At 64.9% G+C, this 56211-nt stretch carries 57 protein-coding genes (1 of these 57 only partly in view); 25 read left to right on the forward strand and 32 right to left on the reverse strand.

Features of this window, described 5'->3' with window-relative positions; genetic code table 11:
- Positions 1 to 36: 36 nt before the first annotated feature.
- The 4 genes from GGR39_RS03290 to GGR39_RS03305 all read right to left on the reverse strand — a co-directional run bounded on the left by GGR39_RS03290 (position 37) and on the right by GGR39_RS03305 (position 2773).
- Positions 37 to 672, reverse strand: a complete 636-nt coding sequence (locus GGR39_RS03290; RefSeq protein ID WP_183615827.1) for a CoA transferase subunit B — start codon at positions 670 to 672, stop codon at positions 37 to 39.
- The gene (locus GGR39_RS03295) at positions 672 to 1379 is read right to left on the reverse strand and encodes a CoA transferase subunit A (protein WP_183615828.1); all 708 of its coding nucleotides are present in this window, start codon (positions 1377 to 1379) and stop codon (positions 672 to 674) included. Before GGR39_RS03295 ends, GGR39_RS03290 begins: the two co-directional genes overlap by 1 nt.
- A 418-nt stretch (positions 1380 to 1797) precedes the next feature.
- Positions 1798 to 2325 carry a molybdenum cofactor guanylyltransferase gene (gene mobA / locus GGR39_RS03300; protein ID WP_183615829.1) on the reverse strand — a complete coding sequence of 176 codons (528 nt, stop codon included), beginning with the start codon at positions 2323 to 2325 and terminating at the stop codon, positions 1798 to 1800.
- A 148-nt stretch (positions 2326 to 2473) separates the two neighbouring features.
- Positions 2474 to 2773 (reverse strand): hypothetical protein, encoded by a 300-nt coding sequence (locus tag GGR39_RS03305; RefSeq protein WP_058737801.1) that lies wholly within the window; start codon positions 2771 to 2773, stop codon positions 2474 to 2476.
- A gap of 232 nt (positions 2774 to 3005) precedes the next feature.
- On the opposite strand from GGR39_RS03305, the gene polA reads away from it, so the two are divergent.
- A complete protein-coding gene (gene polA, locus GGR39_RS03310; protein WP_183615830.1) occupies positions 3006 to 5861 on the forward strand; it encodes a DNA polymerase I in 2856 nt (951 codons plus the stop codon).
- A gap of 197 nt (positions 5862 to 6058) precedes the next feature.
- Here polA and GGR39_RS03315 read toward each other — a convergent pair whose 3' ends face one another.
- From GGR39_RS03315 to GGR39_RS03325, 3 genes are all read right to left on the reverse strand, one after another.
- Positions 6059 to 8371 carry a CDC48 family AAA ATPase gene (locus GGR39_RS03315; RefSeq protein WP_183615831.1) on the reverse strand — a complete coding sequence of 771 codons (2313 nt, stop codon included), beginning with the start codon at positions 8369 to 8371 and terminating at the stop codon, positions 6059 to 6061.
- 121 nt (positions 8372 to 8492) lie between these two features.
- Positions 8493 to 9056, reverse strand: coding sequence for a winged helix-turn-helix domain-containing protein (locus GGR39_RS03320; RefSeq protein ID WP_183615832.1), 564 nt, complete (start codon positions 9054 to 9056; stop codon positions 8493 to 8495).
- Positions 9057 to 9274: 218 nt separating this feature from the next.
- A complete protein-coding gene (locus GGR39_RS03325; protein ID WP_183615833.1) occupies positions 9275 to 10474 on the reverse strand; it encodes an LL-diaminopimelate aminotransferase in 1200 nt (399 codons plus the stop codon).
- A gap of 153 nt (positions 10475 to 10627) precedes the next feature.
- Here GGR39_RS03325 and GGR39_RS03330 point away from each other — a divergent pair, with 153 nt between their 5' ends.
- The 11 genes from GGR39_RS03330 (at position 10628) to GGR39_RS03380 (ending at position 22596) form a co-directional block, all read left to right on the forward strand.
- Positions 10628 to 12541 carry a PHA/PHB synthase family protein gene (locus GGR39_RS03330; protein ID WP_246388200.1) on the forward strand — a complete coding sequence of 638 codons (1914 nt, stop codon included), beginning with the start codon at positions 10628 to 10630 and terminating at the stop codon, positions 12539 to 12541.
- A gap of 195 nt (positions 12542 to 12736) precedes the next feature.
- A complete protein-coding gene (locus tag GGR39_RS03335; protein WP_183615834.1) occupies positions 12737 to 13708 on the forward strand; it encodes a phasin family protein in 972 nt (323 codons plus the stop codon).
- Between the two features lie 128 nt (positions 13709 to 13836).
- Positions 13837 to 14259, forward strand: coding sequence for an ATP-dependent Clp protease adapter ClpS (clpS, locus tag GGR39_RS03340; RefSeq protein ID WP_246388201.1), 423 nt, complete (start codon positions 13837 to 13839; stop codon positions 14257 to 14259).
- Positions 14260 to 14751: 492 nt separating this feature from the next.
- Entirely contained in the window at positions 14752 to 15090 is a 339-nt protein-coding gene (locus GGR39_RS03345; protein WP_183615835.1) for a spike base protein, RCAP_Rcc01079 family, read from the forward strand.
- Positions 15091 to 15104: 14 nt separating this feature from the next.
- Complete coding sequence (locus GGR39_RS03350; RefSeq protein WP_183615836.1) at positions 15105 to 16502, forward strand: SGNH/GDSL hydrolase family protein; 1398 nt, start codon at positions 15105 to 15107, stop codon at positions 16500 to 16502.
- Positions 16499 to 17668, forward strand: a complete 1170-nt coding sequence (locus GGR39_RS03355; RefSeq protein WP_183615837.1) for a glycosyltransferase — start codon at positions 16499 to 16501, stop codon at positions 17666 to 17668. The genes GGR39_RS03350 and GGR39_RS03355 overlap by 4 nt, the downstream gene beginning before the upstream one ends.
- Positions 17661 to 18266: an LbetaH domain-containing protein gene (locus GGR39_RS17385; protein ID WP_183615838.1), complete on the forward strand. Its 606-nt coding sequence runs from the start codon at positions 17661 to 17663 to the stop codon at positions 18264 to 18266. Before GGR39_RS03355 ends, GGR39_RS17385 begins: the two co-directional genes overlap by 8 nt.
- Positions 18263 to 19240 carry a glycosyltransferase family 2 protein gene (locus tag GGR39_RS03365; RefSeq protein WP_183615839.1) on the forward strand — a complete coding sequence of 326 codons (978 nt, stop codon included), beginning with the start codon at positions 18263 to 18265 and terminating at the stop codon, positions 19238 to 19240. The genes GGR39_RS17385 and GGR39_RS03365 overlap by 4 nt, the downstream gene beginning before the upstream one ends.
- Positions 19237 to 19869 carry an LbetaH domain-containing protein gene (locus GGR39_RS03370; protein ID WP_183615840.1) on the forward strand — a complete coding sequence of 211 codons (633 nt, stop codon included), beginning with the start codon at positions 19237 to 19239 and terminating at the stop codon, positions 19867 to 19869. Before GGR39_RS03365 ends, GGR39_RS03370 begins: the two co-directional genes overlap by 4 nt.
- Entirely contained in the window at positions 19866 to 21179 is a 1314-nt protein-coding gene (locus GGR39_RS03375) for a hypothetical protein (protein ID WP_183615841.1), read from the forward strand. The genes GGR39_RS03370 and GGR39_RS03375 overlap by 4 nt, the downstream gene beginning before the upstream one ends.
- A gap of 25 nt (positions 21180 to 21204) precedes the next feature.
- A complete protein-coding gene (locus GGR39_RS03380) occupies positions 21205 to 22596 on the forward strand; it encodes a lipopolysaccharide biosynthesis protein (RefSeq protein WP_183615842.1) in 1392 nt (463 codons plus the stop codon).
- A 76-nt stretch (positions 22597 to 22672) separates the two neighbouring features.
- On the opposite strand, the gene GGR39_RS03385 is transcribed toward GGR39_RS03380, so the two are convergent.
- From GGR39_RS03385 to flgB, 13 genes are all read right to left on the reverse strand, one after another.
- Positions 22673 to 23524, reverse strand: coding sequence for a flagellar motor protein MotB (locus GGR39_RS03385; RefSeq protein ID WP_058737787.1), 852 nt, complete (start codon positions 23522 to 23524; stop codon positions 22673 to 22675).
- 1 nt (position 23525) lies between these two features.
- Entirely contained in the window at positions 23526 to 24389 is an 864-nt protein-coding gene (gene motA / locus GGR39_RS03390) for a flagellar motor stator protein MotA (protein ID WP_183615843.1), read from the reverse strand.
- 35 nt (positions 24390 to 24424) lie between these two features.
- Complete coding sequence (gene flgL, locus GGR39_RS03395) at positions 24425 to 25348, reverse strand: flagellar hook-associated protein FlgL (protein WP_183615844.1); 924 nt, start codon at positions 25346 to 25348, stop codon at positions 24425 to 24427.
- Between the two features lie 10 nt (positions 25349 to 25358).
- Positions 25359 to 26693 carry a flagellar hook-associated protein FlgK gene (gene flgK, locus GGR39_RS03400; RefSeq protein WP_183615845.1) on the reverse strand — a complete coding sequence of 445 codons (1335 nt, stop codon included), beginning with the start codon at positions 26691 to 26693 and terminating at the stop codon, positions 25359 to 25361.
- Positions 26694 to 26696: 3 nt separating this feature from the next.
- On the reverse strand, positions 26697 to 27026 hold the full coding sequence (locus GGR39_RS03405) for a rod-binding protein (RefSeq protein ID WP_183615846.1): 330 nt from the start codon (positions 27024 to 27026) through the stop codon (positions 26697 to 26699).
- Positions 27023 to 28126, reverse strand: a complete 1104-nt coding sequence (locus tag GGR39_RS03410) for a flagellar basal body P-ring protein FlgI (protein WP_183615847.1) — start codon at positions 28124 to 28126, stop codon at positions 27023 to 27025. The genes GGR39_RS03405 and GGR39_RS03410 overlap by 4 nt, the downstream gene beginning before the upstream one ends.
- Complete coding sequence (locus GGR39_RS03415; protein WP_183615948.1) at positions 28126 to 28818, reverse strand: flagellar basal body L-ring protein FlgH; 693 nt, start codon at positions 28816 to 28818, stop codon at positions 28126 to 28128. Before GGR39_RS03415 ends, GGR39_RS03410 begins: the two co-directional genes overlap by 1 nt.
- 110 nt (positions 28819 to 28928) lie before the next feature.
- Positions 28929 to 29717 carry a flagellar basal-body rod protein FlgG gene (gene flgG, locus GGR39_RS03420; RefSeq protein ID WP_058737781.1) on the reverse strand — a complete coding sequence of 263 codons (789 nt, stop codon included), beginning with the start codon at positions 29715 to 29717 and terminating at the stop codon, positions 28929 to 28931.
- An 18-nt stretch (positions 29718 to 29735) separates the two neighbouring features.
- Entirely contained in the window at positions 29736 to 30476 is a 741-nt protein-coding gene (locus tag GGR39_RS03425) for a flagellar basal body rod protein FlgF (protein ID WP_183615848.1), read from the reverse strand.
- Positions 30477 to 30486: 10 nt separating this feature from the next.
- Positions 30487 to 31281 (reverse strand): flagellar hook-basal body protein, encoded by a 795-nt coding sequence (locus GGR39_RS03430; protein WP_058737779.1) that lies wholly within the window; start codon positions 31279 to 31281, stop codon positions 30487 to 30489.
- A 12-nt stretch (positions 31282 to 31293) separates the two neighbouring features.
- Positions 31294 to 31602, reverse strand: a complete 309-nt coding sequence (locus GGR39_RS03435) for a flagellar hook assembly protein FlgD (RefSeq protein ID WP_183615849.1) — start codon at positions 31600 to 31602, stop codon at positions 31294 to 31296.
- Complete coding sequence (gene flgC, locus GGR39_RS03440; protein WP_183615850.1) at positions 31599 to 31997, reverse strand: flagellar basal body rod protein FlgC; 399 nt, start codon at positions 31995 to 31997, stop codon at positions 31599 to 31601. Before flgC ends, GGR39_RS03435 begins: the two co-directional genes overlap by 4 nt.
- A 3-nt stretch (positions 31998 to 32000) precedes the next feature.
- Complete coding sequence (gene flgB, locus GGR39_RS03445; RefSeq protein ID WP_183615851.1) at positions 32001 to 32354, reverse strand: flagellar basal body rod protein FlgB; 354 nt, start codon at positions 32352 to 32354, stop codon at positions 32001 to 32003.
- 224 nt (positions 32355 to 32578) lie between these two features.
- Between flgB and GGR39_RS03450 the strand changes: the two genes are divergently transcribed.
- From GGR39_RS03450 to GGR39_RS03485, 8 genes are all read left to right on the forward strand, one after another.
- Positions 32579 to 33274 (forward strand): MotA/TolQ/ExbB proton channel family protein, encoded by a 696-nt coding sequence (locus GGR39_RS03450; protein ID WP_058737775.1) that lies wholly within the window; start codon positions 32579 to 32581, stop codon positions 33272 to 33274.
- The gene (locus GGR39_RS03455; protein ID WP_183615949.1) at positions 33274 to 33738 is read left to right on the forward strand and encodes a hypothetical protein; all 465 of its coding nucleotides are present in this window, start codon (positions 33274 to 33276) and stop codon (positions 33736 to 33738) included. The genes GGR39_RS03450 and GGR39_RS03455 overlap by 1 nt, the downstream gene beginning before the upstream one ends.
- Positions 33735 to 34214 carry a flagella basal body P-ring formation protein FlgA gene (locus tag GGR39_RS03460; RefSeq protein ID WP_058737773.1) on the forward strand — a complete coding sequence of 160 codons (480 nt, stop codon included), beginning with the start codon at positions 33735 to 33737 and terminating at the stop codon, positions 34212 to 34214. The genes GGR39_RS03455 and GGR39_RS03460 overlap by 4 nt, the downstream gene beginning before the upstream one ends.
- A gap of 177 nt (positions 34215 to 34391) precedes the next feature.
- On the forward strand, positions 34392 to 34688 hold the full coding sequence (locus GGR39_RS03465; protein ID WP_183615852.1) for a flagellar biosynthesis anti-sigma factor FlgM: 297 nt from the start codon (positions 34392 to 34394) through the stop codon (positions 34686 to 34688).
- Positions 34685 to 35032 carry a flagellar protein FlgN gene (locus GGR39_RS03470; RefSeq protein WP_343055758.1) on the forward strand — a complete coding sequence of 116 codons (348 nt, stop codon included), beginning with the start codon at positions 34685 to 34687 and terminating at the stop codon, positions 35030 to 35032. The genes GGR39_RS03465 and GGR39_RS03470 overlap by 4 nt, the downstream gene beginning before the upstream one ends.
- A gap of 137 nt (positions 35033 to 35169) precedes the next feature.
- Positions 35170 to 36060, forward strand: a complete 891-nt coding sequence (locus GGR39_RS03475; RefSeq protein WP_343055759.1) for a lytic transglycosylase domain-containing protein — start codon at positions 35170 to 35172, stop codon at positions 36058 to 36060.
- A gap of 71 nt (positions 36061 to 36131) precedes the next feature.
- Positions 36132 to 38180, forward strand: coding sequence for a flagellar biosynthesis protein FlhA (locus GGR39_RS03480; RefSeq protein ID WP_246388276.1), 2049 nt, complete (start codon positions 36132 to 36134; stop codon positions 38178 to 38180).
- Complete coding sequence (locus GGR39_RS03485) at positions 38177 to 38920, forward strand: sigma-70 family RNA polymerase sigma factor (protein ID WP_183615854.1); 744 nt, start codon at positions 38177 to 38179, stop codon at positions 38918 to 38920. The genes GGR39_RS03480 and GGR39_RS03485 overlap by 4 nt, the downstream gene beginning before the upstream one ends.
- Before the next feature lie 19 nt (positions 38921 to 38939).
- On the opposite strand, the gene GGR39_RS03490 is transcribed toward GGR39_RS03485, so the two are convergent.
- The 9 genes from GGR39_RS03490 to GGR39_RS03530 form a co-directional block, all read right to left on the reverse strand.
- Positions 38940 to 40454 carry a hypothetical protein gene (locus GGR39_RS03490; RefSeq protein ID WP_221225904.1) on the reverse strand — a complete coding sequence of 505 codons (1515 nt, stop codon included), beginning with the start codon at positions 40452 to 40454 and terminating at the stop codon, positions 38940 to 38942.
- 104 nt (positions 40455 to 40558) lie between these two features.
- Positions 40559 to 41368, reverse strand: a complete 810-nt coding sequence (locus GGR39_RS03495) for a class I mannose-6-phosphate isomerase (RefSeq protein ID WP_183615856.1) — start codon at positions 41366 to 41368, stop codon at positions 40559 to 40561.
- Positions 41365 to 42402: a mannose-1-phosphate guanylyltransferase gene (locus GGR39_RS03500; protein WP_183615857.1), complete on the reverse strand. Its 1038-nt coding sequence runs from the start codon at positions 42400 to 42402 to the stop codon at positions 41365 to 41367. Before GGR39_RS03500 ends, GGR39_RS03495 begins: the two co-directional genes overlap by 4 nt.
- A gap of 80 nt (positions 42403 to 42482) precedes the next feature.
- On the reverse strand, positions 42483 to 43271 hold the full coding sequence (locus tag GGR39_RS03505; RefSeq protein ID WP_183615858.1) for a glycosyltransferase family 2 protein: 789 nt from the start codon (positions 43269 to 43271) through the stop codon (positions 42483 to 42485).
- On the reverse strand, positions 43268 to 43669 hold the full coding sequence (locus GGR39_RS03510) for a GtrA family protein (RefSeq protein ID WP_183615859.1): 402 nt from the start codon (positions 43667 to 43669) through the stop codon (positions 43268 to 43270). Before GGR39_RS03510 ends, GGR39_RS03505 begins: the two co-directional genes overlap by 4 nt.
- Positions 43666 to 44829, reverse strand: coding sequence for an NAD(P)/FAD-dependent oxidoreductase (locus tag GGR39_RS03515; protein WP_183615860.1), 1164 nt, complete (start codon positions 44827 to 44829; stop codon positions 43666 to 43668). Before GGR39_RS03515 ends, GGR39_RS03510 begins: the two co-directional genes overlap by 4 nt.
- Complete coding sequence (locus tag GGR39_RS03520) at positions 44826 to 45872, reverse strand: hypothetical protein (RefSeq protein WP_183615861.1); 1047 nt, start codon at positions 45870 to 45872, stop codon at positions 44826 to 44828. Before GGR39_RS03520 ends, GGR39_RS03515 begins: the two co-directional genes overlap by 4 nt.
- Positions 45869 to 46717 (reverse strand): TIM barrel protein, encoded by an 849-nt coding sequence (locus GGR39_RS03525; protein WP_183615862.1) that lies wholly within the window; start codon positions 46715 to 46717, stop codon positions 45869 to 45871. The genes GGR39_RS03520 and GGR39_RS03525 overlap by 4 nt, the downstream gene beginning before the upstream one ends.
- The gene (locus GGR39_RS03530; RefSeq protein WP_183615863.1) at positions 46714 to 47664 is read right to left on the reverse strand and encodes an NAD(P)-dependent oxidoreductase; all 951 of its coding nucleotides are present in this window, start codon (positions 47662 to 47664) and stop codon (positions 46714 to 46716) included. Before GGR39_RS03530 ends, GGR39_RS03525 begins: the two co-directional genes overlap by 4 nt.
- A 231-nt stretch (positions 47665 to 47895) precedes the next feature.
- Here GGR39_RS03530 and GGR39_RS03535 point away from each other — a divergent pair, with 231 nt between their 5' ends.
- From GGR39_RS03535 to GGR39_RS03550, 4 genes are all read left to right on the forward strand, one after another.
- Entirely contained in the window at positions 47896 to 49197 is a 1302-nt protein-coding gene (locus GGR39_RS03535) for a UDP-glucose dehydrogenase family protein (RefSeq protein WP_183615864.1), read from the forward strand.
- Positions 49198 to 49300: 103 nt separating this feature from the next.
- Positions 49301 to 49645, forward strand: coding sequence for a DNA-directed RNA polymerase subunit omega (gene rpoZ / locus GGR39_RS03540; RefSeq protein ID WP_058738133.1), 345 nt, complete (start codon positions 49301 to 49303; stop codon positions 49643 to 49645).
- 84 nt (positions 49646 to 49729) lie between these two features.
- The gene (locus GGR39_RS03545) at positions 49730 to 50497 is read left to right on the forward strand and encodes a ParA family protein (protein ID WP_221225956.1); all 768 of its coding nucleotides are present in this window, start codon (positions 49730 to 49732) and stop codon (positions 50495 to 50497) included.
- A 192-nt stretch (positions 50498 to 50689) separates the two neighbouring features.
- Positions 50690 to 51370 carry a hypothetical protein gene (locus GGR39_RS03550; protein WP_183615866.1) on the forward strand — a complete coding sequence of 227 codons (681 nt, stop codon included), beginning with the start codon at positions 50690 to 50692 and terminating at the stop codon, positions 51368 to 51370.
- A gap of 110 nt (positions 51371 to 51480) precedes the next feature.
- On the opposite strand, the gene ftsH is transcribed toward GGR39_RS03550, so the two are convergent.
- The gene (ftsH, locus tag GGR39_RS03555) at positions 51481 to 53412 is read right to left on the reverse strand and encodes an ATP-dependent zinc metalloprotease FtsH (RefSeq protein WP_183615867.1); all 1932 of its coding nucleotides are present in this window, start codon (positions 53410 to 53412) and stop codon (positions 51481 to 51483) included.
- A gap of 252 nt (positions 53413 to 53664) precedes the next feature.
- On the opposite strand from ftsH, the gene GGR39_RS03560 reads away from it, so the two are divergent.
- A complete protein-coding gene (locus GGR39_RS03560; protein WP_246388203.1) occupies positions 53665 to 54858 on the forward strand; it encodes an aminotransferase in 1194 nt (397 codons plus the stop codon).
- A gap of 30 nt (positions 54859 to 54888) precedes the next feature.
- Here the strand turns inward: GGR39_RS03560 and GGR39_RS03565 are convergent, their stop codons facing one another.
- Both GGR39_RS03565 and GGR39_RS03570 read right to left on the reverse strand, forming a co-directional pair.
- Entirely contained in the window at positions 54889 to 55422 is a 534-nt protein-coding gene (locus GGR39_RS03565; protein ID WP_058738137.1) for a phosphoribosyltransferase, read from the reverse strand.
- 86 nt (positions 55423 to 55508) lie between these two features.
- Positions 55509 to 56211: the 3' portion of an endonuclease/exonuclease/phosphatase family protein gene (locus tag GGR39_RS03570; protein WP_221225905.1), read on the reverse strand. The gene runs 233 nt beyond the window's last position; the window shows 703 of its 936 coding nt (coding positions 234-936); the start codon falls outside the window, past its right edge; the stop codon is at positions 55509 to 55511.

The following is a 56211-nucleotide window of genomic DNA, read 5'->3' on the forward strand; positions in this document are numbered from 1 at the left end:
CGGCAGGACGAGGCACCTTAGGGTTTGGGGGAGCGATCAGGCCAGGTAGTGCGCCGTGGTCTTTGCCGCGACATCTTCCGCCGTCACTCCGGGCGCGAGTTCGACCAGCTTGAACGGGCTGGCGTGGTCGGGGCGGGCGAAGACGCACAAGTCGGTCACGATCATGTCCACCACGTTGCGGCCGGTCAGCGGCAAGGTGCATTCCGGGATGAACTTGGGATCGCCGTTCTTGGCGGTGTGTTCCATGACGACGATGATCTTCTTCACGCCGGCGACAAGATCCATCGCGCCGCCCATGCCCTTGATCATCTTGCCCGGGATCATCCAGTTGGCGATGTCCCCATTCTCGGCGATCTCCATGGCGCCCAGCACCGCCAGGTCGATGTGGCCGCCGCGGATCATCGCGAAGCTGGTGCTGCTATCAAAGTAGGTGGTTTGCGGCAGTTCGCTGACGGTCTGCTTACCGGCGTTGATCAGATCGGCATCAACCTCATCGGCATAAGGGAAAGGGCCGATGCCCAGCATCCCGTTCTCGGACTGCAGCGTCACGGTCATTCCGGCAGGGACGTGATTGGCCACCAGCGTGGGAATGCCGATGCCCAGGTTCACATAGAACCCGTCCTGCAATTCCTGAGCGGCACGAGCGGCCATCTGGTCACGAGTCCAGCTCATCAGACGGTCTCCCTTTCGCGCGTCGTGGTGAATTCGATCCGCTTGTCATAAGGCGCGCCCACGATCACGCGTTGCACGTAGATGCCGGGCAAGTGGATCGCATCGGGATCGAGGCTGCCGGTAGGCACGATTTCCTCCACCTCGACCACGCAGACCTTGCCGCAGGTGGCGGCGGGCACATTGAAATTGCGCGCGGTCTTGCGGAATACCACGTTGCCGCTCTCGTCTGACTTCCAGGCTTTCACCAAGCTAAGATCGGCGAAGATGCCGCGTTCCAGCACATAGTCTTCGCCATCGAAGGCCTTGGTTTCCTTGCCCTCGGCGATCAGGGTGCCAACACCGGTCTTTGTGTAAAAGCCGGGGATGCCCGCACCGCCCGCGCGCATCCGTTCGGCCAGCGTACCTTGGGGAGAGAACTCCACCTCCAGCTCGCCCGCAAGATACTGGCGCTCGAATTCCTTGTTCTCACCCACGTAAGAGGCGATCATCTTCTTCACCTGGCGCGTGCGCAGCAGCTTGCCGATGCCTTCGTTGTCGATACCGGCATTATTGCTGGCGAACGTCAGATCCTTCACGCCGCTATCGCGCACCGCATCCAGCAGTCGCTCGGGGATGCCGCAAAGACCGAAGCCGCCGCTGGCGATCAGCAGGCCATCGCGCAGCAGCCCATCCAAGGCGGCGCTTGCCGAGGGGTAGAGTTTCTTCATCAGCTGTCTTCGCTCCTGTGGGACGAACGGCGCAGCGGAGGTAACAGGCCCGTTCGCCCTGTAAAGGTTTCGTCGATCCTGCCGCATGCTTACCGGCGCGCCGGGTTCGTGTCATGCAAATGCGCTGCATTGCAGCGAAGACTGCAGGTGTCGCGGTGCTCTCATGCGTTCGGCGCATCGCGGGATGGTTTCTGTTACAAAGCTGAACGCGCGAGGATGGCCAAAACGCGAGGGCCAAGATCACCATATCGATAAAACGCAATTCACAGTTGCAAGGTTTGCAACCCGAGATAATCTTTTCGCACTTGCACAAAAGTCAGGTTGGCGGCAAAACGACCCTGCCTTTCAGGCATCCTCTCCCAAAACTTCCAAAGCCCGGTCGCTCGATCGGGCTTTTTTTTGTCCTGGGAAGGAGCGCTCAGCGTGGCGGGGGTGACAGCCGCTCCAGGTCGGCGGGGGTATTCACGTTGGCGGGGTTGGTTTCCATCTCCACCCGGCGCGCGCCGATGATCTCGGCGAAACGATACATGGAATGCGGCTCCGGACCGTGGAGCAGCTCTTCAAGCGCTCTGGCCGAAGATGCGGGCCACAATCCTATCACCGGCTGAGCAGCCAGGCAGGCCGGCGCGGGTGCGAGGCGGGAAAGCAGGTCTTCGGGCAGGCCGACCGAATCCACCCCGCAACTGAGCACGCTCTCGTACCCTTCGTCCTGCGCCAGTCGCAGTGCGGCAGCAAGGCCACCTAGCGGTCCCATGCCGGCGCGCGGCCAATCGGGCAGAGTCGGGGCGGGGGCCGTCGCACGGCCGACCACGACGACATGATCACACCATCCGGACAAGGAATCCACCGCCAGCGAGAGCAGGGAATGCCCCTCGACCTCGGCCAGAGCCTTGTCGCTGCCGAAGCGAGTGGAAAGCCCTCCGGCCAGAACAACGCCCAGGATCATCACAGGTCTCCTCATCAGGACCTATCCAAAGCGAGGAGACGCGCAGAAGTTTCGCGGTTCGATGCGTCGGATATCCGGACGCAAAGAAAAAGGCGCCCCGGATGGTCCGGCGCACCTTTTCCTACTCTCGGTGGCGAAGAAAAGAAGCTTACTTCTTCAGTTCGGCCTCAGCGTCGGCAGCAGCGCTGGAAGCGGCAGCAGCGGCGTCGCCAGCAGCGTCAGCAGCCTTGGCACCGGCGTCCTTGGCAGCGCCCTTGGCGTCGACAGCGGCTTCCGAAGCGGAGGCAGCAGCGTCGCTGGCAGCGTCGGCAGCGTCGCTGGCCGAAGCGGACAGGTCTTCAGCGGCCGAGCTGGCGGTCACTTCAGCAGCGTCCTGCGTCTTTTCCGAGCAAGCGGCCATCGACAGCAGGCCAATGCCGGCTGCGGCGGCGAGAACGATCTTGCGCATCTTCTAGTACCCTTGAATTGTTTTTCCGGACCTTGCGGTGCAAAAGCCTACCACAGGGATAGACTTCGACCGCTTCGATAATCGGCTTGCCGTATCTATGCAAGCGTCGGTCGCATTGTCCCGCGGCAACTCGTCGCAACCTGCCGCCCGCGGCTGTGGATGATTTGCCTCGACATCGCGCGCTGGAACCGCGCTCTGGCTGAGTGGTACCGGCGCTGCTACGACCCGGTTCATGGAATCCAAGCAGCATCTCTATCTGGTCGACGGATCGGCCTATATCTTCCGCGCCTATCACCGGCTGCCGCCGCTGACGAACCCGGGGGGGACCCCGGTGGGCGCGGTCTACGGCTATACGACGATGCTGTGGAAGCTGGCGGAAGACCTCAACAAGGCTGATGGGCCGACGCATCTGGCGGTCATCCTGGACAAGGCAAGTACCTCTTTCCGCAACGATTTGTACGATCAGTACAAGGCCCATCGCCCGCCGCCGCCCGAAGATCTGGTCCCGCAGTTCCCGCTGATCCGCGATGCGACACGGGCATTCAGCCTGGCCTGCATCGAAGAGGAAGGCGTGGAAGCGGATGACATCATCGCCAGCTACGCGCGCGCCGCCACGCGCCGGGGCTGGGACGTGACGATCGTCTCCTCCGACAAGGACCTGATGCAGCTGGTCGGCAAGTGTGGGCAAGGGGACGACGGTGTGGAGGGCGGTTGCATCGACATGCTCGACACGATGAAGAACCAGCGCATCGACGTACCCGAAGTGATCGAGAAGTTCGGCGTGCCGCCCGAGAAGGTGGGCGACGTATTGGCGCTGATGGGCGATTCGGTGGACAACGTGCCGGGCGTATTCGGTGTGGGCCCCAAAACCGCCAGCAAGCTGATCCAGGACTACGGCGATCTGGAGGCGGCGCTTGCCGCCGCCCCGTCGATGAAGAAGGGCAAGCTGCAGGAACGGCTGATCGAGCAGGCTGACATGGCGCGCCTCTCCAAGGAATTGGTGACGCTGAAGGAAGATTGCCCGCTGCCGATCGAGATGGAGGAGTTCCGGCTCATCGCCATCCCGCCCGAGCCGCTGGCCGCGTTCCTGACGCAACATGGCTTCACCAGCCTGCTCAAGCGCCTGGACGGTGGCCACGGCAGCCCTGAGCGCGCGACGCAACTGCACCCTTCCAAGCCGGTGACGGCAGGGGTCAATCCGATCGAAGGCGCGGCGCGGCAGGACCTGCCCGAATGGCCCAAGATCGATCTGGATGCCTACACCTGCGTGACCCAGACCGCCGACCTGGAGGCATGGATCGCCCGCGCCTATGACAAGCGGCTGGTGGCGATCGATACCGAGACATCCGCGCTGGACGCCATGCGCGCCGACCTGGCGGGGATCAGCATGGCGCTGGGCCCGAACGAGGCTTGCTACATCCCGCTGGCCCATGGCGGCAGCGACATGTTTGCCGAGCGGCCGGAGCAGATACCGTTGGAGACGGCGATCGCGCTGCTCAAGCCGCTGCTGGAGGACGATGCGGTCCTGAAAGTCGGCCAGAACATCAAATACGATCTCAACGTGCTGGCGCGGCACGGCATTCATGTCGCGCCGATCGATGATACCATGATCATGTCGTTCTGCCTCGATGCCGGCCGCCAGATCGAGGGTATCGGCGGCGGTCACGGCATGGACGAGCTGGCCGAGCGGCACCTTGGCCACAAGACCCTGACCTTCAAGGACATCTGCGGCACCGGCAAGAAGGCGATCCCCTTCGGCGAAGTGCCGCTGGACCGGGCCACGCGCTATGCGGCCGAGGATGCCGACGTCACCTGGCGGCTTCACCAGATGCTGAAACCCCGCCTCAGCCATGAGGGCGGCACCCGCATCTACGAGCGTGTCGATCGGCCGCTGATCCCGGTGGTGGCGCAGATGGAGCGGCACGGCATCAAGGTCGACCGCGAGAAGCTGGCCGGCCTATCCAAGCAATTCGCCGAGGCGGTGGCGGCGCTGGAATGCGAAATCTTTGCCATGTGCGGTTTCGAGTTCACCATCGGCAGCCCCAAGCAACTGGGCGACGTGCTGTTCGACAAGCTGGGGTACAAAGGCGGGCGCAAGGGCAAGTCGGGCATGTACTCGACCGACCAGGCGATCCTGGAAGGCCTGGCAGGGCAGGGTGCCGAAGTCGCCACCAAGGTGCTGGAATGGCGGCAGCTGACCAAGCTGCGCTCCACTTACACAGAGGCGCTGCAGGCCGCGATCAACCCTGATACCGGGCGGGTGCACACCAGTTACTCGCTGGTGGGCGCGCAGACGGGGCGACTTTCGTCCACGGACCCGAACCTGCAGAACATCCCGATCCGCACGGAGATCGGCCGCCAGATTCGTGAGTGCTTTGTGGCCGAGCCGGGTCATGTGCTGCTCAGCGCCGACTACTCGCAGATCGAGCTGCGCCTGGCCGCGCACATGGCGGACGTGCCGCCTTTGAAGGAAGCCTTCGAACAGGGCGAGGACATCCACAGCCGCACGGCGATGGAGATGTTCGGCACGGTCGATCGCGACACGCGGGGGCGGGCCAAGACGATCAACTTCGCGATCCTGTACGGCATCTCGCGCTGGGGCCTGGCGGGGCGGCTCGGCACCGAATCGGATGAGGCGCAAGCCATGATCGACCGTTATTTCGAGCGGTTTCCCGGCATCCAGCGCTATATCGTCTCCACGCTGGAGACGGTGCGGGAGCGCGGCTATTCCGAGACGCTGTTCGGCCGCAAGACCTGGTTTCCGCGCATCACTTCCAAGGCGCAGGCGGAGCGCGCCGGGTCGGAGCGCGCCGCGATCAACGCGCCGATCCAAGGCACCAGCGCCGACATCATCAAACGCGCGATGGCGCGGATGCAGCCGGCGCTGACCGAGGCGGGGCTGAGCCATGTGCGGATGCTGCTGCAAGTGCATGACGAGCTGGTGTTCGAACTGCCCGAGGGAGACGTCGCTGCAGCTCGCCCGGTGATCGAGCGCGTGATGGCAGAGGCTGCGCTGCCCGCGGTCACGCTGGACGTGCCGCTGGGCGTTGAGATCGGCTCCGGTCACAGCTGGGGTGCTGCGCACTGAGGGGAACGATTTCCTGAGTCTCCTTCATGTCTTTTCCGTTGTCGAGCGAAGTCGAGACGCGCTGGTATGGCGCTGAGGTGTCTCGACTTCGCTCGACACGAACGGCAGAGGTTTGGTGGCGCCGCCGGTCGAAGCCATTTGGTGCAGGGTCAGGTAAGTCGGCGGGCCGGGGACGTTTCTCTCCGGCCCGCATATCCTCAGTTGTCGTGTTTGCGCTCGCGGCGTGGCTCGACCATGCCGGGGGCGATGAAGCCGATCGGCTCCACGGCCATTGCACGCTTTTTCAGTTCGCCCTTCATCCGCGCGTACTCTTCCTCCATCTCGACGGTTACGGTGGCACGGCTGTCTTCCAGCGCTTCGTCGAAATCGGCGCGGCTGACTTGCGTTACCGCCGCGCCGTTCTTGCGGATGGCGATCAGGCCGGCGCGGCGGACCACGTCTTCCAGATCGGCGCCGGTGAAGCGCTCCGTCTCCCGCGCGATACGGCCTAGATCGACATCATCGGCCAGCGGCATCTTGGCGGTGTGAATGCCCAGGATATGCTCGCGCCCGGCTTCGTCAGGCGTGCCGACATAGACCAGTTCGTCAAAGCGGCCCGGGCGCAGCAGCGCCGGATCGATCAGGGCAGGGCGGTTCGTCGCGCCGATCAGCACCACTGATTGCAGCTCTTCCAGTCCATCCATCTCCGCCAGGATTGTGTTGACCACGCGGCCGGTGACTTGGGGCTCACCCATCGAGCCACCGCTGCCACGCGCCGGCACCAGGCTGTCGATCTCGTCGATGAAGATCACGCACGGCGCAACCTGCCGAGCGCGGGCGAAGAGCCGGGCGATCTGCTGCTCGCTCTCCCCATACCACTTGCTCAGCAAGTCGGACGACTTGATCGAGATAAAGTTCGCCTCCGCCTCTTTCGCCACGGCTTTCGCCAGCAGTGTCTTGCCGGTGCCCGGCGGCCCATAAAGGAGGAACCCCTTGGCCGGGCGGATGCCCAGGCGATGGAAGCTCTCCGGGTTCTTGAGCGGCAACTCCACCCCTTCGCGAAGCTTCAGCTGCGCGTCGTCCAGTCCGCCGATGTCGGACCAGCCGATGTTGGGCACCTGCACCATGACCTCGCGCATCGCCGAAGGATTCACGCGCTTCAGCGCCGCCAGGAAATCGTCCCGCTCCACCGTCAGGCTTTCCAGTACTTCGGGCGGGATCGTGCGCGCTTCCAGGTCCAGCTTGGGCATGATCCGGCGCACTGCCTCGATCGCGGCCTCGCGGGCGAGCGCGGCAAGGTCGGCGCCGACGAAGCCGTGCGTGGTGCGCGCGATCTCGTTCAGGTCAACGCCCTGCAGCGGCATGCCCCGGGTGTGGATGCCCAGGATTTCACGACGGCCGCTTTCGTCGGGCACACCGATCACGATCTCGCGATCGAAGCGACCGGGCCGGCGCAGCGCCTCGTCGATCGCATCCGGCCGATTGGTGGCGGCGATGACGACGACGTTGGCGCGCGCGTTGAGCCCGTCCATCAGTGTCAGCAACTGCGCGACCAGGCGCTTCTCTGCCTCGCCATGAACCTGGCTACGCTTGGGTGCGATCGAATCGATCTCGTCGATGAAGATGATCGCGGGGCTGGCCTTGGCCGCCTCCTCGAACACTTCACGCAGCGCCTTTTCGCTTTCGCCATAGCCGGAGCCCATGATTTCGGGCCCGTTGATCGAGTGGAACGTGGCGTCGCTTTCATTGGCTACCGCCTGCGCCAGGCGCGTCTTGCCCGTTCCTGGCGGGCCATGCAGCAACACGCCCTTGGGCGGATCGACGCCCAGGCGAGTGAACAGTTCGGGATAGCGCAGCGGCAGTTCCACCATCTCGCGCAATTGGCGGATGGTATCGGCCATGCCGCCGACATCGTCATAGTTGATGTCGCCGCGCGGGCTCTGCGCCTCTTCGTAGACCTCGCGCAGTTCCACCTCGGTGTTTTCGTCGATGTGGACGATGCCCTTTGGCACGGTCGACACGACGTTGAGGCGGATCTGGGTCAGCGAATAGGCCGGGGCGTTGAACATGCGGCGCAACTGCGGCGGCAGGTCCGCCACTTGCTGCTGGCCGGTGGTGGCGACGAGATCGCCCTGCATCATCGGGCGGCCGAAGAAATTGCGCTTCAGCGCCTGCCCCGGTCCCTGCAACCGCATTTCCTTGTGCGCCGGGGCAAAGACCACGCGCTGCGCCGGGCGGGACTCGGTCTTGCTGACCTTCACGTACTCGCCCGAGCCGACTTCGGCATTGCCGCGCTGCAGACCATCTAGGCGGATGACCTGAAGTTCCTCGTCCTCGGTATAGCCCAGCACGGCGCGCGCCACGGTGGTGGACTTGCCGGTGATCTCCAGCGTGTCACCCTCCATCGCGCCGATCGCTGAAAGCGACGCGCGTGACAGGCGCGCGATGCCGTGCCCGCTTTCATCCTGGCGAGCGGCGGCAACCTGCAGCTTGATCGTCCTGTCTTCCGCCTGGATCGCAGCATCCGCCATTGAAGCACCTTCCCGAAATGACCAGCCCCTGCCGGGCCGATCCCCGAGCTAGGAACGGGCGGGTTCGATTGCAAACGGTCGAGCGCGATGGATGATCGACCGGGGCGGAATAGGTGGGCGGCTAGGCCGGAGCTGGGACGCTGAGAAGGCGATAGCCGCCTGCGATCGTCTCGATCATCTTGGGTAGCCCGCTCGCTTTCAGTTTGGCGCGCAGACGCGAAAGCTGCACGGCCTTGGTATTGGCAGAGGGTTTATGCCTTGCCGGCCAGATGGCGTCGGCCAAGGCCTGCCCGGAGACACATTCGTCCGGCGTTTCCGCCAGGCGCCACAGCATGGCGAATTCCAGCGGAAACAGACCGACAGCCTTGCCCTCTACATAAGCATCGCGGCTGAGCAGATCGATGATGAGCGGCCCGACGATCCGTTGTGGCGGCAGCAGGCGTGACACGGCTGCGAGCCGTTTCGCTCGCGCTTCCAGTTCGCCGGAGGTAATGTTGTCATCCACCGCATCGCCGAACCCGTCGCTCAGCAGTCGCGCGCGATCGTCCGGCTGGTTTACGCCGCTCACGATGGTCTGGGATTTCAGTTTCCGCCAGGTCTCGTTCAGCGATCCATCGGGGTCGATGTCCTGCAAGGCGCTGACGTGTGCAATCAGAACGCATGGGTCAACCGACTGATTGGCCATGATCCAGCCATGAGGTCGCAGGTCGTTGTGAGCAGGGATGATATTCCCTGCCGACAGCCATCGAAATGTCGCCAAAACTGCCCCCCGCGGACGTTACCCGGCGGGGGTTCTCCTCATATAGGACGCCCCGCATCGGCAGCGTCGATGCAGGGGCGTAGGATTTCGACCTAGGTAAAAAGTCTTATAAATTAGGTTAATGCGTCTTAACTAAGAAAAAATTAGGCGGCGCTGGCGTTCACGCCCTTGGAGGTTAGGTACCGGCGAATATTGCGAGCCGCCTGCCGCAGGCGCTGCTCGTTTTCGACCATGGCGATCCGAACGAAACCCTCGCCGTCCTCGCCGTAACCGACCCCTGGTGCCACCGCCACGTCCGCGTGAGTGAGCAATTGCTTGGAGAACTCCAGGCTGCCCATTTCCCGCAAGGCGGGGGGCAGCGGAGCCCAAGCGAACATCGAGGCCTTGGGAGCGGGAATATCCCAACCGGCGCGGCCGAATGCTTCCACCATCACGTCACGACGCTTTTGATAAAGCTGGCGGTTCTTCTCCACGATGTCCTGCGGGCCGTTCAACGCGGCGCAGGCTGCCGCCTGGATCGGCGTGAACGCGCCGTAGTCCAGATAGCTTTTCACCCGCGTCATCGCGGCGATCAGCTTCTGGTTGCCAACCGCGAATCCCATGCGCCACCCGGCCATGGAATAGGTCTTGCTCATAGAGGTAAACTCGATCGCGATGTCCTTCGCGCCCGGCACTTCCAGGATCGAACGCGTGGGATTGCCGTCGAAATACAACTCGGAATAGGCAAGGTCGGACAGGACCCAGACCTTGTTCTCCTTCGCCCAGGCGACCAGCCTTTCGTAGAAGGCGAGGTCCACCGTCTCCGCAGTCGGGTTCGAGGGGTAGTTCACCACCAGGATCGAGGGGCGCGGCACGGTGAAGGCCATCGCCTTGTCCAGGCTGCGCCAATAATTCTCGTCAGGCGTCGTCGGCACCGAGCGGATCGTCGCTCCGGCGATGATGAAGCCGAAAGTGTGGATCGGATAGCTGGGGTTAGGCGCCAGCACCACGTCGCCAGGCGCGGTGATCGCGGTGGCAAGGCTGGCCAGTCCCTCCTTGGAACCCATGGTGACGACCACCTCACGCTCGGGGTCGATCTCAACGCCGAAGCGGTTGGCATAGTACTTGGCCTGGGCGCGGCGCAGGCCGGGAATGCCCTTGGACTGCGAATAGCCGTGGGCGTCTGGCTTCTGTGCCACTTCCACCAATTTGTCGATCACGTGCGCGGGCGGGGGCAGGTCCGGGTTGCCCATGCCAAGATCGATGATGTCCTTACCGGCCTGGCGTGCTGCGTGCCTCATCGCATTCACTTCGGCGATAACATAAGGCGGCAGTCGCTTGATGCGGTAGAACTCGTCTTCCATGACCTCTGGGCTTTCATGAAGGCGGCCGGATCGCCGCCGCTGCCCCTGTAGGATGTGAAGGGCCCGCGCGTAAATGCCTGATCGTCGCTTCAGGGGGACTCGACAGACCGCCCCCAGACAAGCACTTAGCGCCAAGAAGGAGACCGTGCGCCGATGTCCACCGAACCCCGCCCCCCCGCTCACCCGATGGCCTTTTGGGGCGAGCTGATGATGGCGCAGGCGCAAGGGACGCTCGCGCTGCTGGGGCAGGCCATGCCGTCGTCGGCCGGGACGACGCCTCCGGAAGAATCGCCGACCAAAGGTTTGACCCAGGATGCGATGCAATGGGCCGAGGCGGCGACGCGGCTGCAAACCATGTGGGCAGATTTCCAGGTGGAGCAGCTGGCCAAGGCCGGCGTGTCTCCGCCCGCGCTCCTCGATCCGATGGCTTGGTTGACCCGCGCAAGCTCCACGCTGAGCCAGCTGCCGCTGGCAAACCCCGAAGTCCAGAACAAGCTCTGGGCCGATGCCGCTGCGCTTTCCGATACGGTTCTGGCGCAATTCGGATTGGTGGGGGCAGCGGGTTCCGGCTCGTCATCGGCGACTGCGGGCCTGCCGCGCAGCGATCCGCGTTTCACCGATCCGCGCTGGCGGGAACAGCCGTTCTTCGCGCTGGTCCACCAGATGTACCTCATGGTGTCGGACCAGTTGATGGCCTTGGCCGAGAATGTCGAAGGGCTCGATCCTGCACGCAAGCGGCAGCTGACTTTCGCGATCAAGGCGTTGGTGGACGGTCTGAGCCCCGCGAATTTCGCGCTGACCAATCCCGTCGCGCTGGAAAAGGCGATCGAAACGCGCGGAGAAAGCCTCGTAAAGGGCATGGAGAACCTGCTGGGCGATCTGCGCCGCGGGCAGCTGACCCACACTGCGGCGGACGCTTTTCGCCTGGGAGAGAATCTGGCCGCCACGCCTGGCAAGGTGGTTCACGAAACCCCGCTATTCCAGCTGATCCAGTATACGCCGACGACCGAAAAAGTCGCGGCGGTGCCGTTGCTGATTTTCCCGCCCTGGATCAACCGCTTCTACATCCTGGACCTGACCGCGAAGAAAAGCTTCGTGAAATGGGCGGTGGACCAGGGGCTCACCGTGTTCATGGTGTCCTGGAAGTCAGCCGATGCCTCGATGGCGGACCTGACGTGGGACGATTACATCACCGCGCAGATCCAGGCGATCGATCTTGTGCGGGCCCGGCTGGATGTGCCCAAGGTCCACACCATCGGCTATTGCGTTGCCGGCACCACGCTGGCCGCCATGCTGGCGGTGCTCGCTCGCAAGGGGGAGGACGCGAAAGTCGCCAGCGCCACGTTCTTCACCGCCCAGGTCGACTTTTCGGAAGCCGGGGACCTCAAGACGTTCATCGACGACCAGCAGATCGATGCTCTTAGCCATCTGACACCCGAAGGCTATCTCGATGGCCGTTACCTGGCCGCAGCGTTCAATCTGCTGCGGGGCAATGACCTCATCTGGAACTACGTCGAGCGCAATTACTTGCGCGGCGAAGATCATGGTGCGTTCGATTTGCTGTACTGGAACGGCGACGTCACCAACCTTCCGGCCCGATGGCACCGCGATTACCTGCGCGATCTCTATCGTGACAATCGACTGGTCATGCCCGATTCGCTGGAATCGTGTGGGGTGCCGCTCGACCTGCGCAAGATTTCCACGCCTTCCTACATCCAGGCCGGCCGCGAAGATCATATTGCGCCGCCACAAAGCGTGTGGAAGCTCACGCGCCACCTGTCCGGCCCCTGGACGTTCATGCTGGCCGGATCAGGACACATCGCCGGCGTGGTCAACCACCCCGCGCAGGGCAAATATCAATATTGGACCAATTCGTGCGCGCACGATTCGCTCGATCAGTTTATCGCCGGAGCCGATGAGCATCCGGGCAGCTGGTGGCCACATTGGCGCCAATGGCTAAATGATCTCGATACCGATCGCGTGTCCGCTACCGGCAAACGCAAGCCGGGCAGCCGGGGCGACAAGGTCCTGGAGGACGCGCCAGGACGCTATGTGCGAACGCGATGACGCCCTCGTGCCAATAACCCGCTGTGACAACACTGATAAGTTATGTTGCGCTGCAACATAATTGATTGACAGGCTCGCTTTCCCGTCATACTGTTGCAACGCAGCATGGCTATGAATGTTCATCGTCATGAGGTTGAGGGTTCGGATCCGCCGTGCCTTCATCAAGGTTCAGGCAAAAGCGGGACCCGCATACTGATGGCCGACAACGGTAAGCCGAGGAAAAGTTCTTCGTTCGCGAAAGCGGGCGTTGGCGTTCCGTCCTCGCCGGCAAAGCCGGTTGCAGCGCTGGGCAAGGCGAAAGCCGCTCAGGCCAAGCCAGCTCCGGCAACCACGGCATTCGTGCCAGTGGCGGCCAAGGCCAAGCCGGAATCCGCGGTGGCGGTTTCGCCTCCGTTGGCTTCCACGGCTCCGGCTGTTTCAAAGCCTGCCATCAAGGTGCCCGAAGTTGCCGTACCCCCGGTTCCGCAGATAACCGCGCCGATCGACAAGTTGGCCATCGGTGCAACGCCGCCCCTCAAGGCGGCTCTTGCCGAGCCCAGCTTGCCTATCGCCGCCCCTGTCGTGGCCGGGCTGATGGATGCCGCCAGCAAGGCGTCCGAAGCCCCGTCGGCCCAGGCCGACACCAAGGATTCGGCCGTTGCGCCCCAGCAGCCATCACAGAACCTCGAAGCAAAATCCGAACCTACCCCAACCGTATCCAGCACCAAGGACAGTATCATGGACATGAGCGCCAACATCAGCAGCTTCCAGACCGCCATGGGCGAGGCTCAGACCAAGGCCCAGAAGGCCCTGGAAAAGAGCCAGGCCGTATTCGGTGAAGTCAGCGAATTCACCAAGGGCAACGTCGAGGCGGTGATCGCTTCCGGCAAGATCCTCGCCAACGGCATGCAGGATCTGGGCAGCTCCTTGGTCGCGGAAGGCCGCACCTCGTTCGAGAGCATGACAGCCGACATGAAGGAACTGGCCGCTGCCAAGTCGCCGACCGATTTCCTGAAGGTCCAGAGCGAGATGGCGCGCAAGAATTTCGACACCATCGTCGCCCAGAGCTCGAAGAACACCGAAGCTTTCCTGAAGCTCATGAGCGACGTGTACGCGCCGATCACCGGTCGCGTCAGCCTCGCGGTTGAGAAGGTCCGCCAGAGCGCGCCCACCAGCGTCGCGGCTTGATCGCCAGACAGACGGCAGACATTTGGAAGGGCTGGGCTTCGAAAGCTCGGCCCTTTCGTGCGTCAGTCGCGACGATGCCCGTTCGTGCCATCTTGAAGATGGGCACGGGCATACGATATTCTGCCACGATGACCTCCCCGTACTACCGGACCGATTCCTTAAGCCAGACCGCGCTCGCGCGGCACGCCGAGGCGCGCCTTGAGCGATGCTCCGACGATGATGACGGCGGCAACGGCACCAACCGCCCCGGGGACGATGGCCAGGTCGGCGTCGCCACCAAGACCCGCGCCAAGCCGAAGAAGCCGAGCCAGTTCAAGGTACTGATGCTCAACGACGATTATACGCCGATGGAATTCGTCGTCCTGGTCCTCAAACGGTTCTTCCATATGGACATGGAACAGGCGACCCGCGTGATGCTCCACGTCCACCAGAAGGGCGTCGGCGTATGCGGCATCTTCCCCTACGAAATCGCCGAGACCAAGGTGAACCAGGTGATGGACTTCGCCCGGCAGAACCAGCACCCCCTACAATGCACGCTGGAAAAGGCCTGAGTGTCTGCTTCCATGGCCAGAGCATGATCGGCAATTTTCAACACTGAACGACCGGCGGGCAGGGCTTGGATCTCGCCCACTTACAGTATTGTAAATTGAGCCGCCGCAAAAAACATGGTTGCTACTTCGTTAAGAGGGCAACCCATTTCTTCCGCATGACCGTGAGCCGCCGCCCGTCAGATGCTGCTGACAGCGCCTGAGGCAGTTCGCGTTCGTGATCGAAGATCAGGTGCGCCCGCCACTTTAGCGGGGTGAGCATGTCTATTGATGTCGCGTTCGTCGCCCGCCTTCCGGGTCGCAGCCGTGCCCACAGACCCGCAGTGTGACATGAGCGCCATCGCGCCTGGTACAAGCTCGTACGCTTCCTCCGCGATGACCCGGCGGCGTGAACAAGCCGCAAAGTTCTTATTTTGTTCTTTCCTACAGAAGGCGGTCGGGCATAGTTCTCCTGCTCCACGAGGCGCGGATGGTCCGCGTCAGGAGGAGCATGTCATGACCATTCCGATCACCGCGCCTGCCGCGTATGTGCCGCAGACCGCCATCGCCTTTGCCGCGCCGGAGGGCGCCGCGCTTGTTTCGGCCACTTCGCCGCTCCCGATCAGCGAGCCGTCCTATGCCTCCGCTACCGCGATCGTGGTGGATACGCCTTTCGCTCCGCCGCGCGCCGTGGCCGTGATCGCGCAGGCGGCTGGCAATGTCGCGTTTCGCTTCGCCGATGCCAGCACTTTGACCGTCCCGGTGAGCGAGGGGTTGAGCATCCTGCCGTTCGCGGCCGCGCGCATCCAGGCCAGCGGCACCACCGCCGCCGCCAGCTTCTACGCGCTGCTCTGAGGGGGGCTCGCACCATGCTCGCTCTCATGCGCCCCGCCGCCAGCCCTCGGGCCCTTGCCAACCAGCGACTGCTAGGCCGCCTGCGCCGTGCTGCATCACGCGCGGCCCTATCCAATCCGCGCTACGCCGGCCTTCATCCCGCGCCGCCCACGATCACCGACAACGGCGCCACCAACCCGGCGGTTACCGCCGCCACCGCCTACCCTTGTAACGCCACGACCCGCGGCGTCTGGCATGTCATCGGCGGGCGCTACGGCAGTGGCGGGCGGATCAGCGCCGGTGTGCAGGATGCCGTGCCCACCGACATCAACACCTACGCCCGCTGGGAGGTGATGGTGGACAGTCGCTACTTCACCGCGCGCGTCGGGCCGACCACGGTGCCGTACCGCTTCCTCATCGACGGCCGGTACGTATCGCTTGTGGGGACCGTGACCGGCACGACCACCGGCAATACCGACCAATACCTGACGCTGGATTTCGGCAGCCGCGCCGTCCGCCGCATAGTGGTGGAGGCGATGCGCACCGGGCGGCTGAACGGGGGCTTCGTGGAAGACGGCGCGGCGCTGTGGCCCGCCGACCAGACCGAGGCGCCACACGCGGTTTTCCTGGGTGACAGCTATGTGTTCGGTTCGGGGCCGGACATCACCGCTGACGGCGTGGCGGTACAGATGGCGGATCGGCTCGGCCTGTCGCTGCAGGCCAGCGGATCGGGCGGCACCGGCTGGAACCAGTCGGCTACCAGCGTCTATCGTTTCGACCAGCGCATCGCCAATGGAGACTTGGCGCTGGGCTACCAAGCGCCCGAAGTGATCTTCCTCCACGCTTCGGTAAACGACGCCTATGCGGGGCAGAACGCGGCCACGCTCCAGGCCAATGCCTTGAGCGGATTGCGCAGCGCGCGAGCGCAATTCCCCGGCGTACCGATCGTCGTCTTCGGCTGCATCGCCGCGCCCAATCGCATGGCGGCGACCATCACCACGGCCGAAGCCGCCGTCTCGGCCGCCGTGGCCGCGCTGGGCGATCCATTGTGCCGCTTCGTGCCGGTGGATGGCGATCCGGGCGGCAGGTGGGTGACGGGACTGGGCTCGGAACTTCGCTTCACCGCGCCGCTCAACGCCGCGACGAGCGCCACGCTCGCGACCGCGTGGCCCGCAGGCACGTCCGCCGCCAGCTACACCATCCTGTTCTCGGACGGATCGAGCCGGGTGGCCAGCCTGACGCAGGGCAGCACCGCCGTCACCTGGTCGGGCGCGGTCACGGCCGGGGCGACGGCGATGATCCGCCAGACCGAGGGCAACGCGCGCTTCACCATGAGCGGGGACTGGATTCATCCCAGCAACTACGGCGCCGCCTACCTGGGCGAACGCTATGCCCGCAGCGCTCTGGCGGCGCTGGAGGCGATGCTCGGATGAGCCAGGCGGGCGGCCGGAACGAGGTAGGAGCGGTGCGTCTGCAGGCGGCCGTGATCTATCATTTCTGGCCGCACTACCGCGAGCCTGTGATGCAGGCGATGGATCGGGACGGGTCCATCGCCTACCATTTCGTTGGCAGTGGAGAGGCGCTGGAGGGCGTTCTTCACGCCGATCCCAAAGCAGTCTCCCGTTTCGTCGAAGCGCCGTTTCGCAAGCTGGGAGCGCTGCTGTGGCAGCCCGGCGCGGTGCGGGCGGCGACGGACCGGCGCTATCAAGCCTTGATTCTGCTGGCCGACCCGCATTTCCTTTCGACCTGGGTGGCGGCCCTGATCGGCAAGCTGCGCCGCGTGCCGGTCGTATTCTGGGGCCATGGCTGGCTGAAGGCTGAAGGATCGCGCAGAGGTTTGCTGCGGCGCGTTTTCTTCCGCCTTTCCGATCGCTTGCTGGTTTATGGCGAGCGTGGTCGGGCCCTTGGCATTGCCGCTGGCTTCCCGGCAGAGCGGATCGGCGTGGTGTTCAACAGCCTGGATGTCGCGCATGCGGATCGGCTGATCGCGGCCTTGCGCAATGGCCAGATCGCCCCGCGCCGCCCGCAGGATTTCTTTGCCGATCCAGAGCGGCCGCTGCTCATTTGCACGGCCCGGCTTACCGCGAAGTGCCGGTTCGATCTGTTGTTCCAGGCGGCTGCTTCACTGGCCCAGCAGGGACGACCGGTGAACGTGCTGTTGATCGGTGACGGGCCTGAGCGCGCGGCGCTGGAGGGGTTGGCGCGGCATTTGCGGATCGCGGCCCATTTCCATGGCGCCTGCCATCTTGAGGATGTGGTGGGCCCGATGATTTATCATGCTGACCTCACCGTTTCGCCGGGCAAGATCGGCCTGACCGCCATGCACAGTCTGATGTATGGCACGCCCGCGATCACGCACGGCGACTTCGATGCCCAGATGCCCGAGGTGGAGGCGATCACGCCCGGAGTGACCGGGGCGTTCTTCCGGCGTGACGATGCCGCGGATCTGGCGCGTGTCATTGCCGAATGGCTCCAGACCGCGCCGCCGCGCGATGTCATTTGCAAGGCCGCGCGAGCGACGATCGCCGCAAATTGGACGCCGGAAGGGCAGGCGCGGATCATCGGCGAAACCGTGCAAGCGCTGGTCGGCCATGCCTGAGCGGCCTCTGATCGGCGAATTGCCCGCGCCGGAACGGGTGGCGGAACCGATGATCGCCCGCTGCCGTGCCGAGGTGGAAGGCCGCGCTAAAGCTCTGGCACGAACGCTGCTGCTGCCTGTGCTGCGACGACGCTTCGGCTTGGCGGAATTGGGAGAAGGCTTCCAATGGGGCCGCAGCATGGTGATCGCGCGGGGCAGCCGGATTGGCCGCTACGCCTACCTTGGCCCCGATTTCTGCAGCCATGGCCCAATCGTGGTAGGCGATTTGTGCATGATCGCCGCCGGTTGCCGCGTGGTCGGCGCGGATCACGCGTTTAATCGCGCCGGTACGCCCACCCGCCTAGGTTGGCCCGACGCGCCGCGCGCGGTGACCGTCTTCGGGGCGGATTGCTGGATCGGGGAGCGGGTGACGATCCGCGAAGGGGTGACGATCGGGGCCGGGGCCGTGGTCGGCTCCGCCGCGACGGTGGTGAGCGACGTGCCGCCTTACGCGATCGTCGCTGGCACCCCCGCCCGCATCGTACGGCAGCGGTTCGAGGGACGCGAACGCGCCATGCATGAGCGCGCGCTGCTCGCCAACGTGGCGGACGCGGCATGATCCGCCGCCCGGTGCCGGCAAAGGCGAATATCACGTCGCCCAGATCGGTGAGGCCCGGCTATCTGCCCGGCGTCACTACCGTGATCCTGACGCTGAATGAGGAGCTGCATATCGCGCGCGCGATCGCCAGCGCGCAGGCCTTTTCGCGCGAAGTGCTGGTGATCGACTCTCACTCCACGGATCGCACGGTGGAGATCGCCCGCGCCCTGGGGGCCAGAGTGATCCAGAACCGTTGGATCAACTACGCCCGCCAGTTCCGCTTCGCGCTGGAACACGGCGCGATCCGCACCGAGTGGATATTGCGATTGGACGCGGACGAGCTGATCGGCGACGATCTTGCCGCGCGCTTGCGGCACGATCTGCCGCTGATGCCGGCGGATGTCACCGGCATCGTCCTCAAGCGTCGTCATGTCTTCATGGGCCGCTGGGTCCGCCACGGAGGGCGCTATCCGCTGCACCTCCTGCGGCTCTGGCGCAACGGCCTGGGCGAGGTGGAGGACCGCTGGATGGATGAACACGTGCGCATCCGCAGCGGTCGCGCCATCACGCTGCCCGGTTGCTTTTCCGACGCGTGCGAGCGGGACATCGCCTTCTTCGTCAGCAAGCATAACGGCTATGCCGCGCGCGAGGCGGTGGATGTGCTGGCCCACCGCTACGCCTTGTTCGATCACTGCGAAACGCTGACGGTGCGTGGCAGCGGCTGGCAGGCGCGCGCCAAGCGCTGGATGAAGGAGCGGGTGTATAATCGCCTGCCGTTCGGCATGGGGCCGCTGCTCTATTTCCTTTACCGCTACATCGCGCAGCTGGGTTTCCTGGATGGCCGCGCGGGCCTGATCTACCACGCGATGCAGGGCTTCTGGTACCGCTTCCTGGTGGATGTGCGCGTGCTGGAGCTGGAACGCGCCATGCGAACCTGCGCCACGCGCGAAGAGCGGCTGGCGGTGTTGCGCGAACACACCGGGCTGCAATTGTGACGCACTTTGGCCAGCATGATGCGCCGCTTGATGCGGCCAGCACGCAGCCGCGCACGGGCGGCGCCAGCTTCACGCTGCGCCATCGCCTGGTGCGTGTGCTGTTCGCGCTGGCCTGGCTGTTGCTGGCGGCATGGACACCGCCGCAGATGCGGGGGTGGCGGCGAATGGTTCTGCGCGCTTTCGGCGCCCGCCTCGGCCAAGGGGCGAACGTCTACGCCAGCGCGCGGATTTGGTATCCGCCTAACCTGGTGATGGGGGACCATGCCACGCTGGGCCGCCGCGTGCGCTGCTACAACCAGGCATGCGTGACGCTGGGCCCATTCGCGGTCGTGTCTCAAGATGCGACCTTGTGCGCTGGGACGCACGACTATGACGATCCGCATTTCCAGTTGCGCACCCGGCCGATCGTGCTGGGTGCGAACAGCTGGATCGCGGCGGAGGCGTTCGTCGGCCCCGGCGTGACAGTGGGCCCGCAAGCCGTGTTGGGCGCACGGGCCGTTGCCATGAAGGACCTGGCGGCGGACACGATCTATGCCGGAAACCCGGCGGTCGCGATCAAGCGGCGCAAGCCGCCCGTGGCGAACCGCCACGCCTTCACCGTGCTGCCGGGCGGCAGGCCGCAACGATGATCCAAGCGTTCGTCTGGCTGTTTTTCCTGACGGGGGTTGGGATCAATCTAGCGGTCCTGACCCGGCTCGACATCGCCCGGCTCGACTTTCTGGACGGCCTGCTGATCGGCCATGCCTATTACATCGTGGTGCCGCTGGGCGTGTTTCTGGTGCGGGGCGAAAGTCAGGTTCCGGATCTTGGCTTGGCCTTTCGGCCATACGAGAACCTTGGCACCACGGCGGTGCTGCTGGGCGGCATGTACTTGTTTCCGATATTGCGCATCCTGTTCGCGCGGTTGCCTGCAGGCGCGCCCGACCATAGCGATCCGCGCATGGTGCCCGGCGTGATCGCGCTGTTCCTGGTGACCAGCTTGGCTTCCTTCGCGCTGACGGGCTTGGCCAGCGGCGGCCACTGGCAGGACAATGTCGACGGCGCCTTTGCCAATCCAGCATTCCTGCCGATCAAATATGCCGCGAATGTCGCGCGCAATGCGGTGTTCGCGGTGTTGCTCTATCGTGTGACTACCGGGGCGATGCGCGTACGGGGGGCGCTACTGGCGGGGGCGGCACTGGCCGTGCTCGACCTGTTCACCACCTTCAACCGGATCACCGCCGTCTATCTGCTGCTGATGAGCCTGTTGCTGCTGAAGGACAGGCCATGGCGGTTGATGCTGGCGGGCGTGGGTAGTCTGTTCCTGCTTCCGACCTTCAGCACCTTGTGGCCCATTTTCAGGGGCTTGGCGACGGCACAGGGCTATACGTTGCAGTCCTTCGCCTTGGCCTGGGAGGCGGCACGGCGGGTGGGGCAAACCGATGCGGGCTCGATAGATGCTGGGCTGAACAGCGTGTTCGAATCCTCCAACATCGTGGTCCTCAACTGGATCGTGCAAAATCTGGGTTCGACCGAGCGCCCCTATCTGGCCTTCGCGATGTTCGCCCGGCCGGTGACGCTGCTGTTGCCCGGCGCGCTTTGGCCCGGTCGGCCTGAGAACTTCGGCTTGTCGCTGGGGGAGGCGATTGCCCATATCCCGTCACTGGCGCTCAATTCCACGCTCTATGGCGAAAGCTATGCCAACTTCGGCTGGTTCTGGCCGCTGGGGCTGAGCGCTTTTGTCTTGCTGTGGCATGGCGTCTATCGTCTGATCGCACCGCAATCGCGCGTGGTGCAGATGATGGGGGCCTTCGCCGCCATCGCGATGTGGCGGTTCGACGCTTCCTTCATCGGCTGCGCGGCCCTGCTGACCGGGGGAATGGTGGTGTCCCTGCGCTTGCTGCGCATCAGCCGGATCAAGCCCTCCGGCCGTTTCTATTGGGCGGAGCGGCGGGCATGACCGAGCAGTTTCGTAGGCCACTTCAATGATCCGCCGCGTCGCCGCCGGGATCAGCATGACCGCGTTCGACAAGCTGGTGATCGCGGCGACGCAGCTTGCGCTGGTGCCGATCCTGGCCGCGCACTGGGGACTTGCGCTTTATGGCCAGTGGCTGATTCTGGCGACCGTGCCGCAGTTCCTGAGCATGAGCGACTTCGGCTTCGCCACCGTTGCAGGCACGCGCATGACGATGGCGGTCGCGCGCGGGGAGCCAAGGGAGGCCGTGCGGATATTCCAAAGTGCGTGGCGCGCGGTGCTGGCAAGCGCCGCGGTGCTGATCGTCGCGCTGACCGGGATCGTATGGCTCTTGCCGGATGGCGTGTTTGGTGCCCGACCGTCGGCAGCAGTATTCGATCTTCGCCTGACCCTGTCGATCCTGGTGATTTACGGCGTTATGGCGGTGCAGGGCAGCATCTTCTTCGCCGGCTTCCGCTGTGCACAACAGTTCAGCGTGGGCGCGTTTTGGAACGCCATGACGATGCTGATCGAGAATGCCGCGCTGGTGCTGACGGTGTGGTGCGGGGGCGGGATCGTCGCGGCGGCCATGGCGTGGCTGCTTGGCCGGATGTTCGCTCTCGCGATCCAGAACTTGCTGTTGCGCCGGCGCGTACCGTGGCTGGAAATCGGCGTCCGGCGTGGTTCATGGGAAGAGGCGCGAGCGTTGCTGCGGCCTGCAGGCGCGGTGATGCTGATGCCGCTGGCGCAGGCGCTGGTTTTGCAAGGGACCGCCCTGATGATTGGCGCGGCGGCGGGCCAGGCGGCGGTGCCGGTCTTTGCCGCAACGCGCACGCTATCGCGCGTGGGGATGCAATTGTGCTGGGTGGTGAGCACGCCCCTGATGCCGGAGTTTTCCGCCGCCATCGCCCGCAGGGACCGGGGCGGCATGGCCGCGATGGTGTTGGCGACGCTGCTGTTCTCGGCGCTGCTGGTCGTTCCCTATGGCCTGGCCTTCATGGGTTGGGGGCAAACCGCGATCGCCCTGTGGACCCACGGCGCGATCACGCCTCCGCCGATGCTGGTGCTCGCCATGGGGGCGACGATCGTGTTCGGCGGCGTGTGGTATCCGCTGTCCAACCTGCTGCTGGCGAGCGACCGACAGGCGGCATACACCGGGTGGTACGTGGCGCTGGCGCTGGCCAGCTTGCCGATAACATATGGCCTGGCTCGGCTGATCGGCGTCAGCGCCGGCGGTGTGGCGATGGTGGTTCTGGACCTGGCGATGCTGATAGTGGTGGGGCGGCTGGTCAGCCGTCATCTTGCGACAGGGAACGATCTTTGGAGGGCAGTGTCGACGTTGAACGCCGTGACCAAAAGCAAGCTACGGAACAACCGCAAAATTCGCGCCCCGTTCGTGTCGAGCGAAGTCGAGACACTCTGACCCAGCGCTACCGTATCTCGACTTCGCTCGACACGAACGGGAGCGGGGGCGATACTTCCTTTGGACTTCCCCGCCCTCAGTCCAGCAACAGGATCGAGATCCGGCGGTTGCGCGGGTCTGAGGGATCGCCCGGGATCAGCAGTTCGCGGTCCGCCACGCCTTCGATGCGGTTGAAGCGGTCCTCGCCGATCCCGGCGCGCAGCAGCGCCTGGCGCGTCGCTTCGGCGCGGCCGGCGGAAAGCGACCAGTTGTTGCCCGGCACGCCATCGCGCCACGGCGTGGCGTCGGTATGACCGCGTATCGTCAGCGAGCCCTTGTCCGAGCCGACGGCCTGCGCGATCGCCTGCACCAGTTCGCTGGCGTCCGAGGTCAGGATCGTGGTGCCCAGCCGGAACATCGAGAAGTTGGCATCGTCCACCAGGTCGATCCGCACGCCTTCGGTCGTGTCCACCATCCGCACTTGCTTGGCGAGGCGGCGCAGCTCTTGCGTGGATTGTAGCTTCTGCTCCAGCGCTTGCTTGGCGCGGGTGGTGCGCTTGATCTTGCTGCCGCCTTCCTTGGGGCCGCCCACCGTGTCGCGCGGGATCGTCAGCGTCTTGGTACCGGTCTGACCTGCGCGGTGTGGATACTTGTCGGCATCGGTCAGCGATGAACCGCCGAGCAGTCCCTCTGCCGAACCGGCGCTGCCCTGGCTGGTCTTGACCAGCGTGGGCGAGAAATAGTCGGCGATGCCCTTGCGTTGCTTCTCGGTCGTCGCGCCCAGGATCCACAGCAGCAGGAAGAATGCCATCATCGCCGTCACGAAGTCCGCATAAGCGACCTTCCACGCGCCGCCGTGGTGGCCCCCGGCGACGATGGTGACTTTCTTGACGATGATCGGCGCGGGAAGTTCGTTCTTGCCGCGCTTGGCTGCGGGCGCGCTGGCCACGTCAGCGGCCCCTCATCGCGTCGAGCAGTTCGGACAAGCCGGGGCGGAAGGCGTGGCCCAGCCCGGAGCGCGCGCTTTCCACCACCAGCGGCTGGGGATAACCATGCAGACTGGCGATCACGACCTGCTTCACCGCGTGGAAGATCATTTCGTCCTGCTCGATGATCTGTTTGAGGCGGCCGGCCATCGGCGCGACGATACCATAGGCGAGCAAAACGCCCATGAAGGTGCCGACCAGCGCCGAACCGATCATCGCGCCCAGGATCGAGGGCGGCTTGTCGATCGAGCCCATGGTCTTCACCACGCCGAGCACGGCGGCGACGATGCCGAGCGCGGGGAGGGCGTCCGCCAGGCTGGAAAGCGCGTGCTGCGGCTCATGCATCTCGTGGAAAGTGGTCTTCAGCGCGTTGTCCATCACTTCCTCGACCGCGTGGGTTTCCAGCGTGCCGGAAGAGACGACGATCAGGGTGAGGGTGTCGCAGATCAGCGCGACCAGCGGCTTGTTGGCCAGCAGGCGCGGGAATTCGGCGAAGAGCGAGGAGGATTGCGGATCGGAGACGTGCGATTCCAGTGCCACGGGGCCTTCGGAACGCAGCAGCTTCATCAACCGGCTGGTCAGCACGATGGCGTCCACATGGTCCTGCTTGTTGTGCTTGGGCCCCTTGAAGATTTTGGCGAACGAGGCGCCAAGGCCCTTCAGTTCGTGCATCGAGTTGCCGGTCACGATGGCGCCGATGGCCGCGCCGCCGATGATGAGCATCTCGTGCGGGATCGCTTCCATGACGGGGCCGAGCGCGCCGCCGGTCAGGGCGAACCCGCCGAACACCATCACCAGCAGGATGACGACGCCGATTGCAGCAAACATGGTTCAGTATCCTTCGAGGATGACGGGCGAAGTCATCAGCGCAGCTGGTTGAAAAGCGAGAGTTGAGAAAGCTTGGTGAAGCTGGCCTGACTGGCTTCCAGCACGGTCATCATCTGCTGCAGTCGGGCGACGGAGTTGGCGAAGTCCGCGCCGCCCACGTCCTGTTCTTCGCTGGCGCGGGTTTCGGCCATCCTGGTGGCGCGCTCGGTCGTCATGTCGAGCCAGGCGAGCCGCGATCCCACCACCGTCTGCGCGGTTGTCACCGAGTCCAGGCCGGCGGAGAGCGCATCCAGCGAGCCGCGCGCCGCGCCGGCGAGATCGCCGGTGCCCGCGTTCAGCGCATCGGCCAGGGTCTTGACCGTGGCCATCAGGTTGGTGTCGACGCCGCCGACCTTGAAGTTCAGGAATTCCGGCCCGGTGAGCGAGCGGGTGACGGTCTGGCCCTGGCCCAGCGACACCTCGGCGCTGCGCGCGGTGCCGGTGTAGGTGGCGTTGCCAGAGGCATCGAGCGTGTAGGCGCTGGTGGCATCGTCACCGCCGAACAGCGGCTTGCCATTGCTGTCCTGCGTGTTTGCGAGGCTGAACAGAGTGTCATGGATCGCCGCCATTTCCTTGCCGATGCTGGCGCGCTGCGTATCGCTGAGAGTGCCGTTCGCCGCCTGCGTGGCCAGTTCCTTGGCGCGCGAGATGGCGGTGGTGATGTCCGACATCGTGGCGTCCGCGATGTTAAGATCGGCGGTGGCGCGATTGGCGTTGGCGGTATCGATTTTCGACAGCGTATCGGCACGGGCGAGCGACCGCAGGCGCGATGCCGCCACCGGATCGTCCGACGAACGGGTCAGGCGATTGCCGCTGCTGATCTGCGCCTGCAGCGCCTCGGTCTGCTTGCGCAGGGAGGTCATGTCGCCACGGGCCCGGTCGTAAAAGGCGCTGGTGCTGTTGGTGGAGAAGATGGTCATGGCGGCGGCCTCAGCGGATACCCAGGAGCGTATCGAACAGATCGTTCGCGACCTGCATCACGCGGCCTGAAGCCTGGAATGCCTGCTGGTAGCGCACGAGGTTGACCGCTTCCTGGTCGAGATCGACACCTGCCTGGCTCTGGAGCGAAAGGCTGGCATTGTCGGCGATGGCGGTCAGCGCGTCACGAGTCACCTTGCGGCCTGATACGGCGCTGGAGACGTCGAAGATCGCGCCGTCGATGTCGCCGGACGGATTGGCGGTGCTGAGCGCGGTGCGCAAAGCGGAAAGGTTGGTGGCGTCCCGGCTTTTGGCCGCGGCCCCGGCCGGTGCGGTGGCGATCTTGCTGCCGTTGGTGGCGACGACCTGGATATCGGCGGCGGTGGCGCCGGAAAAGATCGGCTGCCCGCTCGCGCCATCCAGATCTACGCCATTGGCCTGCGCCGCGTTGACGGTGGCCGCGACTTTCGCCGCGATCGCATCGATGCCCTTGCTGGTCTGCGCGAGCTGCACCAGCGCCTGATTCTTGCCCGCGATCGCGCCGGACGCGGGGGTGACGGCGGTGCCGTCCAGCTTGAACGACAAAGTGCCGTCCGCCGCCGTGTTCATGGCCAGCGTCCCGGCCTTGTTGCCTGAGACGAGCTGTGGGCCGGTGCTGCCGCCCAGGCGCACTTCGACCGTCTTGTCGGACGAGAATACCGTCGTCACGTCCACTTGCGCGCTCAGCTTGGTCAGCAGATCGTCGCGCTGGTCCAGCAGCATGGTCTGGTCGCTGGACGCGTCGGCGGAGCGCGAGAGGCGGGCGTTCACCTTGGCCAGTTCCCCGGCCAGGGTGTTGACCTGGCTGACCCCGGCGTCGGCTTCGAAGCGCAGGCCGTCTCCGGCCGACTTCAGGCTGCCGGCGGTAACGTTGAAGGTCTTGGCAAGGGTGCGCGCGCTTTCGAGCGTAGAGGCGCGCAGGGCGCTGTCGGTCGGGTCGGACGCCAGCTTCTGCAGAGAACCTTCGAACGCCACCGAGGCGTCATAAAGGCCGCTCTGCTCGACCGAGGATTCGATATTCTCCAGGCCCTGCACTTCGGCGCTGGCGCGCGCGGCGTCACTGCCGGTGCGGCGTACTTCCGCCTGGCGAAAGGCGTCGGCATTGCGAGCGACGCCGCTGACGCGAACGCCCGAGAGGCTGATGTTGCCCGCCGCGCCGTTGCTGGTGCCCGAAACCTCGCTCAGCGACACCGACCGCCGCACATAGCCTTCGGTAGAGGCATTGGCGATGTTCTGCGCGGTCACGTCCAGCGCGGCGCGGGCCGCACGGGTGCCGCTGCGGGCGATGGCGATGAGATCGGAAGCCATGGTTTACTTTGCTCCCTTCGGCGTTGCCGGAGAGTTCGCCTCGTGCGGCAGCAGGCGCGCGACTTGCGCCTCGATCTTGGCGGCGAAGCCCAGCGATCCGGTCTGCGCGGCGATATCGGCGAACTGGTTGTCCTGCATCTCGCGGAAGGTATCGAGCGCCTGACCGCCGAACAGATCGTCCCCGCCGAAGTCGGCCTTGCGTGCGGCGCTGAGCATCTGGCGCACGAAGATCGCCTCAAACTGCTTGGCCGAGGCCGAGAGCTTCTCACGCTGGGTGGCGTTGCCCGCCACCAGTTTCGTGCTCGCCAGGTTTGGGGCCGAAATGCTCGTCATATCACCACCATCTCCGCCTTGAGGGCACCGGCCTGCTTCAGCGCTTCCAGGATCGCCACGAGATCCGACGGGGTGACGCCCAGCATGTTGAGCGCGTCCACGATCTTCGACAGAGACGCGCCGGGCTGGAACATCATGACCTTGCGGTCTTCCTCCTCGACCCGGATGCGCGAGCTTTGCTCCACGGCGGTGCGGCCGCCGCTGAACGGTGCGGGCTGCACCACGGTGGGCTTCTCGTCCACGCGGACCACCAGTTTGCCGTGGCTGATCGCGGCAGGGGCCACGCGCACCGCGCTGTTGATGACGACGGTGCCGGTGCGGCTGTTGACGATGACGCGGGCCGGGGTCTCCGCCGGGCTGACGTCGATCATCTCGATCGCGGCCATCAGGCTGGCGCGGGTGTCGGCATTGGGTGGCAGGCGCAGCGCCAGCGAGACGCCATCGGTAACCGTGGCGGTGCCGGGCAGCTTGCGGTTGATCGCATCGCGCACGCGGCTGGCGGTCATGAAGTCGGCCGTGAACAGGTTCCAGCTGAGATCGCCGCCGTTGTCGAAGCCAGTGGCGACGGCGCGCTCTACCGAAGCGCCGTCGGCGATGCGGCCGACGGTGGGGATATTGATGGTGACGTTCGAGCCATCGCGGCCGCCGACATCCAGGCCGCCGACCGCCAGGTTGCCCTGCGCCATCGCGTAGATCTGGCCATCCGCGCCGTAGAGCGGGGTCATGATGAGAGCGCCACCGCGCAGGCTCTTGGCCTTGCCGATGGTGCTGACGGTCACGTCGATGCGTTGGCCGGGCTTGCTGAAGGCGGGCAGGTCTGCCGTGATCATCACGGCGGCCGCGTTCTTGAGGCCGGGGGCTACGCCGGGCGGCAGGGTCAGGCCCATGCGGCCAGAAACGCCCTTCATCGCCTGGGTCAGGTAGGCAAGGTTATCGTCACCCGTGCCGGGCAGGCCGACGACGATACCGTAGCCGGTCAGCTGGTTGGAGCGCACGCCCTGGAATTGGCCAAGATCGCGGACGCGTTCGGCGTTGGCGGGCGCAGCAAAAGCCAGCAGCGCGCTGAACGCCAAAGCGAGAGTGGCGAAAAGCTTGCGCATCAGAACGGCGAGATCACGTTGAAGAACCGGCCGAGCCAGCCCTGCTTGCTCGCACGCTGCAGCGCGCCCTTGCCGGAATATTCCATCTTGGCGTCGGCGATTCGCGTGGAGAGGATCACGTTGTCGATGTCGATGTCGGCCAGCCGAACAATGCCGGAGAACCGCACCCATTCATCGCCCTGGCTCAGCAACATCTGCTTCTCACCTCTGACCAGCGCGGTGCCGTTCTCGCGCACTTCGGCAATCGTGACCGCGACGGTGGTCGAGAGATTGCTCGTCTGCCCCGCGTTGCCCTGTCCGTTGAACGTCGAGGACGAAGACGCATTAAGGGCATTAGGGTTAAGAAAGGATAACGGTCCGGCTGTGGGTGGCGTGATGGAGGCACCTCCGCCTTTGTTACTTTTCGAATTTACCGCCTTGGATGCGGTGGTGCTTTCCACCAGCCGGATGGTTAACGGATCGCCCACGCGGCGCGCACGATTTCCTTCATAGAGGGCGGCATAACCCAGCGCGGGTTGAAAGATCGAACCGTTGGCGGGCGGCAGCGGCGCGGCGACGGGCAGGGTCGGTTCGAAGCCCGAGGGCTTGGGCGCCTTCCTGGCCGCGGCGGGATCGGGCAAGGCGGCGCTGATCGCGGCGGCGACCCCGATGGCGCCCGCAGCGCGCAGCAAGTTGCGCAAAGGCGCGGGCATCGGCGGGCGATCCGCTGGCCCGGTCGCCTTTTCCGAGTCGCGAAGCCAAGGCAGCGGGGCCCCGGTGTTTGCGGGAGAGGCGAAATCGTGATTGGTCGCGTTGGTCATCGTCACAGCGTCTGGTTCGCGTTGCGCAGCATCTCGTCGACCGAGGAGATCATCTTGGAATTGATCTCATAGGCGCGCTGGGTTTCGATCATGTCCACCATCTCTTCGACGATGTTGACGTTGGAGCCTTCGAGCATGCCCTGGCGGATGTGGCCGCGGCCTTCCTCGCCGGCGATACCGATCTGTGCCGGGCCGGACGCGCTGGTCTCCATCAGGAAGTTGTCCGATGCGGCCTGCAATCCCGCCGGGTTGGTGAAGCTGGCGATGGTGATCTGGCCCAGCTGCTGCGCCTCGTTCTGGCCGGTGACCTGCGCCGAGACGGTGCCGTCCTGGCTGATCGTGACCGAGGTGGTGCCCTGGGGCACGTTGATCGGCGGCTGCAGCGCATAGCCCTGCGTCGTCACGACCTGACCGTCCTGCGTCAGGGAGAAATTACCCGCACGGGTGTAGCCAAGTTGGCCACCCGGCAGCTGCACCTGGAAGTAGCCGTCACCATCCAAAGCGAGGTCATAAGAGCGGTCGGTCGTCTCCAGCGTGCCTTGCGTCTCGATCCGCGTGGTGGACTGGATGCTGACGCCGGTGCCCAGGTTCAGGCCCGTGGCGTAAGCTGTCTCGCCCGAGGACTGTGCCCCGGCGACGCGGGCGTTCTGATAGGCCAGCGTCGCGAAGTTGGCGCGGTCACGCTTGAAGCCGGTGGTGGAAACGTTCGCCAGGTTGTTGGCGATCACGCGCATCCGCTGATCCTGGGCCTCAAGGCCGGTGCGGGCGACGTGCAGGGCGCTGGTGGGCATGGGTCTGGTTCCTTGGGATTAGTCGAGGCGCATGAGGCGCGAGGAGCCTTCGTCGAGCTCCTTGGCGGTGGAAACGAGCTTGGTGCGCAGATCGAACAGGCGCTGCGCCTCGATCATGTCCACCAGGACCTCGGATGAATTGACGTTCGATTGCTCGACCGATTCAGGGATGACGCGGGCGTTCTCGTCCACCGGCAGCACGCCGCCACCGGGCACACGGAACACACCCGCCAGATCCTTTTCCAACGGCGAGCCCTTGGTGCTGACAAGCTTGAGTTGGTCGATCTTCTGCGGCTGCTGATCGGGTTGGGCGGGATCGGTGACGAGCAGCGAGCCGTCCTGCGCGATCGAGACGTTGGCGCCGGGCGGCACCATCAGCGGGCCGCTTTGGCCCAGCACCGGCAGGCCTTCACCGTTCTGCACGACGCCGGTGATCGAGACCGACAAGTCGCCGCGCCGGGTGTAGCCTTCCTGGCCGTCGATCGATTGGACCGCCAGCATGGTGTCCCCGGTCATGGCGACGTCGAGCGGGCGGCCGGTCTGGACGACCGCGCCTTCCTTCATCGACGCGCCCTTGACCTCGGACCGGTTCATCGAGCGCACGTCCAGCTGTGGCCCGTCCAGCGTGACGGACTGCGCCTGCAGCACTTCGGCCTTGAAGCCGATGGTCTGCGCGTTCGCCATGTTGCTCGCGATCATGCGCTCGCGCACCATCGAGGCGTTCATGCCGGAAACGGCGGTGTAGATGAGCCGGTCCATGGGTCAGGCCTTAGGTCCGCAGGCCGATGATGGTCTGCGAGATCTGCGTGGCGGTGTCGATCGCCTTGGCGTTCGCCTGGAAATAGCGCTGTGCGGTGATCAGGTTCACCAGTTCCTCGGCGACGTCGACGTTCGAGTGCTCGATCGAGCCCGACAGCAGCGCGCCGTTGCCTGCGGTGTCGGGCGCGCCAAACGTCGCGGCACCGGAAAGGCCGGTCTGCGTCCAGTTCGAGCTGCCGACCTGCTTCAGGCCCGTAGGGGCGATGAAGGTGGCGAGGGCGACGGTGCCCACGGTGTCGTTCGAACCGTCCGAGTACGACGCGTTGATCACACCCTTGGGGCTGATGGTCACGCCGGTGAAGGTGGCCGTACCCTTGCTGGCCGGGATCTTCACATCGCCGGGGGTGCCGGTGGTGGCGGTGCCGGCGAAAGCCTGCAGCCGGTTGCCGGTGCCATCGTTGATATAGCCTTGCTCATCCACCGCGAACGAGCCGTTGCGGGTGAACATGGTCTGGCCGGTGGGGGACTTGATCGAGAAGAAGCCGTCGCCGGTGATGGCCACGTCCAGCGCCGAGCCGGTCTGCTCCACCGGGCCGATCGAGAAGTTCTGCGTGATCGAGTCTACGGCGGAGCCGATGCCCTGCTGCTGCTTGGGATTGGTGAACGACGAACCGGCCACGATGTCGGCAAATTCGACGCGGGACTTCTTGAAGCCGTTGGTCTCCGCGTTGGCGATGTTGTGGCTGATGACGTTCAGGTCTGTCTGGGCGTTCTTCAGCCCACTGATCGAGGTGTAATAGGACATGAAAGACGCTCCTTAGGAAGCCGTGGGCGTGGTGGTGGTTGTGGGCTGGTTGGTGATCAGCACGTCCAGCTTGGAAGCGATCGCCTTCAGCGTGCTGCCCATCTCGGTGCTGTTCGCCAGCGTAGAGAACTGCGCCATCTGCGCCAGCATCTGCTTCTGGTCGACCGGGTCGGTCGGGTCCTGCTGCTTCATCTGCGCCGTCATCAGCTTGATGAAATCGTTGGAGCCCAGCGAGGCCAGGCCGGTCTTGCCATTGCTGGTTTCGACTTTGCCCGCGCCGGATGTGGTCGCGTAATTCTGAAAGACTGAGCTTACGGTCATTTGAGCCTCATCGTATCGAGCATGAGTTGCTTGGCGGTGGAGAGGGCCTCCACCATGTTCTGGTACTGGCGCGAGCTTTCGAGCATCTCGACCATCTCGGCGTTTTCATCGACCGGCGCGGTCCAGACATCGCCGTTGGCATCGGCCAGCGGATGGTCGGGCTCGTGCTGGCGGATCGCGGCGGCATTCTCGCGCACCAAGCCTTGGACCCGGACCGATGCCATGCCGGTCGCGCGGTCGAGGTCTTCGGCGAAGACGGCGCGGATCGGGCGATAGGCTTCCGCCTCGCTGCCGGTCACCGTGCCCGCGTTCGCCAGGTTGGAGGCCGCCGCGTTCATGCGGACGAGCTGGGCGGACATGCCGCGCTGGGCGACGTCGAAGATGGAGCCGGGCATCGCTTATTCGCCCCGCATCGCGCGCGTCAGCGTTTCGACGCGGCCACGGATGAATTCCAGCGTGGTGGAATAGCCCACCGCGTTTTCCGAAAAGGCGATCTGCTCGTTCTGCAGCTCCACGGTGTTGCCGTCCATTGATGGCATCACCGGCACGCGATAGAGCGTGGCGCCCTTGGCCGCGCCGTCGGCATCGCCGCTGCCATTCTTCTGGCTGGCGGCGAGCGCGGCCCGGAAGTCGATATCCTTGGCCCTGTAGCCGGGGGTCGCCGCATTGGCGATGTTGCCGGCGATCATCCCCATGCGCTGAGAGCGCAGTTCGAGAGCGGCGGCATGGATGCCGAACAGGCTCTGGCTCATCGCTTCGTTTCCTTTCCGATGGACTGGCTCAAGGCTCGTCCGGGTGTTCGCGGGATATCTCAGCAAACACCGTGCCAAATGCTTTGCAGGCCTACGAAAAGTCGCATTGGGGCCGTGAGCGGCAGCCGGGCGGCAAAGGTTTGCCGTTTTCCGGCAAATGTCGGCCAAGTGCGAAAAGGACTGAAATGCCCGCCGTTCTGCTGTGGTGAAGGAGTGCAATCCGCATGCAAGTCGCACTGAACGTCCAGAGCCTGCTCGATCCGCTATCCGCCCTCGTCGTGGTGGGCGGAACACTGGTGGCGACGTTCCTGCGCTGTGGCTGGGCGGATTGCCGCACCGCGATCGGCGCGCTGTTCGCGCTGCGCAAGGGGCGCTTCAACGCCGAGCGTGCGCGCGGGGAACTGGCCACGCACGTCCAGGCGATCCGCCGCGACGGGCTGGTACGCGCGCAGTCCCACCACTTCGGCGACGAAGAGTTCGACGATGCGTGTGACGCAATGGCCCAGACCCACTCGCTGACCGCCTTGCGCGATGCGCATCGCAATCACCGCCTGAAACGGCAGGAGCGTGCGCGCCACGCGGTGGAGACGTTCGCGCAGGCGGCTGAGCTTGCTCCGGTGTTCGGAATGGCGGGCACGCTGATCTCGCTTACTCAGCTGCCTTCGGGCGGGGCGGCCCATGCGGACTTCACCGGCGCGATCGCCATGGCGGTGCTGACGACGCTGTATGGCCTGTTGCTGGGCAATATCGTGTTCGCGCCGCTCGCCCGCGTGATCGAGCGTGCGGCGCAGGCCGAAGAGCGTGAGCGGCAAGTCGTGGTGGATTGGCTGGAGGCGCAGATCGCGCCGGCCGTGCCCAAACTGCACGAGGCTTCGGCCGCAACGGCTTCCGCTGGTTCGCACCGGCAGGCGCGCGCATGATGAGCATCAAGGTCGGCACCGGCTGGCAGACGATCATCGCCGACTTGTCGATGATCCTGTTTATGCTGACCGCCAGCGCCGTCGCCCGGCAGGACCCCAAGGCCCAGGCCGCTCCGGCGATCACGCGCGCCACGACTTCTATACCTCAGCTGGCGCCACGCAGTGAACCGGTGGCGGTCTGGATCGCGGGCGAAGGCGCGCCGCCGCTGAAGGAGTGGCTGGCCCAGCAGCCGCGCGATCCCCGCCAGCAGGTGACGATCACCGCCAGCTACGCGCCGGGGGCGATGAATGAAGCCCTGGCACGCGCGCAGGCTCTCGCGCGGGAAGCCGGCGATGCCCGCGTCGTGGTGGAACCGGGTAGCCCGGGATTGCGCGTGGTCATCAGTTATGATGCGCCCGAAGCGCGGCTGGCACGTAATTTGCGTAGTTCTGCGCAAACGCTTCCATCCAAGGATCGACCATGAGCATCGTTCTCGCCATCCTCGCCGCCGCATCGACCGGCTATGCCGACCTTGCCGCGATCGACCGGGAAGTCGCAGGCTTCACCGGCGCGGAAATCGGCCAGAGCGGCGGCGCGATGACGCCGGTCGACCGCCGCTTGCGACTTGCGCCCTGCGCCAGCCCGCTCGCCTTGTCGTGGCGCACGCAGAATCATGAAAGCGTGATCGTCCAGTGCGGCGATCCGGGCAGCTGGCGGTTGTTCGTGCCGATCAAGCGCGACCTGCAAGGCCCGGGCGGAGCGCCCGCGATCAATCGCGGCGATGGCATCTCGATCGCGGTGAACGGCGATGGCTTCAGCGTGGCGCAGCCGGGCGAGGCCATGGAGTCCGGCGCGGTCGGCAGTTGGATCAGGGTCCGCCCGATCAACGCCAAGCCCAACGCCGAACCCATGCGTGCCCAAGTGGTTCGCCCGGGGCTGGTTTCGCTGCCGCTGGACTGACGCGCGTTAACACTTCGCCGTCGCCATCTCGGCGCAAAAATCTGGCGTGCCTGCGCTAAGTATATACGCGTAAGCATTATTTTGCCGGACCCGCGGCACGAATTTGCCGCCACACCCCTTAAACCTTCCGCGCCGCTACCGTTCTTCCCTTCAAGAAGAGTTCAAGGAGCGGCCATTATGCCACCCATCGAAGTGGGTGCTCCCCGCGCGATCGGCGCGGTGAGTGCCGAGATAGCCCGCCGAGCGGGCACCGAAAACGCCGCCGCTGTCCCCAGCGGCAAGGCCTCCGCCAAGACGGCCGCGCCCGGTGTCGCCACCAGCGTGGCGGTGGACGCGGGGGAAGCCCCGGTCGATACCGATCGCGTCTCGCAAATCCGCAAGGCGGTGGAAAGCGGCAAGTATCCGCTGGTCCCCGCCCGGATCGCGGATGCCATGATCGCAGCCGGCATCATCCTGAGGAGCGGTCATCCGTGAGCCAAGTCCAGTCTTCATTCCCGGCAATGCTGCGTGATCAGTTGCGGCAGATGCTTGCCGTCCTGGAAGAAGAACGGCAGGCGCTTGCCGGCCTGGATATCGACGCGCTCATGGGTGCGGCGAATGACAAGAACCGCTTGTGCGGATCGCTGGAAGACGCCGCCGGCGTGGTTCTGGACGAGGAATGCCGCGGAATGCTGGAAGCGGCCAAGCGTCTGAACGAGGTAAACCGCCAGGTCCGCAACCTGGTGGCCGCCAACGTCACCGCGCGGTTGAACGCGATGACCGGTTCGCCGCAGCTCTATCATGCCGGCCCGCGCTATGCCTACGCCGGAGCGCGCTGAAAACTCAGATTTCCAGCCAGCCTCCTTTCGTGTCGAGGTAGGCTGACGGACATGCCTGTCGGGTTTTAAGACCCGCTCATAAAAAATTGGCACGGCTCTTGCTAAATAGCCACCGGTACTTTCACCGGGAGCCAGCGTTGCCTGATACCCCATATGTCGGCGGGTCGTCCGCCACCCCAGCTTCAGTCGCACCAGGCGGCGCGCCCGTTCGGGCGGCGATCGCGCGTGCGGCGCAGGCTACGGGGATGGACTTCAATTATCTGCTGGCCCAGGCGAAGATCGAATCCAGCCTGAACCCTTCGGCCAAGGCGCCGACCTCAAGCGCCGCCGGGCTCTATCAGTTCACCAACGGAACCTGGTTGCAGACGCTCGACCGCCATGGCGCGGAGCACGGGCTGGGCTGGGCCGGCGATGCGATCTCCGGCGGGCGGATCACCGATCCCGCCATGCGCGCGCAGATCATGGCGCTGCGCTACGATCCCCAGGCTTCGGCCTTGATGGCGGGCGAACTGGCGTCGGACAACCGCGCCGAACTCGCCACCGCGCTCGGCCGCGAGCCGGACGCCGCCGAGCTGTACCTCGGCCACTTCCTGGGCATCGGCGGTGCGACCACTTTCCTGTCCGCCTTGTCCGCAAACCCCGGTGCGATCGCCGCCGGCATCCTGCCGCAAGCCGCCGCGGCGAACCGCTCGATCTTCTACGGCCCCGGCGGCCCGCGCACCGTGGGCGGGGTGATGGACTTGATCCGTGGCCGGGTAGCGAATGCGATGGAGACCGGCGGGGCGCAGCTTTGGGCATCTGCCGCCGGCTACGACGCGTCCAATCCCGCCACCCCCGGCTTCACGCTGCCGGTCGGCGGCCCGATCGCGCAGGAATTCCACTCCGCGCAGGCGCAGATGCCCGCGCCCACCGCCACCCCAAGCCGCTCGATGGCGGATACCCTTAACGATTCCTTCGGCGGCAGCGCTGCGGGTGCCCCGGCGCACATTCGTGACGCCTATGCCAAGCTGGCGAGGTTCGGCCTGTGAGTTTCCTCAATCGTCTATCCGGCGGCGCTTCGCTGGCGTTGCCTGCGGGCATCCTGGTCCTGATCGTGCTGATGATCGTGCCGGTCCCCGCGATCGTGCTCGACGTGTCATTCGTGCTCAATATCGCGCTGTCCGTCGCCATCCTGATGGCCGCGATGAACGCGACCAAGCCGCTCGATTTCTCCTCCTTCCCCTCCGTCCTGCTGTTCGCCACCTTGCTGCGCCTCGCGCTGAACGTCGCCTCCACCCGCGTGGTGCTGGTCCACGGCCACGAGGGTGAAAGCGCGGCGGGCATGGTGATCGAGAGCTTCGGCGCCTTCCTGATCGGCGGCAACTTCGCGGTCGGCATCTTCGTGTTCCTGATCCTGATGATCATCAACATGGTCGTCGTCACCAAGGGCGCGGGCCGCGTGTCCGAAGTGTCCGCGCGCTTCACCCTAGACGCCTTGCCCGGCAAGCAGATGGCGATCGACGCCGACCTTGCCGCCGGACTGATGACTGCCGACGAAGCCAAGGCCCGCCGCCGCGAAGTGGCGACCGAGGCGGACTTCTACGGCTCGATGGACGGTGCCAGCAAGTTCGTGAAGGGCGATGCCGTCGCCGCGCTGCTGATCCTGGGCGTCAACATCATCGCCGGTTTCTGCCTGGGCATGATCAGCCACGGCCTTTCCGCCGGGGAAGCCGCGCAGCACTATATCACGCTTGCCATCGGCGACGCGCTGGTGGCGCAGGTGCCTTCGCTGCTGCTCTCGATCGCTGCCGCCGTCATCGTCACGCGCGTTTCCGACAGCCGCGACCTTGCCGGTCAGATCGGCGGCCAGTTCGCCACGCCCAGCACCTGGTTGCCGGTTGCGGTGGTGCTGGCCGCGATCGGCTGCATCCCGGCGATGCCGCAAGTGATCTTCCTGCCGGCCGCCGGTATCGCCGCGTGGATCTGGCACGCCTTGCGCAAGCGCGCGAACCGCCCGGTCGTGGTGGTGGAGCCGATCGTCGCCGAAGCACCCGATCCCGGCCGCATCGTGCTAGAGGACGTGTCGGACCACACTCTCGTCACCATCGAGCTTGGCTATGGCCTGGTGCAGCTGGTGGACGAGCGCAAGGGCTCCCCCCTGGTCGCGCGCATCACCGGCGTGCGCAAGCAGCTGTCTCAGACGTTCGGCTTCATCGTGCCGCAGTTCCGCGTGCGCGACGCGCTGGACATGGCCCCCAACGATTATCGCATCGTGCTGGGCGGCGTGATCCTGGGCGGCGCCACCATCCGGGCCGACCGCATCCTGGCGATCGACGCCGGAGAGGCGCGGCACACCCATACCCTGACCGGCGAGGCCACGCGCGATCCCAGCTTCGGCTGCCCGGCCCTCTGGATCGATCCCGCCGCGCGCGATCATGCGGTGGCCGAAGGCTTTCTGACCGTGGACGCCGGTACCGTGATCGCCACTCACCTTAACCAGCTGCTGGCCGAACGCCCGCAGGACCTGCTGGGTCCGGACGAGGTGAAGGCGCTGATCGACGGCGTGAAGGAGCATTCGGCGGGCCTGATCGAGACGATCCATCCCGCACCGCTCAGCCTGGCCGCGATCACCCGCGTCATGCGCGCCCTGCTGGAGGATGGCATTCCCGTCGGCCATCCGCTGCCGATCTTCGCGTCGCTCAGCCGTGGGGTAATGCAGACCGCAGACCACGATCGCCTGGTCGAACTGGTGCGCGCCGATCTCGGTTCGCTGATCGTCGGTCGCATCTGCCCCCCGCATGAGCGCCTGCCGGTGCTGACCCTCGATGCCTCGCTGGAGCAGTCGATCGTGCAGGGCATGCACGATCCGGTGACCGGCCAGCCGGTGATCGAACCTGATCTTGCCCGCATGATCGGCGAGCATGTCGCCATGCTGGGCGCCTCGCGCGGGCCCAACGCCTCGCCGCTGGCGCTGGTGGTGCAGCCCCGTGCCCGCAAGGTGCTGGCCGCGCTGCTGCGCCTGCGCGCGCCCTCCTGCCTCGTCATCTCGATCTCCGAGCTGCCGCCCACGCAACCCATCGAAGTGGTGGACGTCATCGGCGCGCCCGCGCCTGCGCCCCACGCTCTCCCCGATCCCCAAATCATCGAACCTTTGGACATGGCCGCATGAAGCTAGACCAATCGCCTTTCGCCTCCCCGCGCAAGATTGCTGGCGCCTATCAAGGCGAAGTCGCCGACCGGGTCCGCCGTTTCCTGCCGATGGTCCGCCGCCTGGCGTGGCACGTCAACGGCACGGGCCGTCCCGGCATCGAACTGGAGGATCTGGTTCAGGCCGGGCTCGTCGCGCTGACCGAATGCGCGCAAAAGCATGCCGGACCCAGCGAGGATGGCTTTGCCGCCTATGCCAAGATGCGCGTGCGCGGGGCGATGGTGGACCTCATCCGTCGCACCGTGCCGATGTCTCGCGGGGCGACCGAACGCGCGCGCCTGTTGCGCGAAAAGGAAGCCGAATTGCGCGGCAAGCTGGGCCGGGAGCCCGCCGGCCACGAACTCGCCGCCGCGATGGGAATCGAGGAAGCGCATCTCGCCCTGCTGCGCGATACCAGCCAGCCATTGCGCTTCGATTCCATCGACGAGGTCTATTCCGACCAGGACAGCGCCTTCGCCGATCAGAACCCGGACAGCCTGACGCTGCTGCAGGATGAGGAAACGCGCGGAGCGGTGGTCGCCGCGATCGGCGCGCTACCCGAACGACTGCGGCTGATCGTCTCGCTCTACTTCGTGGAAGAACTGAATCTCGCCGAGATCGCGCAAGTGCTGAACGTCTCCATTCCGCGCGTCCACCAGTTAAAGGCCCAAGCCCTCGCCAAGCTGAAGGACGCGCTGGAGGGCGTGGCGGACATAATCTGATCGGCTTGCCTGGCCGCGCTCAAGATTGCGCAGGCAGGCAGTACAGCTGGATCGCCAGAACTTCGCGCGATCTGAAGCGGATCGCCGCCTGGCAACCCTGCTGACGCGCGGCGTTCAGATAGGCGCGCTCGTTGTCGTTGGACAACCGGGTCGCGGCTACGATCGCCGGACCCTTACCCGCGGCATGCCTCACCAGCCAGCGCGCGTACTCGGGATAGAAGTCATAGGTGTATAGCTGCTCCCACAGATGTTGGGGGATCTGCCGGTCGCGATTGCGCAGCATCGCCACAAGACGCTGCGGTGGCTCCATCGGTCGCGACGTGGAGGCCAGCAGACCCGCCACCTGCGCAGGCGGATTTGAGTCTTGCGCCATGTACAGACGCAGCGTCGGCTCGAAGAAGACGTCGGGCAGCACCAGCGCTTCAGGCTGGCGCTTAAGGTAGGCATATAGCCCGAGCGTATCCTGAAAATCGGTTCGCTTCGTCCACTCGCGCGACAATGTGATTGCGCCGCTCGGGATCAAGGTCAGGGCGAGAGCGATACATGTCGCCCATACTCTCCTTGGCTTTCCCGGAACGCAGACGGCAAAAAATATCTCTGACATCGCCAACGCAGTGATCGGCATAGTGAAGAGGAACTGTTTGTTCGAGGATATAGGATACAGCCTGGCCAGCCACAGCAGTAGGGTAAGCGCGATCAGGCCAAGGAGAACCCGCAACGGTTGCCAGGTTTCGTGCCGGATAGCAGGGATCGACAAGCGCGGGAGACCGCGTCGGGCCAATAGCAGACCGATTATAGCGACACTGGCGCAAAGCAAAACGACGCCGGCTTGCGCACGGGGAATCACTTCCAGCTGCGCCTCCAGCCGCATCGGATCATGCAGATAGGCGCTTAGCGATAAACGTTGGTATGCCGTCGGATAATTCCGGCTCTGCAACGCCGTCGCCGGAGAGAACAGAAGCAGGTAACAGGCAACCCAGCCGAGCGAATAGATGATCAGAGCTTTCAGCCACCTTATTCCCACTGCCGTTCGAAATCGAAAGAGGACGGCGTCGAGTACGGATACGCCGACCACCAGCATCATCGAGTAAGAGAAGAGGGACAGGCAGCCCGCTGCGACCATCACCGCCACCGGGCGGGCCGGAAACCACCGCAACGCGACTATGAACACGAAAGCAGCCTGTAGTTCGAAGCCGTATTGCTTGAATTCCACGGTATAGCGAACGAACAGGGGCGTTACCGCCATCATGGCTATTGCCAGCAGGACGGGCTCGTCTCGACGGTTAAACGCCTGCCAGGCGATCCCGGCCATGATCACGACATGAAAGCTCAGCAACAGGGTGCGGGTGCCGATGATGGATCCGCCGGTGGCGAGCCATGCCCCATTCAACGTTAGTAAGGCCGCCGGCGGTCCTGCTTGATCGTAGAATGGCAGGCTGTGGAAGTATGCGGTCCATGGCAAGCCAAAGTTTGCGAGCAAGGTGGCTTCATCCTGCCACAGCCCACGGGATGCTTGCATGGCACCGGCGGCCACAAGAACCACCACCGCGAAAAGTGCTGCAAGACTTGTCGCGGTTAGAGTGGGGGCGTCATCATGTCGGGTCGGAGACGCCGCGATGCCGCCCCCGTCCTTACGCGTCAGCGGCAGGGCGCGGCCAATAGGCAAAGGCCGGAACTGGCGAAGGCCACGTCGTCCAGGCTATCCGCCAGAGCGCAACTGCCGGGTGCGATTTCCCGACCGGCGACATGCACCGGGCCTTCACGCGGGATCACCAGAAGCGCGCCTTTATAGCGATTGACGGTGGCGTTATCCGGCCTGCCGTAAACCTGATCCAGCGTGAATAGAGGTCCAGGCACCAGATTGACCGAAGTGCCCTCGGGCGCACGGGCCTTCCACTTGTCGGCATAGGGCTCGCCCTTGGCGATGGCCACGCTTTCTTCCAGATGCAGCTCGCGTGGGCGGCCGTAGTCGTACAGGCGATAGGTAATGTCGGAATTCTGCTGAACTTCGATCAAGCTGATGCCCGCACCGATGGCATGCACGGTGTTGGCCGGGATGTAGAAGAAGTCACCCGGCGATACCGTGTGCCACTCCATCAAGTCCTCGATAGAGCCATCGAGCGCGGCGGCGCGCATGGCGTCGGCATCGAGCGGCTGCTTGAACCCGATGCCCAGCTTGGCGCCAGGTTCGGCATCTAGGATCACCCAGCACTCTTCCTTGCCCCGGCGGCCCATGCCCTTGTCGATCGTCTGCGCATCGCTCGGGTGGACCTGGACGGACAGCGCCTCGCTGGTGAAGATGTATTTCACCAGCAGCTGCGACAGTTCCGGCGGCGGTTCGAACCAGATTTCGCCGATCCGCTTACCCGACGGGGCGACGAACGGCGCGGGCAGGGTGTCCTTGCCCCAGGGCTTCTCGACCTGCTTGGTGGGGAGCGCGCCGCTCATTGGTTTGCCGCGCCAAACAGTTTGCCGACTTTTTGCGCGCCGGCGGCGGTGGTGATCATGATGTCGTTACCGTCCACCACGATATAAACATCCTGCAATCCAATCACCGACACGCGCGGACCATCGCTATCGACCAGGACGTTCTGGCAATCGACCAACTCCACATCGCCGCGCGTAGCGTTGCCCTGCTCGTCGCGATCGCGCGCAACGTGGAGCGCGGGCCAGTTGCCGATATCGGACCAAGCCATGTCAGCCGGCACCATCGCGGCGCGGCTGGTGTTTTCCATCACCGCATAGTCTACCGATTCGCTTTCCACCGTCGCAAAGGTCTGCGGATCGGGGTGGAAGCGATTGCCGTCCTCGTGCCCCTTGGCGACGGCATCACGCACCGCAGCCAGGATCTGCGGGCGGTGGCTTTCCAGTTCCTTCAGGAAGTCTCCCACCTTGAAGGCGAAGATGCCGCCGTTCCAAGCGTAGATACCTTCCGAGAGGAACGAGATGGCGCGTTCCAGGTCAGGCTTTTCCACGAATTGCGCGGTGCGGAAGGCTTGGTCTCCGATCGCCTCGCCGCGCTTTAGATAGCCAAAACCGGTTTCCGGCGCAGTCGCCTCGATGCCGAAGCTGACCAACCAGCCGTCCTGTGCCAGTTCCGCGGCGGTGCAGGCGGCTTCGGCAAAAGCTTTGGTATCGCCGATGTGGTGGTCGCTGGGGCACACCAGCATAATGGCGTCCTCCGGCAGACGCAGAGCGGCAAGCGCGATCGCGGCGGCAGTGTTGCGGGCGCTGGGCTCGACGATGATCTGCGAGCCGGCGGTGTTACCTAGCTGCTCTTCCACATGCGCCAAATGTGCGGCCCCTGTCACGACCAAGGGCGGATCGAACCCATCGGTCGCCGGGCAACGCGCAATCGTCGCCTGAAACAGCGTTGTGTTTCCTATCAGCGGCAGGAATGGCTTGGGCTTGCTTGCCCGACTGCGGGGCCAAAGACGCGTGCCGCTACCGCCACACAGAATTACCGGAACAAGCTTGCTCATCAGTCCCCTTTTATCGCGGCACATGCGAATTACCATGCCGCAATGCGCCAGTCGTCTTGTGGTTGCGTAGGGATTTTGAGCTAACGCGGATTGAGCCTGCCGCTGGCGGCAGACAGCAGTTGCTTTATGACGCCCCACTTAGCGCCCGCGCCGGTGATCTTGGTGGGCACCGCTTCTCCCACGGGATAACTGCGCCGCACGCCGATCTCGCACACGCGATAGCCCAGCTGGCCGGCACGCGCAGTAAGGTAGAACAGCAATTCGTAGGCGGAAAACACCTCGCGAAAAGGCTGCACGCGAGGATCGACCAGATAGCGGCGGGAGTAGGCGCGAAAGCCATTGGTGGTATCGGTAAACCAGCGACGCCCCGCCAAGCTGAGGATCGGCGCGTGGATCAGGCGATTGCCGATGGTGCGCTCCAGCGGTGTATTCTCCGCCTTTCCGCCGCGGGCGTAGCGCGAGCCTTGAACATAATCGTACCCCTCGCGCAGCTTGGTGACGAACTGTGCCACCGCCTCGACATTGTCCTTGCCGTTGCCATCGATGGTGATGATGCCCTCGTAGCCCTCATCCAGGCACCAGGCGTAAGCCATGCGCAACTGGGCGCTGAGCTTGCCGGGGCCGGTCTTGGTCAGCAGCGCGCGCACGCCCTGTTCCTGCAGATAAGGCAGGTCGAGCGAGCCGTCGGTGGAGCCGCCATCTGCCACGATCACGTCCACCGGCAGACTAGCGGCCGCAACGCGGGCCAGCTGGGCGCGGATACGCCCGCCTTCGTTGATCACCGGGATCACCAGCGCGTGATCGTGGCGGCGTTCCGAGAGCAGGTCGACGCGGTGCGCCGGGATCTGGCGTGGCGGGTCGGCGGTCAAAGTAAGCTCTCCGGAGCGGGGCGGAAGACGAGAAAGCGGCTGAGGACATAGTTGACGATGAAGGACACCCCCGTCGCCAGGATCAGCACGCCTAGGTCAGGCAGGCCGTAGCGTTCCAGCAGCGCGACCGCGCCCAGGCGGGTGGCCAGCGTCGCCAGCAGGGCCAGCAGATAGAGTGAGCCGCGCTTGGCCGAAGCGGCTTTGGTGCCGAAGGTCCAGCGCTCGTGCAGCAGGTAATTGAAGATCGCGCCGGCGACAAAGCCCAGGAACGCGGCCAGAGTCAGCGGGATCGTCGTCAAGCTGCGCAGCGCCCAGGCGGTGCCGAGATCGACGCAGAGCCCGGCCACGGCGACCAGGCCGAACCGGACGAGCGAGGAGGCGAAAAGCCGCTGGATCATGTCAGGCTCATCGCGCGGCCATGAACGAAGCGGTCGTCCGCCTCTGCCCATTCCGGCTCGGACTGGCGCAGGATGTCGAACAAGTCGTAGATGTTGTCGATCTTGCCGCCCATGATCGAGATGACCGGCGATCGCGCGGGTTGGCGCTGGAACAGGATAGGGCGGCCATCGTCTCGCTCGTTCTTGGCCAGCACCGTCTTCACCTCGAACAAAGAGCGATCGTAGCGGGCCTGCGCCAGTGCGGGCACGTAGCGGGCGGCGTCCAGGATCATATGCCGCTGGCGGGTTTCCCGTGGCAGATCATCGAACACGGCATAGGCCCCTTTGCCTGCGGTGGCATCGGTCCAATGGCGGTGCGGCGTGTACCGCACATGCGTCAGCGAATGAAGCCCGGCGCTGGGGTAGGGCATGCAGGAAAAGAATGGCCCGTCCATGATGGTGAAGCCATAAGCGGCAAGCTCGTCCGGGACCTCGACCAGCGCGATTTCGGTCTGCTCGTGCTTCAAAGCGGCTTGGGGCAGGGCAGCATCGCGCAGCAGGCCGTTGGTCTGCGCATAAGTGACGTTGAAGACAAAACGCGCGGTGAGGGCGGTGCCACTCGACAGATGGACGGTGGCGCGATCGGGCGCGATCTCCAGAGCATCGGCACGCGTGTTCAGCCGCACGGCGATACCCAGCGCGTCGAGGCGGTTGCCCATGTGCCTTGCAAGGACCGACCAATCGAAGGCGAACTCGTCACACGCGAAGGCCGTCTCGATCGTATCACCGGCAAAAAGCGCGGCCTGTGATGGCGTGGCCCGCGCGATCGGCGCGCCCATCTCGGCAAACATGCGTTGGAAGCGTAAGCCCGACACTTTGGAGCGATGCCGCGCGATCGCGTAGAGCATCTGAAAATCCTCTACGATCGCTTCGGGAAAGTCGGCGGCGAAACGGCGATGGAGCACCATCGACTTGACGGCGGTAAGGGCGCTGCGTGGATAGTGGAAACCGGTATGCACCCGTGCCTGATTCACGCGGGACGCGCGTCCCAGCAGTCGGTCCCCGGCCTCTACAAGCACGATCCGCTTGCCCAGTGAGCGAAGGAATAGCGCCAGCGCGCAGCCATAGAAGCCGCCGCCGACGATGACGTAATCCGCTTCGGTACTGCCGCGCCCCGTCATTCGGCGGCCGAGCGGACCTGAGGTTGCGCTGTTTGGTGCTGGGCCTGATGCTGGGTGGCGATCTCCACGTTGAATTCGTCCATCACCTTGCCGAACAAGTCGATCGGGGCGGCCTCGTCGATCACCAGATCCTCGTCCGATGCGGTCAAGGCTTCCAGCACGCGGCGCAGGCCGATCGAGAGGCCGAAGATCGCAAAGCCGAGGAACACCGCGGTCAGGCTCAGCGCCAGCGACGTGGTGAACCAGCCGGGCTGCACATGCGCCAGCGTCAGCCAGACTACTACGCTGTAGATTGCGAACAGCACGCCCCCACCCGTCGCCATCAGCGCCGCCACCGCCACCAGCGTCAGCACGCGCGGTGCGGAACTGATCGTCAGGCGATGCAGAATTTCGGTGCGCCTGAACAGCAGTGGCCCTGTCTCGGACCCGGCACGGAAGCGTGGCAGCTGCGGGTTCGCGGCGATGTCCTGCCGTACGATCGGGAGGCGCTGGTCCACAGGGGGGAACCGCGTTGCCAGCAGGCGGTCGGGATGCGCCAGGACGATGCCGAGCAGCGCGCGGGGCAGGGCCATCGTCAGCATATCGTGCGGGCCGATCGTCAGCCCCGCTCCGCGTCCCATGGCCATCGCCAGCGAGCCCAGCGGATTGGCCGAGACATGGCGACCCATGACCAGAACCTGACGCGCCTCGGCCTGCTCGATCATCGCGGGCACATCGAGATAGCCCAGTTCCGAAGCAGCCGTCAGCAGCACGACATCGCCGATCGCCTCTGACGCTACCGCCAGCCGGCGATGATAGAAGCTTGCGCCCGGGCGCAGATGCAGCAGCCGCAGGTTTGGAATGGCTGCTTGTAACAAACTGGCCGCGCCGTCCCGTTCCGGATCGAAGGAGATCAGCATTTCCCAGTAGCGGAATCGGGAATCCAGGGACCGCGCCAGCGCGGACAGTTGTGCCAGCTGACCGGCATCGCGCGGGGCGGCGGATAGTGCGATGGAGATCAGCAGATCGTCGCGCTGGCGGCCGGTTGGTGCGGAGGGGCTCACGGTGTGGGCACCGGATCGGCGAGGGTGATCGCCTGGCGCAGCCGACCAAGCGCGGCGGACAGATCCGCCAGCGGTGTCTTGGTGGCAGCCATCTCGATCGAATGCCAGCCGGTCCAGCCCGCCTTGCGCAAGGCCCGGATCGCGCGGGCCGCCTGCGCCGGGTCGGCGGGCGCGGGGGCCAGTTGTGGCTCGCTGATATGGACATGACCGATCGTGTCGATCGCGGCGGTGGCGATGGCTTCGATCGCGTCGAAATCGCCCTCCATGTGCAGTGTTCCAATATCAAAATTCAACACGATGCCGGGGTGATCCACCGCCCGCACGAACGCCTCGGCCTCTGCCACGCGGTTGAGGAAGTTGGTGCCGTAGGCGCGTCCGTTGGGCTCCATGGCGATGCGGGTGCGGGCGCGGACCGCGCTGTCGCCAAGGCGGCGAAATACCGCGACCGCTTGTTCCCGTGCTTCCCTAGCGGACAGGTTATCCGGGTAGGCGCGCTGTCTTGGCGAGCCGAACACTAGATTGGGAATGCCCAGCCGTCCGGTCAAGGCGATCGCACGCTCCAACGCCGCGATCAGATTGCCGCGTGCCTCTTCCCCTTCGAACAATGCCGCGCCGGTGACGCCGAACAGCAGCGACTGCATGGAAACCAATTCCAACCCCGCAGCCTGCATCCGCTTCATCGCGGTGGCCACCTCGCCGTCGGTGGGCACGAAAGGGTCGCTGGATTCGCTCAGGAAAAGCGCGGGCGCGATCTCCAGCCCGGTGACGCCATGATCGCGCAGGATCGCATAGGCCGCGTCCCGTTCCGTCGCTGGCCACGCGATGTTGGAGACGGCGAGCTTCACGCCGTGATCCGTTCCGCCTGCGCGAACGATCGCAGCGCCGCCAATACTTCGTCTTCAGAATGCTTGTAGGGGCCATTCCTGCCCCACAACGAAGCATGACCCGTGCGCATATCCTCGTTGTGGATGCGCGCAGCCGTCTCCGGCATCGTCTTTCCGGTGATCGCCAGGTGCACCGCGCCGGCCGACAGGGGCGGGGGGGAGAGGTGCAGCACGTCCAGCCCGTGGTCCAGGCCCAGGCCGATATCGCGCCACAAGTCTCGCATGTCGTAGAACTGAAAGCGGCTTTCCGGATGCGTGAACCGCAAGGCACCAAGCCCCGCCGCGGTAACCGCCTGCTCCAACGCACCTCGCCGCCCGGATGCATCCAGCGCATCCCGGTCAACGACATGCATGCCCAGCTCATCGTCCAGCGGGTACAGAGTTTCCAGCAGCGCGGCATCCGCCCTGGCCGCCTCACCCAGCGCCTCCAGCCCGGCGGGCGGCACCATCGAGGGCATCGGGTTCATCAGATCGAACAGGAAGTTTTTCCGCAACCCCGGCCCGAACAACGCGGGCAGGCGCACCACCAGCGCACCTGGAAACCGCTCCGCCACGAAAGTCTCAAGCCGCCTGCGATGGACGCCATAGGCCGTCGCCGTTTCGAACGCGGTGGTGCTTTCGTTCTCGGCGGTGAAGCCGGCCAGTACCGCCACGGTGGAGATCAACACGAAGCGCCGGGCCAAGCCCACCGCATCGAGTTGGCCGATCAAGGCGTCGATGCGGCTGGCATCCCGCTCGGGAAAGCGATTGGCCTCGAACATGGATCCGGGCGCAGCCGCGCAGACCAACGTGTTGAAATCGGCGTCGACCAGGTCCGCCACGTTGGCACGGGTGAACAGACCGTCGAACGCATGCTGACGCTTCAGATTCCCGCCGACAAAGCCGGTATGTCCGATCAATCCGTCCAACGTCGATCCTTCTCGATCGTGACCGCGCATCCAAGGCTCTCTTGCCCGGTCTTTCGCGTGTGCAAACACAACTAGATGATCCGTAGATGCCCGCATAGATGGCAATTTCGGGACGGCATTCCGCGCGTTTCCCGTGCCGCGCGCACGGTTTCATAATCGTGGCATCTTCGCATTGCAGCAGGGCCGGGATTGGGCCATGTCGACGGCCGACTTCAGGGAGTTACCAACGCAATGCGCATAACGATGATCGGGTCGGGATATGTCGGCCTCGTATCGGGGGCATGCTTTGCCGATTTTGGCCATACCGTCGTCTGCGTCGACAAGGATGAGCGCAAGATCGAGGCGCTGCTGCAGGGTTCCATCCCGATCTTCGAGCCTGGGCTGGACACGCTCGTCGCCAACAACGTGAAGGCGGGTCGGCTTTCCTTCACAACCGAGCTTTCGGCGGCCGTCGCGGAAGCGGATGCGGTGTTCATCGCGGTCGGCACGCCATCGCGCCGTGGCGATGGCCATGCGGACCTGTCGTATGTGTTCGCCGCCTCGCAAGAGATCGCGCGTTCGTTGCAGGGCTATACCGTCATCGTCGACAAGTCGACGGTCCCGGTCGGTACCGGTGACGAGGTGGAGCGGATCATTCGTGAAGCTGCGCCGGATGCGGACTTCGCCGTTGTGTCGAACCCGGAATTCCTGCGCGAAGGTGCCGCGATTGAGGATTTCAAGCGGCCGGATCGCGTCGTCATCGGCAGCGAGGACCCGCGCGCGCTGCAGCTGATGCGCGACATCTACCGCCCGCTTGCGATCGGCCGCTCGCCGTTGGTCGAGATGGGCCGCCGCGCGGCGGAGCTGACGAAGTATGCGGGTAATGCCTTTCTGGCCACCAAGATCACTTTCATCAATGAAATCGCCGACTTGTGCGAAAAGGTCGGCGCCAACGTTCAGGACGTGGCGCGCGGCATCGGGCTTGATAAGCGCATCGGCTCCAAATTCCTGCACGCCGGTCCAGGCTATGGCGGGTCGTGCTTCCCCAAGGATACGCTGGCCCTGTTGAAGACCGCGCAGGACTATGAAGCGCCGCAACGCATCGTCGAGGCGGTGGTCGCGGTGAACGACAACCGCAAGCGTGCCATGGGGCGCAAGGTGATCGCGGCATGTGGCGGCGACGTGCGTGACAAGACGATCTGCGTGTTGGGCCTGACCTTCAAGCCCAACACTGACGACATGCGCGATTCCCCTGCCATCGCCGTCATTCAGACACTGCAGGATGCAGGCGCGAAGATTCACGCTCACGATCCTGAAGGTACCGAGCAGGCGAAGAAGGTGCTGGAAAACGTCACCTACTGCGATGACCCCTATGTCGCCATGGAGGGCGCGGCGGCGCTGGTGATCGTGACGGAATGGGACCAGTTCCGCGCTCTTGATCTCGCCCGCGCCCGTGACCTGCTGGACGCGCCGGTTCTCGTGGACCTGCGCAACATCTATCCGCGCGAACGCTGCGAGGAACTGGGCTTCACCTATTGCGCGATTGGGCGGTAACAGGCCTGCCCGCGCCATTCCCGCTCAGTTACATTGACTTTGCGGCGTCTATCGGGTAGCCGCTCGCCTTTAATATCTCCCGCAGTTTACCTCTGGAGTGCCCATGGCGCGCGTTACCGTCGAAGATTGTGTCGACAAGATTCCCAACCGTTTCGACCTTGTACTGCTGGCAGCCCAGCGTGCGCGTGAGATTTCGGGCGGTGCGGAGCTGACTGTCGACCGCGATCGTGACAAGAACCCGGTCGTCGCTCTGCGTGAAATCGCGGAAACCAATGTCCGTCCCGATACTCTCAAGGAAACGCTCGTCACTTCGCTGCAGCGTGTGCTTCCTGAAGACGATGACGAGATGGATGAGATCGGCTCGCTCAGCCAGTCGGCCGAGGCACTGCGCATCACGGCCGCCGCGCCCACGCGCAACACGTCCATCGGCTCGGATTACGACGGCTGATTCTGAAACGCTAAGGGGGCAGGGTAGGTGGCGAAGCGCGATCGTACCCTTCCCCGGATTGCAGGCAGCGTAATCGCCAACCGTTTGCGCGCCGCGCCGACTCCTGGCCCCACCGCAGCGACGATCGCGGTTTATTCGGTGAAGGGCGGCGTCGGTAAGACGACGATCGCCGCCAACCTTGCGTGGTGTGCGGCAGAGCTATCGGGCCATCGGACCTTGCTCTGGGATTTGGATGCCGCGGGCGGCTCGGGCTTCCTGTATGGCCTGGAGCCACACGCCTCGCGCCAAGCCACCGATATGTTCTCGCGCGAGGAAGCGCCGGACAAGCTGATCCGCCGAACCGACTTCGAGGGCCTGGATATCCTTCCGGCTGACGAATCCATCCGCACCATCGATGCCACGCTCACTGCAATCGGCAAGCGCAAGCGTCTGGCACGGCTGGCGGAATCGCTGGGTCAGCAATACCAGCGCATCGTGCTGGATTGCCCGCCGGTGATGAACGAACTGAGTGCACAAGTCGTGCGCGCGGCGGACCTGATCATCGTGCCGTTGCCGCCCTCGCCGCTATCCGCCCGTGCGCTGGAACTGGTGGTGCGCGAAGTAGCCGATCATTCCAAGCGCCATCCGCCGATCCTGCCCGTGCTGTCGATGCTCGACATGCGCCGGGCCTTGCACAAGGCCGCGCGCGAGGAGAACCCGGCCTGGCCGATGATCCCCTATGCCAGCGTCGTGGAGCAGTGCGCCGTGCAACAGCGACCGGTGGGCGCGATCGCGCCGCAAAGTCCGTCGGCCCAGCGCTTCATAAGCTTGTGGAAGGCTATCGAACACAAGCTGGCGGAACGCCGCAGCTGATCGCCCCGACCTTCAGCATCACCGAAATGGACTGACGGCTAAGTCCGTCCCCCGCACGGCTACTCCATTACGCGGCGCAGTCGCACTCCGAAGCGGAGCCACTTGGCGTCGGCAAATGGTTATCAAAAGGTTAACGATCTCCTGAGGGCCGCACGAGGGATTCTGGCTCATCAGGAACGGGGGATCGGGCGAATGCTGCGACGTGTTTTGAGCGTTATCGGAGCGTTCGGCCTGCTTGCGGCCACGCCCGCGAATGCCGAAGTTGAGACGACCACGACGCTGACCTTCAATTCTCTGGGAACCCTGGTTGATTCCTTCGCCACCGTTTTCGGATATACCCCAGGCACAGAGACGACACCGGCGTTCAGCCTCTACGGCGGGCCCGACATCACGCCTGGGGAAACCACCTTCGGCGCGATCAGCACCCCCGACTTCGTCCTGGATAGCTATTTCTACATGGGCGTGACCGGGCCATTTTCCGGAGAGACGAGCGGCGCCCGTCACTTGGTTCTTGGCGTAAACCAGTCCCTTGCCGGGCAGGATTTCGCGTCCCTCTTTCCCGGCTATGACGAGGCAGCGCTGATCGACGCCATCGTTGCATTGAACGCGGATACCGCGCCCGCATTTGGCGCGGAATATCAGTTGCTGTCCGGCTTCCAGTCAGCGCTCGGATCGCAATACGCCTTCAACCTCGACGGCACCGGCTACCTGACGGCGTTTTCGTCCGGCACAAATTTCGGAACGATCGTGACCAAGCAGACGATCGAGAATATTCCCGGTGCCGTGCCAGAGACAGCGACATGGATCATGCTGATTGTGGGCGTGGGCGTGACGGGCGCCACGCTGCGGCGGCGATCGTACCAGTTGCAATAAAGCGATTTCCGGCTCGGAAAAGTAGGGGCTGCGCCTGGGCTTCGGCCCCCATAAAAAAGGCCGAGATCGCTCCCGGCCTTTTCGTTGTCGTACTATCTGGTGTCGGAGCCTCAGGCCCCCTGAGGAGCGGCCCCGCCAGAGTAGCGCTTACCGGTCTTGGGGATCGATGAGCCGCGCACCGGGGCGGAGCGGCTCTGGCCCTTGGGCTCATTGGGGCGATCGATCTCACCGGTCTCCATAAGCTGCTTGATCTCGTCACCGGTCAGCGTTTCATATTCCAGCATGGCGTTGGCCAAAAGGTGCAGCTTCTCGGCCTGCGTCTGAAGGATATCCGTCGCACGCTTGTGGGCGGTATCCACCAGCAGGCGGATTTCAGAGTCGATCAGCTTGTTGGTCTCATCCGAACCCATCAGGCGGTGCGATCCGCCCATGCCGAGGTAGCCTTCCTGTTGCTCCTCGTACTGGAGCGGGCCCAGCTTGTCGGACATGCCCCACTTGGTGACCATGTTACGCGCCAGGCTGGTGGCGTACTGGATGTCCGACGAAGCGCCCGAGCTGACCTTGTCGTGCCCGAAGATGATCTCTTCCGCCACGCGGCCGCCCATCGCGACCGACAGGTTCGCCAGCATCTTGTCCCGATGGTAGGAATAGCTGTCCCGTTCCGGCAGACGCATCACCATGCCCAGCGCGCGACCGCGCGGAATGATGGTGGCCTTGTGGATCGGATCGGACGCGGCCTCGTTCACAGAGACGATAGCGTGGCCCGCCTCATGATAGGCGGTCATCTTCTTCTCGTCGTCGGTCATAACCATGGAGCGACGTTCCGCGCCCATCATCACCTTGTCCTTGGCGTCCTCGAACTCCTGCATGGCGACCAGACGCTTGTTACGGCGCGCGGCGAGCAGGGCGGCTTCGTTGACGAGGTTGGCAAGGTCAGCACCGGAAAAGCCCGGCGTGCCGCGCGCGATCACGCGCGGGTTGACGTCCGGCGCCAGCGGCACCTTCTTCATGTGGACGGCCAGGATCTTCTCGCGACCTTCGATGTCCGGCACCGGCACCACGACCTGGCGATCGAAACGGCCCGGGCGCAGCAGCGCAGGGTCGAGAACGTCAGGGCGGTTGGTCGCCGCGATGATGATGATGCCTTCGTTGGCTTCGAAACCGTCCATCTCGACCAGCAACTGGTTGAGCGTCTGCTCCCGCTCATCGTTGGAGTTGCCCAAGCCATGGCCACGATGGCGGCCCACGGCGTCGATTTCGTCGATGAAGACGATGCAGGGCGCGTTCTTCTTGGCTTGCTCGAACATGTCACGCACGCGGCTGGCGCCGACGCCGACGAACATCTCGACGAAGTCCGAACCGGAGATGGTGAAGAACGGCACGCCCGCTTCACCCGCGATGGCGCGGGCCAGCAGCGTCTTGCCGGTGCCGGGCGAGCCGACCAGCAGCGCGCCCTTGGGGATCTGGCCGCCCAGCTTGGAGAAGCGGGTGGGATCGCGCAGGAACTCGACGATTTCCTCCAGCTCTTCACGCGCTTCATCAATGCCGGCGACGTCGTCAAAGGTGACGCGGCCCGAACGCTCCGTCAGCATCTTGGCCTTCGATTTGCCAAAGCCCATCGCGCCCGATCCGCCGCCCTTCTGCACCTGACGCAGCGCGAAGAACGCGACGCCCAGGATCAGGACGAAAGGCAGGGCCTGCACCAGGATGTACAGCAGCAGGTTGGGCTCTTCAGCCGCCTTGCCCGCATAGCTCACGTCATTCTGCTGGAGCAGTTGCGGCAGCGTGGTGTCGTTCGGGATGGGGATCGTACTGAACGAATCGCCATTCTTGTACTTGCCGACAATCCGATCGGTGCCGATCTGCACTTCAGCTACCGTGCCTCCCGCCACTTTGGAGCGGAAATCGGAGTAGCGGATTGCCTGCCCGGCATCGCTGCGCGAGCCAAACATCGAAACCACCATCAGGAGCGCGAGGAAGATGCCGCCCCATACAAGGAGGCTCTTCACCCAGGGATTGCCGTTGGGTTGATCGTCGTTCATGGGTTCTTTCGGAGTCCTTTTGCCCCACTAATGTAGGCCGACCGCGCTGAATGACAAGTTAGCGCAATCGTTCACTGTGATCGAACTGGCGCGCCTTTGGAGGTGTTAGTCCCGGCATTGCCGCAGGAGGGGGCTCGCCCAAGGCCACTCAGCCCGAATCGGTGGTATGTCACCTGTGCCGAAGCGCTATTTCCCATCCGGCGGAACGTCAGACGATCCAATCGCGAAACCGGCTGACTGGATCGTGTCGGAATGGCTATGCGCGGATGCATCATGTCGATCTCGCACCACATTCACCCTTTGTATGCCGCCATGGGCACCACCGTATTCGAACGGATGAGCGCGCTTTCGCGAGAGCTTGGGGCGATCAACCTGGGGCAGGGGTTTCCAGAAGGCGGTGGCCCTCTGCCCTTGCAGCAGGCGGCGGTCCGTGCCCTGCAGGACCGTTCCGCACAGTATCCCCCCAGCGGAGGCTTGCCGGAGCTGCGCGAGGCGATCTGCGCGTTCTACGCGGCGCGCCAGGGCTTGTCCCTGCAGCCGGACGAGGTGATCGTGACGTCGGGGGCGACCGAGGCGATCGCGTCGGCAATCCTTGCGCTGGTGCAGCCGGGCGACGAGGTGATCGTGTTCGAACCGGCTTACGATGCCTACGCGCCGCTGGTTCGCCGCGTCGGAGGCGTGCCGGTGTTCGTGCCGCTCGCGCCGCCGCGCTTTGCTTATCCGCTGGACTTGCTGGCGCAGGCGATCGGCCCGCGAACGCGCATGCTGATCGTGAACGACCCGTTCAATCCCGCCGGTACCGCCGCAACCGAGGCCGAGCTGGCGGAGTTGGCACGCCTCTGCGTTGCCCACGATCTGGTGGTTTTGAGCGACGAGGTGTGGGAGGGCGTGCGCTTCGACGGCCAGCCCCATCGCTCGATCCTGGCGATGCCGGGCATGCGGGAGCGAGGCGTGAAGGTCGGCTCGGCGGGCAAGTTATTCGGGATGACCGGATGGAAGATCGGCTGGATGGTGGCCTCCGGCGCGATCGGGCAGGCGCTTGGCCGGGCGCACCAGTTCCTGACCTTCACCAGCGCCGTGCCGCTGCAATGGGCCGTGGCGGAAGGGCTGGGGATGGATGATGTCCTCGATGGACAGCACGAAGGCTGGGCCATGTCGCGCGCGCGGCTGCGCCAGGGGCTGGAGCAAGCCGGGTTCACGGTACTGCCGAACGCCGCCACATGGTTTCTATGCGTCGATCTGGCCGCTTCGGGCATCGCGATGACGGACGCTGCGTTCAGTGAGCGCGCGGTGCGTGAAGCCGGAGTGGCGACGATCCCGATCTCGGCGCTTTACGAGGAAAACCGGGGCCCCAGCCATCTGCTGCGCCTGTGCTTCACCAAGCCGGATGATGCGTTGGACGACGCCGTGGAAAGACTGGCGCGGTTCCGGATGAGCCTTCGCTGATCCGGTCCGGTCAGGTCAGGTCAGGCCAGGTCAGGTCAGGCGATCGGGCACGGCCTGGGCTTCATCCAGCAGAACATCGCGTGCGCTGACGGATTCCCAGGGGAACACGAACCAGCGCTTGTCCTCCGCGCGGTCGATGCTGTCTGTGTGATAATCCACGCTCGAGCGCGATGCGGTGTTGTTGATCAGCACTGCGAATCGCAAGTTGCCGCGCGCGCCGCCGCTGCCTTCCAGAAGCTGGCGGATATATTCGATCGTGCTGCCGCTATCGTTGATATCGTCCACGAACAGGAGCCGGTTGCCCGCCGCGCTCATCGTCGCGACCTTTTCCAGCAATTCGTCCGCAAACCCCGGTACGCGCGACGAATGGTCGATCGAGAGCATCGGCAGGCCCAGCTGGTGCGAGATATAGACCGCGGGCACCAAGCCGCCTCGGCCTACGCCGATTACGAATTCCGGGTTCCAGCCGTCACCCTGGATCATGCGGGAGAGCTGGCGTACCTTGGCGAGGAATTCCTCGTAGTATTCCAGATAGTACAGCTCGGGCGCAGCGCTCTGGGTCATCGCGATCCTGTGGTGGTGAAAAGGGCAGAGGGAAAAACAGGCGGTGCGGCATTGCTAAACGCAGTGCGCGGGCAGGGCAATCGCGCTCAGCGAGCGCGCCAGCGCAGCCGGCACAAGACGCCGTAGTGGTCCGATCCGCCCGCCGCAGTGCGCCTGCACCCCATGCGGGACCAATGCCCGTTGGCATAGATATGGTCGATCCCGGTGAATGCGGGCAGCGGGCGGTTTGCGGGGTAGGTGGGTACGAAGCCGTCCTGCCTGCGCAAGCCGCTCGCCTGGGCGAACCGGGCCAGGCCGAACGTGGCGGTGGCGGCGTTGAAGTCTCCCCCCAGGATCAGCGGGCCGCCGCTGTTGGCGCGGGCGATCGCCGCTGTCGCCATCAGCACGTCCTGCGCGCCCTTCGCGTAGGGTCGCTTCAGGTGGACATCGCCCACGCGCAGGGTGCCGAAGGGCGCGGCCACGTCCGCCATCACCAGATCGGGATGCGCGCTGTGCTTCGGCAGGTCGACCTTCACCTTGCGCAAGGGCCAGCGCGACAGGATCGTGAGCGAACACGGCATGCCGGTGCACGACGGCAGGCGATAATGACGGGGCAGCAGCAGCCCCACGATCATTGATGGCGTGCCGTTCGTTTCCTGCAGCAGAGCGATATCGGGATCGAGGTCGTTCACCACTTTGACCAGATCGAGCGGCCGGGGATTGGCGTGGAACGTACTGAGCGTCATCACCTTGATCATCGGGCCATCGCCGCGCGTATCGCGGGCCGCCCCGCTCAGCGTCGCGCCGCCC

It is taken from the genome of Novosphingobium fluoreni (assembly GCF_014196615.1).
GTDB classification, from domain to species: Bacteria; Pseudomonadota; Alphaproteobacteria; order Sphingomonadales; family Sphingomonadaceae; genus Novosphingobium; species Novosphingobium fluoreni.

Bases quoted from the DNA above. Each gene is read 5' to 3' on its own strand.
- GGR39_RS03290 (WP_183615827.1), bottom strand. From the start codon at position 672: ATGAGCTGGACTCGTGACCAGATGGCCGCTCGTGCCGCTCAGGAATTG.
- GGR39_RS03295 (WP_183615828.1), bottom strand. From the start codon at position 1,379: ATGAAGAAACTCTACCCCTCGGCAAGCGCCGCCTTGGATGGGCTGCTG.
- mobA (WP_183615829.1), bottom strand. From the start codon at position 2,325: ATGATCCTGGGCGTTGTTCTGGCCGGAGGGCTTTCCACTCGCTTCGGC.
- GGR39_RS03305 (WP_058737801.1), bottom strand. From the start codon at position 2,773: ATGCGCAAGATCGTTCTCGCCGCCGCAGCCGGCATTGGCCTGCTGTCG.
- polA (WP_183615830.1), top strand. From the start codon at position 3,006: ATGGAATCCAAGCAGCATCTCTATCTGGTCGACGGATCGGCCTATATC.
- GGR39_RS03315 (WP_183615831.1), bottom strand. From the start codon at position 8,371: ATGGCGGATGCTGCGATCCAGGCGGAAGACAGGACGATCAAGCTGCAG.
- GGR39_RS03320 (WP_183615832.1), bottom strand. From the start codon at position 9,056: ATGGCCAATCAGTCGGTTGACCCATGCGTTCTGATTGCACACGTCAGC.
- GGR39_RS03325 (WP_183615833.1), bottom strand. From the start codon at position 10,474: ATGGAAGACGAGTTCTACCGCATCAAGCGACTGCCGCCTTATGTTATC.
- GGR39_RS03330 (WP_246388200.1), top strand. From the start codon at position 10,628: ATGTCCACCGAACCCCGCCCCCCCGCTCACCCGATGGCCTTTTGGGGC.
- GGR39_RS03335 (WP_183615834.1), top strand. From the start codon at position 12,737: ATGGCCGACAACGGTAAGCCGAGGAAAAGTTCTTCGTTCGCGAAAGCG.
- clpS (WP_246388201.1), top strand. From the start codon at position 13,837: ATGACCTCCCCGTACTACCGGACCGATTCCTTAAGCCAGACCGCGCTC.
- GGR39_RS03345 (WP_183615835.1), top strand. From the start codon at position 14,752: ATGACCATTCCGATCACCGCGCCTGCCGCGTATGTGCCGCAGACCGCC.
- GGR39_RS03350 (WP_183615836.1), top strand. From the start codon at position 15,105: ATGCTCGCTCTCATGCGCCCCGCCGCCAGCCCTCGGGCCCTTGCCAAC.
- GGR39_RS03355 (WP_183615837.1), top strand. From the start codon at position 16,499: ATGAGCCAGGCGGGCGGCCGGAACGAGGTAGGAGCGGTGCGTCTGCAG.
- GGR39_RS17385 (WP_183615838.1), top strand. From the start codon at position 17,661: ATGCCTGAGCGGCCTCTGATCGGCGAATTGCCCGCGCCGGAACGGGTG.
- GGR39_RS03365 (WP_183615839.1), top strand. From the start codon at position 18,263: ATGATCCGCCGCCCGGTGCCGGCAAAGGCGAATATCACGTCGCCCAGA.
- GGR39_RS03375 (WP_183615841.1), top strand. From the start codon at position 19,866: ATGATCCAAGCGTTCGTCTGGCTGTTTTTCCTGACGGGGGTTGGGATC.
- GGR39_RS03380 (WP_183615842.1), top strand. From the start codon at position 21,205: ATGATCCGCCGCGTCGCCGCCGGGATCAGCATGACCGCGTTCGACAAG.
- motA (WP_183615843.1), bottom strand. From the start codon at position 24,389: ATGTTTGCTGCAATCGGCGTCGTCATCCTGCTGGTGATGGTGTTCGGC.
- flgL (WP_183615844.1), bottom strand. From the start codon at position 25,348: ATGACCATCTTCTCCACCAACAGCACCAGCGCCTTTTACGACCGGGCC.
- flgK (WP_183615845.1), bottom strand. From the start codon at position 26,693: ATGGCTTCCGATCTCATCGCCATCGCCCGCAGCGGCACCCGTGCGGCC.
- GGR39_RS03405 (WP_183615846.1), bottom strand. From the start codon at position 27,026: ATGACGAGCATTTCGGCCCCAAACCTGGCGAGCACGAAACTGGTGGCG.
- GGR39_RS03410 (WP_183615847.1), bottom strand. From the start codon at position 28,126: ATGCGCAAGCTTTTCGCCACTCTCGCTTTGGCGTTCAGCGCGCTGCTG.
- GGR39_RS03415 (WP_183615948.1), bottom strand. From the start codon at position 28,818: ATGCCCGCGCCTTTGCGCAACTTGCTGCGCGCTGCGGGCGCCATCGGG.
- flgG (WP_058737781.1), bottom strand. From the start codon at position 29,717: ATGCCCACCAGCGCCCTGCACGTCGCCCGCACCGGCCTTGAGGCCCAG.
- GGR39_RS03425 (WP_183615848.1), bottom strand. From the start codon at position 30,476: ATGGACCGGCTCATCTACACCGCCGTTTCCGGCATGAACGCCTCGATG.
- GGR39_RS03430 (WP_058737779.1), bottom strand. From the start codon at position 31,281: ATGTCCTATTACACCTCGATCAGTGGGCTGAAGAACGCCCAGACAGAC.
- GGR39_RS03435 (WP_183615849.1), bottom strand. From the start codon at position 31,602: ATGACCGTAAGCTCAGTCTTTCAGAATTACGCGACCACATCCGGCGCG.
- flgC (WP_183615850.1), bottom strand. From the start codon at position 31,997: ATGCCCGGCTCCATCTTCGACGTCGCCCAGCGCGGCATGTCCGCCCAG.
- flgB (WP_183615851.1), bottom strand. From the start codon at position 32,354: ATGAGCCAGAGCCTGTTCGGCATCCATGCCGCCGCTCTCGAACTGCGC.
- GGR39_RS03450 (WP_058737775.1), top strand. From the start codon at position 32,579: ATGCAAGTCGCACTGAACGTCCAGAGCCTGCTCGATCCGCTATCCGCC.
- GGR39_RS03455 (WP_183615949.1), top strand. From the start codon at position 33,274: ATGAGCATCAAGGTCGGCACCGGCTGGCAGACGATCATCGCCGACTTG.
- GGR39_RS03460 (WP_058737773.1), top strand. From the start codon at position 33,735: ATGAGCATCGTTCTCGCCATCCTCGCCGCCGCATCGACCGGCTATGCC.
- GGR39_RS03465 (WP_183615852.1), top strand. From the start codon at position 34,392: ATGCCACCCATCGAAGTGGGTGCTCCCCGCGCGATCGGCGCGGTGAGT.
- GGR39_RS03480 (WP_246388276.1), top strand. From the start codon at position 36,132: ATGATCGTGCCGGTCCCCGCGATCGTGCTCGACGTGTCATTCGTGCTC.
- GGR39_RS03485 (WP_183615854.1), top strand. From the start codon at position 38,177: ATGAAGCTAGACCAATCGCCTTTCGCCTCCCCGCGCAAGATTGCTGGC.
- GGR39_RS03495 (WP_183615856.1), bottom strand. From the start codon at position 41,368: ATGAGCGGCGCGCTCCCCACCAAGCAGGTCGAGAAGCCCTGGGGCAAG.
- GGR39_RS03500 (WP_183615857.1), bottom strand. From the start codon at position 42,402: ATGAGCAAGCTTGTTCCGGTAATTCTGTGTGGCGGTAGCGGCACGCGT.
- GGR39_RS03510 (WP_183615859.1), bottom strand. From the start codon at position 43,669: ATGATCCAGCGGCTTTTCGCCTCCTCGCTCGTCCGGTTCGGCCTGGTC.
- GGR39_RS03515 (WP_183615860.1), bottom strand. From the start codon at position 44,829: ATGACGGGGCGCGGCAGTACCGAAGCGGATTACGTCATCGTCGGCGGC.
- GGR39_RS03535 (WP_183615864.1), top strand. From the start codon at position 47,896: ATGCGCATAACGATGATCGGGTCGGGATATGTCGGCCTCGTATCGGGG.
- rpoZ (WP_058738133.1), top strand. From the start codon at position 49,301: ATGGCGCGCGTTACCGTCGAAGATTGTGTCGACAAGATTCCCAACCGT.
- GGR39_RS03550 (WP_183615866.1), top strand. From the start codon at position 50,690: ATGCTGCGACGTGTTTTGAGCGTTATCGGAGCGTTCGGCCTGCTTGCG.
- ftsH (WP_183615867.1), bottom strand. From the start codon at position 53,412: ATGAACGACGATCAACCCAACGGCAATCCCTGGGTGAAGAGCCTCCTT.
- GGR39_RS03560 (WP_246388203.1), top strand. From the start codon at position 53,665: ATGGCTATGCGCGGATGCATCATGTCGATCTCGCACCACATTCACCCT.
- GGR39_RS03565 (WP_058738137.1), bottom strand. From the start codon at position 55,422: ATGACCCAGAGCGCTGCGCCCGAGCTGTACTATCTGGAATACTACGAG.